The sequence below is a fragment of the Citrobacter sp. MGH106 genome (assembly GCF_001037495.1).
GTDB classification, from domain to species: domain Bacteria; phylum Pseudomonadota; class Gammaproteobacteria; order Enterobacterales; family Enterobacteriaceae; genus Citrobacter; species Citrobacter murliniae.
The window spans coordinates 2,512,089-2,568,240 of record NZ_KQ089822.1 but is presented as its reverse complement, the minus strand read 5'-3'; the positions used below and the strand labels follow the sequence as shown (position 1 = coordinate 2,568,240).

Below are 56,152 nucleotides of genomic sequence, written 5' to 3'. Positions count from 1 at the left end.
ATGCCGGAAACTGAAGACGGTACGCTGTACGCGGCTAACGTTCCTGCCGCCAGTGGCAAACCGCTCCGCGCCGACCTCAGTGCTCGGCTGGATCGTGATGTTCGCCTGGATAATGATGCCAACTGTTTTGCACTCTCCGAAGCCTGGGACGATGAGTTCACCCAGTATCCCTTAGTGATGGGATTAATCCTCGGCACGGGTGTTGGTGGAGGCCTGATCCTTAATGGGAAATCCATCACCGGACGCAGTTATATCACCGGTGAGTTCGGTCATATCCGTTTACCAGTAGATGCGCTGACGCTGATGGGGTTTGACTTCCCGTTGCGTCGCTGTGGTTGTGGTCAACTGGGATGTATCGAGAGCTATCTATCCGGTGGCGGATTTGCGTGGCTGTATCAGCATTACTACCATCAATCGCTGGATGCCCGCGAAATTATCTCGCTCTGGGAGCAGGGTGATGAGCATGCGCGCGCGCACGTCGAACGCTATCTGGATTTGCTGGCGGTTTGCCTGGGGAATATCCTGACTATCGTCGATCCTGATTTAGTGGTGATTGGTGGTGGTTTGTCGAATTTTACCGCGATAACAACGCAACTGGCAGACCGACTGCCACGCCATCTGCTGCCGGTTGCCCGTGTGCCACGTATTGAACGGGCACGACACGGTGATGCGGGTGGGATGCGCGGGGCCGCTTTCCTACATCTTACCGATTAATACAAAGAGGTTGTTATGCTGTCGCGTCGGGGTCATCGGTTAAGCCGTTTTCGTAAAAATAAACGCCATATGCGCGATCGCCTGCGTCAACGGATCTTTTTCAGAGACGGAGTGGTGCCTGAATTGATGGAAAAACCAAGAGTATTAGTCCTGACGGGAGCGGGGATTTCTGCCGAGTCAGGTATTCGTACCTTCCGCGCTGCGGATGGCCTTTGGGAAGAACATCGGGTTGAGGATGTTGCGACCCCGGAAGGATTTAGTCGTAATCCAGGGCTTGTTCAGTCGTTTTATAACGCTCGCCGCCAACAACTTCAGCAGCCCGAGATCCAACCAAATGCTGCGCATATCGCGCTGGCGAAACTCGAAGAAGAGCTTGGCGACCGTTTTTTGCTGGTGACGCAGAACATCGATAATCTGCATGAACGTGCGGGTAGCCGGAATGTTATCCATATGCATGGCGAGCTGCTCAAGGTACGCTGTTCGCAAAGCGGGCAGATTTTAGACTGGACGGAGGATGTCACTCCGGAAGATAAATGTCATTGCTGCCAGTTTCCGGCACAGCTTCGCCCGCATGTCGTGTGGTTTGGTGAAATGCCTCTGGGTATGGATGAAATCTATATGGCGCTGGCAATGGCGGATGTTTTCATTGCCATTGGCACATCGGGCCATGTCTATCCGGCTGCGGGTTTTGTGCACGAAGCCCGACTGCATGGGGCTCATACGGTGGAGTTAAATCTTGAACCGAGCCAGGTGGGAAGCGAGTTTGAAGAGAAGTATTACGGTCCGGCAAGTCAGGTAGTACCTGAGTTTGTTGAGAAGTTACTGAAAGGACTGTAAGCGTCTTTTGTGCCAAAGCCCTTACCGGCAACGTTCTTTAAGCCTGTACAAGCTGGCGGCTCTCGCGCAGAGCCGCCAGAATCAAAAATCCTGTAATGTAAAAACAGCAGATCAGTGCCAACACGCTCAGCCATATGGGCAGTCGGGTAATGTAAACCAGGCTGCACGAGATAATCACTAAAATAATCCCGGTGTACATAGGGTGCGCAATCCAGGCAAAAATGCCGCGTGTAACTCGTTTAGCGTTGGGTAAATAATATCCTGTCCAGGTGTGGCTGCCGCCAAGATCCCATTTCCCCTTGATAACCAGCGCGTTACCGATGATCGCTATCGCCAGGTACCCCCAGTCCGCTGGATTAATCTGATGATCAAAAAACAGACTGTAGCCAAAAGCCAGAATCGGCAGTAAGAAGGTCAGGCGCAATAGTCGGGTTGCTGCTATCGGCAGCAAAGGACGAGCGCCAGCCGGTTGAGGGCGAGGGAGAATAAAAAGAGTGAAAACAATGAGGTTAACCAGCTCAAGTAGCATCCATAGCGTTGCCATTGGGAGCCTCACAGCAGAGTCGGAATAGAGTAAGCGTAGCTGGTGGCGGGGGTAAATAAATCAGTCGAAAGACGTAATCAACTTCGGGGATTGCAGCTAGCAACCCGGCGTTGCCATGTTTCGCCGGGTTGCAAGAGTATTAGCGTCCTGCTTTCAGCTTCTGATAATACTCTTCATAAATAGCGCTGGCTGAACCGACATCGTTTTGCCATTCGCCTTTGCTGATAGTTTCCGCGTCAGGGTAGAGCGTTTTATCATTCGCCACGGCCGGGCTTAGCAGCTTACGCGCCGCCAGGTTAGGTGTTGGATAACCGATGGTTTCTGCTACTTCTTTCGCCACATCCGGGCGCAGCAGGAAATTAATCAGTTTCAGCGCACCTTCTTTATTTTTGGCGTTCGCCGGAATAGACAAGCTGTCCATCCAGAAAATACCTCCTTCTTTCGGCCACACGACTTCCAGTGGTGTGCCAGCCTGACGCGCGACAAATGCGGATCCGTTCCACACCATGCCCAGGTTCACTTCACCTTCCATATAGGGGTTCGCCGGGTTATCGGAGTTAAATGCGGCTACGTTGGGCATTAGCTTTTTCAACTCGTTATAGGCGGCTTCAATCTCTTTCGGATCGGTGGTATTGCCGGAATAGCCCAGTTTACGTAGTGCCATCTGGAATACTTCACGGGCATCATCAGTTAACAGCAGACTGCCTTTGTATTCAGGTTTCCACAGGTCTGCCCAGCTGGTTACGGTTTTCGGATCAATGGCATCACTATTGACGCCAATCGCCGTTGCCCCCCAGATGTACGGAATTGAGTAGTCATTGTTCGGGTCAAACGGCTTGTTGAGCATTTCCGGATCGAGGTTGTTGAAGTTGGTTAACTTCGACTTGTCAATTTTCTGGATCATGCCCTCTTTGCGCATCTTATCCACGTAATAGGTGGAAGGTACCACCAGGTCGTAGGCGCCTTCTTTATAGGTTTTGAGCTTGGCATACATGGTTTCATTCGACTCGTAGGTTGAATAAATAACCTTAATACCAGTCTCTTTTGTAAACTGTTCCAGCAATCCTGGTGGAACGTACTCGGTCCAGTTATAGAAATAGAGTGTATTGCTATCGGAAGCTGTGGCAGTGTTCATGCCCAGTGCCAGAGCACCCGCCGCGAGCAGGTGGCGTGACCATTTTTTCATTTAACGTCCCCTGAGTATCGGCCTTAGCGGCCCTTGGTTTTATCACGTGCAATAAGCTGGCTGGCGATAACCATAACCAGCGACAGAACCAACAAAATGGTAGCCAGCGCGTTAACTTCCGGTGAAACGCCTACTTTAACCATTGAGTAGATTTTTAGTGGCAGAATTTCATAGCCAGGTCCGGTAACGAATGATGAGACAACGACATCATCCATCGACAGGGTAAAGCTCAGTAACCAGCCTGCAGCTACCGCAGGCATGGCCAGTGGTAGAATAATTTTGCGCAAAATAGTCACTTCACTGGCCCCCAGATCCTTCGCTGCCTCAAGCATACGCACGTCAAATCCTTTCAGGCGCGAGTAAACTGTCACTACCACAAAAGGCAGGCAGAAGGTGATATGCGAGAACAGCAGTGACCAGAAGCCGAGTTGGATCCCGATCAGCATAAACAGCACCAGCAGTGAAATCGCCATTACGATATCTGGTGACATCATCACCACAAACAGCATGCCGCTGACAAACGGTTTGCCGCGAAAACGATAGCGATAAAGTGCAACTGCCGTCAGTGAACCAATCAGAGTCGCAAATGTTGCAGATAACACGGCCATGGTCAGTGAATGCTGCGCTGCCTGCAACAGGCTGTCATTATTCATCAACAGGCCATACCATTTAGTGGTAAAACCTTGCCAGTTGATGCCAAAGCGCGAGCTGTTAAAAGAGTTCACAATCAAAATAATGATTGGAATGTACAGATACGCGTAGATTGCGGTCATAAAACCGCCGCGAAGCAGTCGACCGATCATTCGAGTTCCACCTTCTTGTTCAGCAGGCGGGAAGCACGCCAGTATATCAATAGCATCAGCCCCATCACGATGGTCAGAGTAATGCTGGTAGCTGCACCAAATGGCCAGTCGCGGATATTCAGGAACTGAACTTTAATCACGTTACCAATTAACAGGTTTTTCGCACCGCCCATTAGATCGGAAACGTAAAACAGTCCCATCGCGGGCAGCATAACCAGCAGACAACCAGCGATAATCCCCGGCATGGTCAGCGGAATAATGATACGGGTAAAGGTCTGAAATTTGCTTGCTCCCAGATCGCGTGCCGCTTCCAGTAGTGGCTTGTCCAGCTTCTCAATGCTGGAGTAGAGCGGCATCACCATAAACGGCAGCAGGATGTAAACCAGACCGATAATTACTGCACTGGGGGTAAACATGATGCGAATTGGCGTGTCAATCACACCGAGCCATAGAAGAAACTCGTTGAGATAGCCTTTGGTGCTGAGAAAAATTTTGAGTCCATAGATGCGAATTAACGAGTTGGTCCAGAATGGAACAATCAGCAGGAACAGTAGCAGTGGCCGAACTTTTTCTGGCAGCTTTACTAAAAACCAGGCAAAAGGATAGCCGAGCACAAGACAAGCAAGTGTGGCAATTAGCGCCATATTGAGGGAGTGAACCAGTACCTCAAAATAGAGCGGATCGAGTAGACGAGCGTAGTTTTCCAGCGTAAAGACCATTTTGACGAAATTTGCATCGTCTCGGGTCAAAAAGCTGGTGCCAATGATCATCAGGTTGGGCAGAAAGACAAATAACACAAGCCAACCGACAATGGTGACGATCACCACACTCTGGAATTTACTTGTGTTCTTCATCAGCCAGTACGACCTCCCAGCTTTCTACCCAGTTAATGGCCATTTTCTGGTCGAGAGAGTGATCGAAGTCAGGGTCGTCTTCGTTGAAGAATTCACTGACCATCACCATCTTGCCATTTTCCAGTTCGACAACTGACTCCAGCGTCATGCCTTTGTAGTTGCGCTCGCGCACGTAGCCGATAAGTCCTTCGATATGATTATCATCATTGATCTCATCAACGCGCAAATCTTCCGGACGCAGCAGGACGTTTAATTTCTGTCCTGGAACAACCGCGAAATTCACATAAATGTTGCACTCGCGACCTTCAACGTTAGCGCGAACGCGCTGTTCGTCCAGACGTTCAATAACGGTCGCATTAAACATATTGATCTCACCGATGAATCCGGCAACGAACAGATTTTTTGGCTCTTCGTAGATTTCACGCGGCGTACCGTCCTGTTCTATACGGCCATCACGCATCACTACGATGCGGTCTGACATCGTCAGAGCTTCTTCCTGGTCGTGAGTGACAAATACAAAAGTAATGCCGAGCTTACGTTGCAGTGCTTTCAGTTCGTTCTGCATCTGCTTGCGCAGTTTGTAGTCCAGCGCTGAGAGTGATTCATCCAACAACAGCAAACGAGGTTTGTTGACTACCGCACGGGCAATCGCCACACGTTGTTGCTGCCCACCGGAGAGTTGATGTGGTTTGCGCTGGGCAAACTCTTCCAGTTGCACCATACGTAAGGCTTCGGTGACGCGAGGAGGAATGTCAGCTGCGGGGGTCTTCTGCATACGTAAACCGAAAGCCACATTTTCGAAAACGGTCATGTGGGGGAATAACGCATAGCTTTGGAATACGGTGTTCACGTAGCGGTTTTCCGCAGGAACGTGAGTGATGTCCTGGTTGTCTAGCATGATATGACCGGAATCAACCGTTTCCAGACCCGCAATCAGGCGAAGAACGGTCGTTTTACCGCAGCCAGAGGGGCCAAGCAGCGTGAGGAATTCGCCATTGTTGATGGTCAAATCCAGGTTAGAAATCACCTCTTTACCATCGAAACTTTTGCGAATTCCCGCTAATTGCACCAGTGGAGAAAGCGAACGCGGTTGTTTATTCAATTTTTTACTCTGTCCCATGTAAACGCAACGGATTTCTGACCATTGCGGGGTTTGTGGTTGACCACCTTGATGTCTCTTAATGAGGGCCGTTATTCTACGGCAAACCATTGTAATCGCCAATCCTTGTTGCGAATTACTGACTTAGCTTTATATTCATAAGGATGTCATGGCGAAATATTCTCATTTGCGGGGATAAAAGTGACCTGACGCAATATTTGTCTTTTGTTGCTTATTGATAATGTTGTCACAAAAAGTGAGGGTGACTGCATGGATAAACTACTTGAGCGTTTTTTACACTACGTGTCGCTGGACACCCAATCAAAATCGGGCGTGCGGCAGGTTCCCAGCACCGAAGGACAGTGGAAGTTATTGCAGTTGCTTAAGCAGCAACTCGAAGAGATGGGGCTGATTAACGTTGCATTGAGCGACAAGGGAACGTTGATGGCAACGTTGCCCGCTAACGTGGCAGGTAATATTCCCGCTATCGGTTTCATTTCCCATGTGGATACCTCACCGGATTTCAGTGGCAAAAACGTCAATCCGCAAATCGTTGAAAACTACCGTGGCGGCGATATTGCGCTAGGTATTGGTGATGAGGTTCTGTCGCCGGTGATGTTCCCGGTGCTGCATCAACTTCTTGGGCAGACGTTGATTACCACAGACGGCAAAACGTTACTGGGAGCTGATGACAAAGCGGGCGTGGCAGAAATCATGACCGCGCTGGCCGTACTGATACAGAAAAACATTCCGCATGGTGATATTCGTGTGGCCTTTACGCCTGACGAAGAGGTTGGCAAAGGGGCAAAGCATTTTGATGTTGCAGCCTTTGATGCGAAATGGGCTTATACCGTTGACGGTGGTGGCGTGGGTGAGCTGGAGTTTGAAAACTTCAATGCGGCATCGGTCAATATCAAGATCGTCGGCAATAATGTGCATCCTGGCACGGCAAAAGGGGTAATGGTGAATGCGCTGTCGCTGGCAGCCCGCATTCATGCTGAAGTTCCAGCCGATGAAAGCCCGGAAACCACTGAGGGTTATGAAGGTTTTTATCACCTGGCAAGCATGAAAGGTACGGTTGATCGGGCGGATATGCACTACATCATCCGTGATTTCGACCGCAAACAGTTTGAAGCACGTAAACGTAAAATTATGGATATCGCCAAAAAAGTCGGCAAGGGGTTACACCCGGATTGCTATATTGAACTGGTGATAGAAGACAGTTACTACAATATGCGCGAAAAAGTCGTTGAACATCCACATGTTCTGGATATTGCACAGCAGGCGATGCGTGATTGTGATATTCAGCCGGTGTTGAAACCCATTCGTGGCGGCACCGACGGCGCGCAGCTGTCGTTTATGGGATTACCATGTCCGAATCTGTTTACTGGCGGCTACAACTATCATGGTAAACATGAGTTTGTGACGCTGGAGGGAATGGAAAAAGCAGTGCAGGTGATCGTGCGTATTGCGGAATTGACCGCAAAACAGCAGTAAGTTTATCTGTAGATGCCGGATGACGGCTGACGCCTCATCCGGCATAACGACAACAATTATCCTTCGAAGAACCAGTACCCGCTGTTTACCAGTGCGGCAAGCATTGCAAGGAAAGAGGGATCTTCCAGCGCATCATCGAAGTTTTCGGCTGTCAGCACAATATGGTTGGCCAGCGCCTCAAGGGCAGGTCGATGCGGAGAGTCAATTTTTTCACCGTTAGCGTAGACATCATCACCTACACGTAATACGCGCAATCCACCGAGACGCACCAGCACATCACCCTGTTTCAGGGCATCATAGATTTCGTCTGGCTGATAAGGCGGCTCTGGTGGGGCGATATCCAGCTCGTGACGAGACTGGGAAATAAACTCGCCAAACCACTGTTTAAAATGTTCAGGCTGGTTAATCAGCCCAAGCATCATTTCGCGCAGTTTGTCCATTTCCTGCGGCAGAACATCCGCCGGATGATCACGGGCTGGCAGATCCGGGTCGCTGTAGTAAGTGCTACCCAGCTCGCGTTGCAGAACGTAATCAGCAAATCCGCTGATAAGCTCCCGGGTATTGGGCGCGCGAAAACCTACCGAATAATTCATCGCGTTTTCCAGCGCATAACCTTCGTGCGGGAATCCTGGTGGAATATACAGAATATCGCCAGGCTCCAGCTCTTCATCAATAATGGCTTCAAACGGGTCGACCTGTAGCAGGTCCGGGTGCGGACAATGTTGCTTGAGCTGGAGTTTTTCACCCACACGCCAGCGACGGCGACCGGTACCCTGAATAATAAATACATCATACTGATCCAGGTGCGGGCCCACGCCGCCACCAGGTACCGAAAAGGAGATCATCAGATCGTCGATACGCCAGTCCGGTAACTCCCGGAAAGGGCGCATTAGCGCAGCGGTGGGTTCGTGCCAGTGATTGACAGCCTGCACCAGTAGCGACCAGTTGTTTTCGCCAAGGTGGTCATAGCTCTCAAAAGGACCGTGGCTAACCTGCCATTTACCGTCCTGATGGCTGACAAGTCGACTGTCTACTTCGCTTTCCATTGCCAGGCCAGCCAGTTCGTCAGGGGAGAGCGGATCAATAAAATTGTTAAAACCACGCTTTAAGACCACAGGGCGCTTTTGCCAGTGGCGTTCAAGAAAATCGGGCCAGTTGAGGTTTAATTGGTATTCCATAATGAGCATCCGCAGGCTGTTAGTTGCTCCGATTATAACGGATGCTTAACCAGATAAGTGATGTCTGCACATAAATATTACAAACAGCTTACTCGTCGTTTTGCCCCGGATGCTGACGGCCAAAAATAACTTCCATTCGTGCACCGCCTAACAGGCTGTCACCGGCGATAATTTGTCCGTCATATTGTTCGGTAATTTCACGGGCTACCGCCAGCCCCACGCCCTGACCTGGTCGTAACGTATCAACACGCTGACCGCGATCAAATACGATTTCACGCTTGCTTTGTGGTATTCCTGGACCGTCGTCTTCAACCAGAATATGCAGGCGGTCCTCCGACAGTTGCGCTGAAATTTCGACGAACTCCAGGCAGTATTTACAGGCGTTATCCAGGACGTTACCCATCACTTCGACAAAATCATTCTGCTCGCCAACAAAGCTGATTTCGGGTGAGATATCGAGACTGATATTGACGCCTTTGCGCTGATACACCTTATTGAGGGCGGATGTCAGTTTATCCAGTAAAGGGGCAACAGGGTGCAGTTCGCGGCTGAGGAGAGCGCTACTGCCTCGCATACTGGCGCGATGCAGGTAATAGCCAATTTGCTGAGAAATACGGCTGATCTGTTCCAGCATAAGGGGTTCCGCATCACTCATGCTCATCTTTTCACTGCGCATAGAGCGCAATGTACTTTGCAATACGGCCAGCGGTGTTTTCAGACTATGCGTGAGGTCGGTTAAGGTAGTGCGGTACTTATCGTAACGTTCACGTTCGCTTTTCAGCAACCGATTGAGGTTGCGTACCAGACTGGTAAGCTCGCGCGTGGTTGCGGGGTTAAGCATCTCACGATGGTGCTCTTCGAGTTCACGGACCTCGCGGGCCAGTGATTCAATGGGACGTAAGCTCCACCAGGCGGCGACCCATAATAGCGGTATGACTAATAACAGGTTGGCTACCAGTACGTAGATAAACCAACTCCAGACCATATACGAGCGCTTCAGCTCAATAGGGATGGTATCGACAACGACAATAGTAAGCTGGGGCATTCTGGCCGTGGCAGGGTAAACGTTTACTGCGACGGAGTGGGTCATTTCGGCGTCGTCGTCATCTTCCCGGACTTCTTTAAGCTGCTGCTGTGCTGAATGATCCTCGCTGAGTAACGTGCTGGTCGCATTGACGTTGGCTTCAATCTCATGGAAGCCATTGGTTTTTAACCAGTCCGGACGAATGCTTTGTATCAGCCAGGGGACATCGCGTTGCGCCCATAGCAACTTGCCATTTTCATTATAAATCAGCGACATTGTGGGGCTTTGCATATCGAGATTTTCAGGCAGTTCGACGTTTATCTTACCGTTTTCCCATTTCGCAAGGGTGTAGAACAGATTACTTTCACCGCGCAACAGGCGGAAGGTTGTCTTATCAAAGCTCAGGCTGTAACCAACTAAAGCGACCATGCCATAGGCCAGAGAGAGCACCAGTACCACGCCTGCAGTAGCCAGCAAAAAGCGTACACGCAGCGATAGCGGGAAAAAATGTCGCAAGAATTTATTCATTAGCGCAGTTCGAAAAGGTATCCCTGACCACGTACGGTGGTGATCACTTCATTCGGATATTGAGCCTGAATTTTTTTGCGCAGACGTCCCATCAGAACATCGATGGTGTGGCTCTCGCGCAGCTCGGCATCCGGATAAAGCTGCAACATCAGCGAATCTTTACTGACCACTTTGCCGTTATTACGGATCAGCGTTTCCATAATGGTGTATTCGAAAGCCGTGAGCTTAATGACTTCGTCATTGACAGACAATTCACGACGTGAGAGATCAACCTGAAAAGGCGGAAGGGAGATAATTTGTGACGCCAGACCGCTGTTGCGGCGCATCAACGCCTGCATTCGCGCCATTACCTCTTCAATGTGAAATGGCTTGGTCACATAGTCGTCAGCGCCTGCGCTGAGCACTTCCACTTTGTCCTGCCAGCCTTCCCGGGCGGTTAATACGAGAATGGGAAGGGAGACTTCACTGCTGCGCCAGCGGCGGATCAGCGACAAGCCATCTTCATCAGGAAGTCCTAAATCGACGATCGCAATATCTGGCAGGTGCTCGTTAAGATAATAGTCTGCTTCCTTTGCATCCTCTGCGTCATCAACCTGGTGGCCTAAATCCTGTAACTGAACTTTCAGGTGGTGACGTAATAATGCATTATCCTCAACAACCAGTACGCGCATCATCGCTGCTCCATTAATTAACGGTATGAATAGTTTAACGCTGATTATGGTGCTGTGGGGATAAACATTTAATAAACCAGAAGGGATGTGAAGCGCCGGATGGCGGCAGGGAAAGCTTATCCGGCATCCGGGGGAGGCAAACAGGCCGGATAAACATAAGCGTCATCCGGCGCAGGAGAGATTATTTCAGCTCATCAACCATGGTGATAGCTCGACCAATATAGTTGGCAGGCGTCATCGCTTTCAGACGAGTTTTCTCTTCTTCTGGCAGTGCCAGACCATCAATAAACTGTTTCATGCCTTCGGCGTCAACACGCTTGCCTCGGGTCAATTCTTTCAGTTTTTCGTATGGTTTTTCAATACCGTAGCGGCGCATTACGGTCTGAATTGGCTCTGCCAGTACTTCCCAGTTATGATCCAGTTCGTCCAGCAGATGGTCACGGTTCACTTCGAGTTTACTCACACCCTTCAGCGTGGACTGATAAGCGATGAGCGCATAGCCAATACCCACACCCAGATTACGCAGGACGGTTGAATCCGTCAGGTCACGCTGCCAGCGGGAGACAGGCAGTTTACTTGCCAGGTGCTGAAGTACCGCATTAGACAACCCCAGATTTCCTTCGGAGTTTTCGAAGTCGATTGGGTTAACCTTGTGTGGCATGGTGGATGAACCAATTTCGCCAGCGATGGTTTTCTGTTTGAAGTGGTTCAGCGCGACATAGCCCCAGACGTCACGATCAAAATCGATCAGGATGGTGTTAAAACGCGCCACGCAATCGAACAGTTCGGCAATGTAGTCGTGCGGTTCAATCTGTGTGGTATACGGGTTCCACTGAATGCCCAGAGAGGTGACAAATTCTTCACTGAATTGATGCCAGTCAACTTCCGGGTAGGCGGCGATGTGGGCGTTATAGTTGCCGACTGCACCGTTGATTTTACCGAGAATTTCCACCTGATTTAACTGGCGATACTGGCGTTCCATACGGTAGGCCACGTTAGCCATTTCTTTGCCCAGCGTAGATGGTGTGGCGGGCTGACCGTGGGTACGGGAGAGCAGGGGAATGTCGCGATACTGCACTGCGAGATCTTTCACTGCGTCGATAAGTTTGCGCCAGTAAGGCAGGATCACTTCGTCGCGAGCGGTTTTTAGCATCAGCGCATGAGACAGGTTATTGATGTCTTCAGAAGTACAGGCGAAGTGGATAAATTCGGCAACTGCGTGCAGTTCCGGGATATCAGCCACTTTTTCTTTCAGGAAATACTCAACTGCCTTCACATCGTGATTGGTCGTACGCTCAATGGTTTTGATACGCGCGGCATCTTCTTCATTGAAGTTAGCGACGATCGTATCAAGGAAACCGATTGCGTCGGCAGCAAAAGCAGGAACTTCCTTGATCGCTGCGTGCGCGGCCAGTTTTTGCAGCCAGCGTACTTCAACTTGTACACGGAATTTCAGCAAACCGTATTCGCTGAAAATCCCGCGCAGCGCGCTGACTTTATCGCCGTAGCGTCCATCGACAGGGGAAACGGCGGTCAGTGAGGATAATTCCATAGATCACAACTCCGGGGTTAAATGAGCAAGAATTTGTTTTGCCTGAGTGGTCAGGCGATTACGAGAAAACATGAGTTGCAGACGGCCTCCACCAACCTGATGCCAGAGCACAGCGGCACGAATGCCAGCCAGAAGCGAAGCGCGTACTTTTGCCTGTACCTGCGGGCTCTGGAGGATGGCTGGCGAACCTGTTACCTGAATACGCGGACCGAGTGGGCTGATGACGTCAACGTAGATACCCGCCATTGCACTCATTAACGTTTCTGACTGCAAATCAAAATGGTCTAACTGGCGTTGCAAGCCGTTGATACGGTCACCCAGCGTGTCCATTGCGCCTTTGGCTGCTGACAGCTTACGCTCCAGCACCATCAGGCTTAGTGTGTAGCGAGTGAGTTCCGCATTCAGCCCCTGACGGCTGCTGGCATTAAGTACGCCAAGCAGTGTTTCCAGTCCGAGACGTAAATTAGCTTCGCTACCACCAAATACGCCCAGCGTAGAGCTGGGGTTCATATCGATAACACTGTTCAGTGAAACGTGTAGGGCATCGGCATCACAGTGCCCCTGGTGTGCCAGTTGTTGCACCAGGCGTACTGACTGGCAAATGCCTGCCAGGGCGAGGGTGATGTCATAATAATTCTTTGCCACGTTCACTGCTTCCTTGTATTAAACCAATAAAATAATTATACCGGCAGAGGCAAGCGCTGCTCGATAATACCGCCGCCGAGGCACACTTCACCGTTGTAAAAGACGGCTGACTGACCCGGGGTTACCGCTGCTACCGGCTCATCAAAAATAACTTCAATACGTTCGTCATCCAGTGCTTTAACGGTGCACGGAATGTCTGTCTGGCGATAGCGGGTTTTCACCGTACAGCGCATTGTGCCGGTAAACGGTTCGCGGTCGACCCAGTGTAATTGCTGTGCGATAAGGCCAACGGACATCAGACGTGGGTGTTCATGGCCCTGCGCGACAATGAGGATATTGTTCTCAACGTCTTTGTCGACCACATACCATGGATCTTCGGTACCTTCTTTCGTACCGCCGATGCCGAGACCTTTACGCTGACCCAGGGTGTGGTACATCAGCCCCTGGTGCTGGCCAATTTCTTCGCCATCAACGGTGATGATTTTTCCTGGCTGAGCAGGAAGGTAACGACCGAGAAATTCGCGGAATTTACGTTCGCCGATAAAACAGATACCAGTAGAGTCTTTTTTCTTCGCGGTAATCAAACCGAGATCTTCGGCAATTTTACGCACCTGCGGCTTGGACAGTTCGCCAACCGGGAACAGGCTTTGTGCAATTTGCTCATAACCGAGAGTATAGAGGAAATAGCTCTGGTCTTTATTACCGTCGAGGCCACGCAGCAGGCGGCTTTTGCCGTCCACATCCGCGCGGCGAACGTAGTGACCGGTGGCGATGTAGTCAGCACCTAAATCTTCAGCGGCAAATTCAAGGAAGGCTTTAAACTTAATTTCTTTGTTGCACAGAATATCCGGATTCGGTGTACGACCCGCTTTGTACTCCTCAAGAAACAACTCAAAGACGTTGTCCCAATATTCTGCAGCAAAGTTTACGGTATGCAGCTCAATGCCGAGTTTGTCACAGACAGCCTGTGCATCCGCAAGATCGGCGGCCGCTGTACAGTATTCCTCACCATCGTCCTCTTCCCAGTTCTTCATGAACAGGCCTTCTACCTGATAACCCTGTTGTTGCAACAGCCAGGCAGAAACGGAGGAGTCGACACCGCCGGACATGCCGACGATCACTTTTTTTGGGCTTTCAGACATAGGAATACTCACGACATTGAACTTCAAGGCGGCATATTCTAGCACGCAGCCCTTTACTTGACACCCTCTGTAAACGGCCAGTTAAATTCACCGATCATTGTTAGTGGGTACCGTTGTCCGCTCTGATAACAGCGGATACTCTCAGCAACCAACGGAGACCGCAGGTTTGGCGCAGCGATGATCTCTTCCGCACTCACCCAGCGACAGCAGTCTATATCGTTGTCATGAGGTTCAGTAGCGCACATATTGGCAAGCTCAATAGCGAACAGAAAACGCAAAAAGGGTGTTTTGTCAGGCGCGATCCACTGATGCATGCGAATGAAGTGTTGCGGCTGTGCCTGAATGCCGGTTTCCTCCCACAGCTCGCGCGCGGCAGCTTGTACCAGGGTTTCATCCGCCTCCAGATGTCCGGCTGGTTGGTTCCACAACGCTTTACCGTTGATGGTCTCCTCAACGACTAAAAATTTATCTTCTGCATGCACAATACAGGCTACGGTGACGTGCGGTTTAAACATGGTTCACCTCTTATTCTTCTTTAAAGCCTTCAGCTACATCTGGCCAGCTAATTTCGCCAGTGGCTTTATCGATACTGATATAGGCCATCGGAGGGGATGTTTGTGGATCGGCTGCACCTCGGCATAACTCCGTTTGATGGTCTTCGCGAACGATAATCTCAATTGCGTTCTTAGCATTCCAGCTCTCATAAAAAACACATTGATAGTCATGGCGCAAATCGAGGGTAGCGACTCGTGTCGCTTTATCCGTAGATAATGGATTAATGTCGTCACGATAGCGGTCACCCTTGTTTAAAGGTTGCAGCTGTGATTTTTTTAACCAGCCGCGTACGATATGGCGATCGGCGGTGTAGTAGACTACTTCAATAAAATCATCTTTTGACTCTTCCTGAGCAGAAACGATGTCGCCGGGAGCCAGGAAGGTGGAGCGGCTCCGACACTGCTCATCCGGCATCGAATAGAATCCTGCGCGCGTGCTGCCGTTTATCTGATAAAGGTTGCTTGCGGCTGGGGGCATCTTTTCGCGCTGTGACATCGCTTTATTTGCCCACGCCTCACATGCTGGGCTCACAGGTAGCGGATTAGTTAACGGTGCGAGCCCATCTACTGTGACCCAACCGGTAGCGAAGGTGCCGTTTGTGTCCCGATAACGGACATAACGAAAGGGTTCGTCTTTGGAAAGCATGCCTGTGCTTTCATAACGCTGCGAACTTCTCAGCACCTCTACTGTGTCGCTATTGACCAAAAAAGCGGGAAGCTGGCATTTGCTGGCTGGAGCGGAGTAGAAATGCAGCCTGGACCCAGTGTCCACTTTAGCAGAGGCGTAAAGATAATTTGCCTCTCCTGCCGCGATTCCGGCTATTCCTTCACAATCCTGCTTTGCATAGCAAAATGGTGATATGCCGCACAGCATCAACGTTGCAATGATCCGTTTATCCATGATGTTGTTTCTTCCCTGTTAATGGTTGCATTAAGAGACGATGCTATGGCTGCACTTCCCGCCATTCACCGTTAGCAAGGTTTTCCAGGGTGTAGTTGCCCATCGCATAACGGATCAGACGCAGCGTAGGGAAACCAACGTGCGCCGTCATCCGCCTCACCTGGCGGTTACGACCTTCATACAAAGTGATTTTCAACCAACTGGTGGGAATATTTTTCCGCTCGCGTATAGGCGGATTTCTTGGCCACAACCACTCTGGTTCTTCAACAATCTCAATGCCCGCTGGTAGCGTTGGGCCATCGTTGAGCGTCACACCATTACGCAGGGCCTCCAGGGCTTCCGGTGTTGGTTCACCTTCTACCTGGACGTAATAGATTTTTCCGGTGCGCTTGCCCGGTTGTGTCAGACGGGCCTGTAGTGCTCCATCATTAGTTAGCACTAAAAGTCCTTCGCTGTCCCGATCTAAACGGCCAGCGGCATAGACACCCTGTACAGGAATAAAATCTTTTAACGTTCTTCGGCCCGCTTCGTCAGTAAATTGCGGCAAAACATCGTAGGGTTTATTGAACAAAACCACGCGTTTTGGCTGGTTTTCTTTACGCTGTTTAGTGACTTGTCGTGAGCTGAATCGCTCAACCCGGTGATTTCTAAAAGAAGTTTTTTGCATGGTATTTTCAGATTATATCAATTGCCGCATTATAGCCTAAGAACGAGTGTCTTTCATGGCGGCGAACAATAGGGTAGTATTGACACGCTCATTACAAATCATTAACAAAAGTTGCTCTAACGCATCCGTGTAGCAGGACGCAAACGCACATGCAGCGTGATGACAGACGAGCAGAACCAGAAGCGCTCGAAGGAGAGGTGAATGGAAAGCAAAGTAGTTGTTCCGGCGGAAGGTAAGAAGATCACCCTGCAAAACGGCAAACTCAACGTTCCTGAAAATCCGATTATCCCGTTCATTGAAGGCGACGGTATCGGCGTTGATGTAACCCCACCGATGATTAAAGTAGTCGATGCTGCTGTCGAGAAAGCCTATAAAGGCGAGCGTAAAATCTCGTGGATGGAAATCTACACCGGCGAGAAATCCACCCAAGTCTACGGCCAGGATGTCTGGCTGCCTGCTGAAACCCTTGATCTGATTCGTGACTACCGTGTTGCCATCAAAGGCCCACTGACTACGCCAGTTGGCGGCGGTATTCGCTCTCTGAACGTAGCACTGCGCCAGGAACTTGACCTGTACGTTTGCCTGCGCCCGGTACGTTACTACCAGGGCACCCCAAGCCCGGTTAAGCATCCTGAACTGACCGATATGGTCATTTTCCGTGAAAACTCTGAAGACATCTACGCAGGTATCGAGTGGAAAGCTGACTCGGCTGATGCTGAGAAAGTGATTAAATTCCTGCGCGAAGAGATGGGCGTGAAGAAAATTCGCTTCCCGGAACATTGCGGCATTGGTATCAAGCCGTGTTCTGAAGAAGGAACCAAACGTCTGGTTCGTGCAGCGATTGAATACGCCATCGCTAACGACCGTGATTCTGTTACCCTGGTACACAAAGGTAACATTATGAAGTTCACCGAGGGCGCGTTCAAAGACTGGGGTTACCAGTTAGCGCGTGAAGAGTTCGGTGGTGAACTGATCGACGGTGGCCCGTGGGTTAAAATTAAGAACCCGAAAACTGGTAAAGAGATCGTGGTTAAGGACGTTATCGCAGATGCGTTCCTGCAACAAATCCTGCTGCGTCCGGCTGAGTATGACGTTATCGCCTGTATGAACCTGAATGGTGACTATATCTCCGATGCACTGGCTGCACAGGTTGGTGGTATCGGTATCGCTCCGGGTGCAAACATCGGTGACGAATGCGCACTGTTCGAAGCAACCCATGGTACCGCTCCGAAGTATGCAGGCCAGGATAAAGTGAACCCAGGTTCAATCATCCTGTCTGCTGAAATGATGCTGCGCCACATGGGTTGGGTTGAAGCGGCTGACCTGATTGTTAAAGGTATGGAAGGCGCGATCAACGCTAAGACCGTAACCTATGACTTTGAACGTCTGATGGAAGGCGCTAAACTGCTGAAATGTTCAGAGTTTGGCGATGCGATCATCGAAAACATGTAATGCGGTAATTTGTTAAATTCATTAACGGGAGCTTAATGCTCCCGTTGTTTTTTGTTAGGCTGCTAACGGTTATCAAAATTTTATCAAAATAAGTTATCAAAACTTCCTGGTAGTTTGGGGGAGGTTGGTCGGTCAGATGGAAGTTCTATTGCCAGGTTCCCATTAGGCATTCCTCAGCTTTTTATTATTTCTGGTGCACGCTCGTTAATATTTAGGTCCGTTCTGTGCCAGGTGCGGACGTTAATGACATTCATATGTTCTATAAAACGAGGAGTACTTATTACGGGCATTCCCCTGACGTTGCAGGTATTAGTGATGATTTTTTATATACTCAACAAAAGCCTGAAATGCTGCGGAGGCATATTTTCGATTGGAATAATAAAGATAGAAGCCGGGAAGATCTGTCAGCCAATCCTCAAGTAATGAAACGAGTTTGCGACTGTGTATATGGGGTTCAGCCATTTCATACAACACGTAGCTGATGCCAGCGCCATTCAGTGCGAGACTTAGTGCAACATCGAGGTCATTTACCTCAAGCATTCCCTTCACATTAATCTCAATGCGCTCGTTATCTCGACCAAATTGCCACTGATAGCTGCGCCCACCAGGATAGCGAAACTGGATACAGGAGTGATTCAGAAGATCCTGAGGCTGCTTTGGGCTGGTATGCGTTTGGAGGTATTCTGGGCTTGCCACAACGGCGTAACGAACAGGCTGACCAAGTGGGATAGAAATCATGTCTTTTTCGATGATATCACTCAGCCTCACTCCGGCGTCGTATTCACTACTCACAATATCAACCAGATTATCGTCCTGAATTATTTCCACTCTGACGTCGGGATAGTCCTTGTTAAACCCAGCAACCAAAGGGGCGAGTCGGTAACGCCCCCCCAGCCTGACCGCGTTAATGCGTAGCGTGCCTATGGGTGTGGCACGATAATCATTTATTGCTTCAATGGCATCCATCGCATGATTGAAAAGTGGGGAAAGCGATTCAAATAATTTATGCCCGGCATCCGTTAGAGATACGCTGCGAGTCGTGCGATTAAATAATCGTACCTTTAATCGTTCCTCAAGCTGGCGGATCGAATGACTCATTGCCGAAGATGTCACGCCTGCGGCTTCTGCTGCCAACCGGAAACTACGAAAAGTTGCTACTGCGATAAAGGGTTCAAAATCGGAAATTTTAACATTCATTGCTGATTTAAACTCACTAACTCATAAAAATTAATGAGCTTAATTAAAGTTTATTTGTGTTCTAAAGTCACCTCATCAGCAACGTTAAATGAGGAAATATGATGAATTTCAAACTGACACAGCAGATTTTTATTGCCGGCGGATATGGGATGATAGGCAGTAATCTGGCCACCCAGCTGCGGACGCGTTTTCCGGATGCGAAATTAATCCTGGCAGGCCGCTCGCCGCAAAATGGCGAAAAACTTGCGGCCCAGTTGGGAAACGCCATGACTGTTTGTCTTGATTTGATGAGCGGGGAGCTTCCGCCGCTTGTATCGACTTCACAGCTTATTATCAGCGCCGTACCCGATCCAAAACATACGCTAGGTGAATACGCTATTCGCAACAATATTGCTTTTATTGATATTACGGTAGGGACTGCCGACGGCTATGCACCTCTACTGAACATGGCGCTGCTCCATCATGCGACTTCGCCGATCGTACCATTAGGTTACTATGAGGCGGGAATGTTTTTACCGCTGGTTGATAAACTTGCCAGCCAGTTTAATTCTGTTAAACGTGTACAGCTGACCGCAGTGCACGACCCAGAAGATCCTATAGGTAAAGTCACTGAAAAAGAGCTTAATCAGGCGATAGCTCCTGCATTTGTACGGGAAGATGGTATCTGGGGTTATACCGCTGAGCAGAGTAACATTTGCCTTATCAGTGGTGAATGTGTCGAGACTACGCCGTTTGGTATCCTGGATGTCAGCGCTATTGCGGCAATGACTCGTGCTGACAATATCAGGCTGGATGTCGCCGTGGGGACTTCAGAGGGGAAGAGAAATGCCACTCAAGCGTCGGTAGAACTGTATGTTGATATACAGGGTGTTAACGTGTCAGGCGCTTCAGAGTCCAAACGAATTATCGCTTCAGACCCACAAGGACAGGCGCATTTCACAGCCCTTGGCGTTACTATCGTCATCGAAGCGCTACTCAAAAGCCCATTGACCGGTTTTATGTTGCCAGAGCAAATAATGGATCAAGAGGCGGCCCTCACAGCGATGCAGGATGCAGGTGTCGTATTGATTACGGCCTAACCAGTTTTCGTACTCGTCATTTATGAGTTTTGATTCGTACAAAGACAAACTCATACCTACGGGGATTGATGCCAGTAAAAACACTTCAAGTAAGTCGTACTTACCAGAAGTAACTTATATCCCCCGATAGGACTTTATTCAACGTATGCTTCTCGCTCATAGCGGATCTATACGGCTGTATGGCTTTAGCATGGTAGGCATTGAGAGTTGCCATTAGCGGTAACCATTTTGAATGGTTGGGTGGTTGTATTTACCCAAAAACGGTTATCAAAATCCTAAAACATATATTGATCATCAGTGGGTTATGAGAGTCCCAATAGTCAGTGAGATATATGAAAATTGGTTAAATTATACTTTAATATCATATTGTTGTGATTGAACAATCTAACTACTTCACCGACATATGGGTAGAAGTGGCTGACCTGATCGTTAAGGATATGGAAGGCGCGATTAACGCGAAATCTATAACCTATAATTTCGAATGTCTGATGGACGGCAGCTAAGCTGCTGAAATGTTCGAGTTTGGTGACGCGATCATCGAAAAACATGTAATGCGATAATTTGTTAAATTTACTAACGGGAGCGTAACGCTCCCGTTGTTTTGGGTTAGGCTGCCAAAGGTTATCAAAATAAGTTATCAAACCCCCGCAGTAGTTTGGGGGAGGTTGGATGGTCAGATGGTAGTTATACCGTCAGGTTTCAGTTAGATATACCTCAATTTTTTTTGCGGTTATTACTGGTGGATGTTCGTTAATATTCAGCTCCATTCTTGCCTGGAGCGGACGTTGTTTTTGATAGTTTTGCAAGAAATTAATTGTCATTTATCTGTGAATGACAACATATTTTGGGTTGTTTCTTACTATTTCCTATACTTACTTAGTAATGTTATAAATTAAAGAATAACTTTTGCCAAAGCGAAACCTACTGGGACTGCAGTCAATATAGAAATGCAGCCTGGCAAAAAGAATGGATGATTAATTATCTTAGATCCATTCCACCGATTACTTAAAAAAGATCCTGTATCATCAGTTGCAATTGCAAATGCAGTTGTTGGGTAAATATTAGTGAGATAAAGCGCGCTAACAGCGACGAAACTAGCTAATATTGCGTCAGCGCTAATGCCAATAGAAGCAGCAATAGGCATTAATAAAGCACATGTAGCACCCTGGCTGAACAACATTGCGCTGGTACAGAAAAAAACTACCGCCAGTAGTCCTGGATACATACGTAACATATCACTAGCTTGTATTTTTATCTCGTCGATATGGGCGCCAATAAGTGTGCTGCTTAACCATACAATACCTAACACCACAACCAGTGATTCAGCACCAGATTTAAATATAGGTGAGTTCTTCAGTTCTTTCATGTCTAGTTTACAGATAAAAATAATTAGCGTGGAAACTATAAACATGGTAATGATTATTAAATCACGGGAGTTAATTGTATGTCCGATAACCGATTTAAACATCAACATGCAAACAACGAATACAACACCTACCAGGAATATTACTACCGAGGATTTAGCACTGGCGGGGATTTTACAGCTGGTATGTTTATTTATAACGACTTTATTTTCCTGCATGATTTTTAGGCAAACGGGATCGTTAGCCAGACTTTCACCTTGTCTGCTGGCGATGAAAGCTGCGACCAACATAGCAAAAAAGGCGGTGGGAAAAACAATCAACATAGCATCACCAAAACTGACTCCCATTATCTCCACGGTGCCATACATAATTGCCGTGGCTGCAGAGATTGGTGAGGCTGTAATACCTAGCTGTGAAGCTACAACGGCAGAGCTTAATGGTTGGCTGGGTCTAATGCCGTTATCTTTTGCAACTTCCTGAATCACATTCATGACCGACATGGCGGTATACCCCGTACCGGAAAGTACAGTCAGGATAAAGGTCACTGTTGGCGCGAGAATATTTAGGTAACCTGGGTTATTGCGTAATAATTTCTCTGTCAGAGTTACTAAATAATCCATTCCACCAGCCTGTTGCATTGCAGAGAGCGCAACAATAGTAGACAGAATAATGAGCATGACGTCGACAGGTGGAGTACCAGCCGGAACATCAAAAATAAAAACTGAAATTGCTAATCCGATCCCGCCAGCAAACCCTACGCCAATTCCCCCCCAACGGGCGGCAAGCATGATAGTTCCCAGCAATAACACGATATGTAACATCACCATAAAATTGACCTGTTTTTATTTATAATTCTCGCAAAAGGGATGGTTAGGTAATGAATATAAATATTCATTACCCCCGGTTAAAACTGATTATTTATTTAATTGATAAACTACGAAATATTCATTTCTTTTTGATAGCGTTTAATCACTGCTGTACTTTTTTGTGGAACGGTCATATTCATTGGATCAAGCAAATAATCTGCCTGTACTGGCGTCAGCAGCTTTTCTGCTAACACGACCTGCTTTACACTGGTCCGTTGCTGAAACGCAGCCTTGGCAATTCGAGAGCCAACCTGATAGCCAAACAGTGTTGCGATAATGGTCGCAAGCGCTGTACTTTCCTCTGCATAACGAGCGCTCACTTCTTCATTGATCGCGATATCCTTCAGGCACTTGTCAATAAATAAAGGTATCCCTTTAGTCAATAACGAGCAGGATTCAAAGAGCGCTTTCAACAGCACCGGTTCCCACACGTTCAGATCAAGTTCACCACCCTCAACAGCCATCGTCACAGTTAGGTCATTGCCAATCACCTGATACGCAATTTGATTTATCAGTTCGGGCATTACAGGATTAATTTTGCCTGGCATAATTGAAGAGCCCGGTTGCACCGCAGGGACAATAATTTCATTAAAGCCAGCTCTTGGTCCTGAACCCTGAATACGAAAATCGGTAGCCATTTTGGAGAGAAACGCAGCTATTTTTTTAAGCTGTGCGGAAAATTCAATATAAAAGTCACCGTGCTGGAGACCATCAAAGAAATCTTCTTCCGGGGTATATTTATCACCAGTAATAATTTCCAGCCACTGATAAACTGCCGGGATATATCCTTCGTGAGTGGACAATCCCGTACCTATAGCAGTCGCTCCCAACGGTAAAAATAATGCTTCTTCTCTGACTTCCACCATTTTTGCTTTAAGTCTGCTTACCTGCGTGCGATAAGCGCCAAATTGCTGGCCAAACGTCATCGGCACTGCATCTTGTAAGCAGGTTCTCCCTAATTTCACCTTGTCAGCAAACAGGCAACTTTTTTCTGTTAACACTGCTTCCAGTTTTTCCAATTGGACTAACAATTGATCTATATTCATGCGGCTGGTCATTTTCATCGCCGCAGGGATGACGTCATTCGTTGACTGTCCCATATTAACGTGGGTATTCGGGTGAATCTCATCATATCCACGTTTGCCGGTAATTAGCTCATTAGCACGGTTTGCGACCACTTCATTCATGTTCATGTTGGTTGAAGTGCCGCCGCCTCCCTGAAAAACATCAATGGGGAAATGGGCATCAAAATCACCGGCCATTACCTCCTTCAATGCTGTAACGATGGCCGACGCTTTCTGCTGATCCAGCGCACCAATTTGTCTGTTCGCCTGTGCTGCCGCTTGCTTGATTGCGGCGATAGACCATAAAAAGTGTGGGATTTCTCCTGCTGTTTTGCCCGATACTGAGAAATTCAGCACCGCACGTTGTGTTTGAATACCGTAGTAAGCTTCATCTGGCACCATTAAAGTTCCTAATAAATCCTTCTCTTCACGCATTTCTGTTTCTCTTGTGTATTAAGGTGGCTATACCTTAATTTAGTGATGTGACAGATAGTTTGAAGTAGCTCAAAGAAAAAATACCATTTAAAAGTTAGATAGATACTATTAAAAAATGTAATGCTAAGGGATGGGGATGAAGGATATTAACTTCGATTTTAAGCAATTACAGGCATTTTTAGCCGTGATAGACACAGGCTCATTTACAGCTGCAGCCAGGAAACTCAACGTGACTCAGTCATCAATTTCGCAGCAGGTTGCAAACCTTGAGGTAGGATTAAATACTGCTCTGGTCAACCGTTCACAGCGACCAATCCAGATGACAATTGCCGGGCAAGCACTCTACCCGCTAGGAAAAAAATTATTGATAACGGTGTTCACCTGCAAGAACATATCAATGCAATAAGCGACGGACATATTTCGAATCTGAAAATTGGTTTTGTGGATTCAATTAGTAAAACCGTTGGCCTGGATATCCTTAAGTTTCTGCAACCACATGTGAAGCATATTTTTCAGGTGACAGGCACAGCATCTGGATTGCTCCAGGCGCTTAATAAGGGGGATATTAATCTGGCTGTAACCATGTTACATACTGAAATGCCGCCCAATGTTAGAATGTACCCGTTGATTGAGGAAGAGTTTCTATGTATTTGTCCCAAAACATGGCCGGAAACAGAGCTGGAAGAATTATGTAAGCAGCGGAACTACATTGCTTATACCCAAAATACGCCAACGGGAATCCAGACACTCAACTGGCTAAAATGGCAAAACTTTTCTCCTGCCATTCAGTTTGAAATGGACAATGCTGATGAGATTTTGAAACTGATAGCCTGTGGTTACGGGTGGACGTTAACTACACCGCTGTTTATTACCACTATTCCAGCTTTTTCTGACTCGCTAAAGATCATCCGGATCAAAAAACGTAAAGAGCGTCGCAAAATTGTTCTGTTGTGCAAAAATGACGAGTTTTCGGTTTTTTATAAAAATCTGGCATTTGAGATTCGTTCGATACTGGAAACGAAACTGGAGCAGGAGTTTTATAACCAGGTGGATTTGGATGCTAATTTGCCATCATAAATATGTATACGAACATAGCATCTCTCCGACACAGTAGGTGTTTTTGTCTGGATTATCACTTTTGTTTCTCTTGCCTTATGTATTATTGCTGCAGATCAATTATTAAGAAAAAACAAAAGAACCAGAAGGAAGTTCGGAAGTAGCTTATCTACAATATTAGCTATTGATAAAATCAAAGTAACATTTCGTAAAGTTTGGATGTTTTATTTCTCATAGACGAGTATTTACATATTATGATATAATATGACGGAAAAAAACTGGCAGGTTATTAACCTGCCAGTAATGTAAATAAATTGTCGAGGAGAGCATTCCAGTGGGACGTAAATGGGCCAATATTGTTGCTAAAAAAACGGCTAAAGACGGTGCAACGTCAAAAGTATATGCAAAGTTCGGTGTGGAAATTTATGCTGCTGCTAAACAAGGCGAGCCAGATCCAGAATCAAACTCATCTTTAAAATTTGTTATTGAACGTGCAAAACAAGCACAAGTTCCAAAGCATGTTATTGATAAAGCAATTGATAAAGCCAAAGGTGGCGGAGATGAAACGTTCGTGCAAGGGCGTTATGAAGGCTTTGGGCCAAATGGTTCAATGATTATCGCTGAAACCTTGACATCAAATGTTAACCGTACGATTGCTAATGTCCGCACTATTTTCAATAAAAAAGGCGGGAATATCGGAGCGGCAGGTGCTGTCAGCTATATGTTTGACAATACTGGCGTGATTGTATTTGAAGGCACAGACCCTGACCATATTTTTGAAATTTTGCTTGATGCTGAAGTTGATGTTCGTGATGTAACCGAAGAAGAAGGAAACATCGTTATTTATACTGAACCTACAGATCTTCACAAAGGAATTGCAGCTCTAAAAGCAGCTGGAATTACTGAATTCTCAACAACAGAATTAGAAATGATTGCTCAATCAGAAGTTGAGCTTTCACCAGAAGATTTAGAAATCTTTGCAGGACTTGTTGATGCCCTTGAAGATGACGATGATGTACAAAAAGTATACCATAACGTTGCAAATCTCTAATTATAAATTAAAGGAATCTGTCATTCTGGCAGATTTTTTAATTTCATAAATTTGTATGAAAAACATATCTAGCCAGATATATTAATGATGACAAATTGATAAAAACTACTATCTTCCAAAAGAAATTCCATTAATGGAAGACGCAATCAACGCCAAAACCGTAAGTTATGATTTCGAACGTCTGATGGGCGGTGCTAACCCGCTGGAATATTCAGAGTTTGGCGACGTGATCATCGAAAACATGTAATCCAGATTCTGGGTTGTGGGAGAACGGGAACCGAACGGTTCCCGTTTTTTTTGCCTGTCTATCCTTATCGTTTATGGCCTGCACGATGATGAGGTTATCAACATCCAACTTTTATATGTGAAATATTATTGAAATAACTTCAATTACAATATTTTGTTATATATTGATTAATAAACTGGTAGCTAAATATACATTTTTGCAACGTTCTGTGTCGGGAAATATTTAGAGCAGGTGCTTTGCAAATGAATGTCTACATTATTTCATGCGCAATACTCGCAGTCAGAATAATCCCATTAAGGGGTGGGGTGTAAAAACTGTTTGCATATCTGATATGCATGGTGATATTTATTAATACAGCAAAGATGCATTTGGTTTGCGTGTTAATAGCATGTTTAAGATAAACTAAATGCCATGTTTTTGTCGTTAGTAATCTGCCGTCATGCAAATAAATGTCAACATTGATTCCATCGTGAGTCAGAAGTCTATATTTATTAAGATGTTAAATTCTACTTATGAATGAAAGTAAAATATGCGGTTTACCATTGTGAAGTTGTTATTTTTTACGGAGTTAATGTCTATATTGCCAGAGTGTTTCAGGTTACTGAATGAAGAGCTTCCATTGAGAAAGGGCCGGGATTAAAGGGCGTCCAATATCAGATGAAATAGTTTGTGCTGACAGAAAACTTGAAGCATATCGTGCGGGTTTTGATACCGCTGAAAATATTTAAGAGGTAATATTATGAAGAAGTTAATTGCTGTGGCTATTGTTGCTGTAATTCATACATCACCGGCTTTAGCTATTAATGCTCATTACCGCGCTCAGCTTGAGCGTTCCGGTTGTACTGAAATGAATGCAGGTACCACTTGTAATATTCACAAAACTGCAGAGCAGAATGAGCGAAATGCTCGTCGTCACGGAGGATATAATTCTCCGGATGTAATCCGCGCGCATTTAAATCAGATGGTTGTGGGATCCTTTCGTGGGGAAGCTGTTGATGTAATGGAGTCTGATGGGTGGACACGTATCTCTCAGGACGGTAGTAAATATCGTAAGGATGACCGTTATGCGACTCTGGTTTGGGGGCAGGATGATGCTGTTGCATCGGTAGTTGTTCGCTAATTTATAATAAAAGAGACACAACACATGAAAAAGTTAATCACATTTATTGTATTCACAACTTTATTGTCTGGCTGTTCTGCGGACTTTGCACAACGCTATGCTGACGCAAAGCGTGACCAGGAGCGTAAGGAACATCACCATCATGAACATCAGAACGACGATTACACCAGTTCTGATGGATATCGTATGGTTACGAGACACGGTGTAACTCTTCCTGATTGCGAGGAACTGCCGGATGCGAGTCAGGCAGATAATGGTGGACGCTGCTGGTATAAGTAAGACAGTCATTTTTATACTCAGAACCGCTATCTCGCAGATTCATCATTCTTTAAGATTTCAATCTCCGGTTTGTACAACCTGAGCCTCCTGCGCCATCGGAGAACCCTTGGCGCAAAATCCCCCCAGATAATGACGTTGATCGATGACAGCATTTTCTTTCTTTCACTAATAGGGCTTTAATATTTTGATATAAGATTATCAGCCAAATTTACTGTATGATTTGCAGTGGCTTACAATAAATTTCATCCTCTTTTTATTGGGAAACTTCACTTGTTCTTCTGTGTGTTGGAAGAAGTAATGAGTCAGGATGAAACTAAAGCTTGCGATGTTTGGTTAACCATGCGTTAATGGTTGTGCGGTTTGATACAAAATTATCTGAAGTAGTTATTGAAGTATTTCTCTTCACTTTCACCTCTTAAGAATCCTTTTGGTTTTTTCTGATAAATTTTTTTCGGACCATTCTGCCTAAGGGCTTACTCAAAAAGGTAATAGTGATGTCTAATAAAATGACTGGTTTAGTTAAGTGGTTCAATCCTGAGAAAGGATTTGGATTCATTACTCCTAAAGACGGTAGTAAAGATGTGTTTGTCCATTTTTCTGCCATTCAGGGAACCGATTTTAAAACTCTGAATGAAAATCAGGAAGTCGAGTTTGGTGTAGAACAGGGACCCAAAGGCCCATCGGCAGTTAATGTCGTGACACTTTAAGGTAACTGTTATTACTAATCATATTCACTTCCGGTGTCCATGTTGTCATGGTTCTCAATACAGAACATCGACTTTCGATGTTACTGACAGAAATCCTTTCGGGGCAAAATGTATTTTTTGCAAATCTACAATGATTACATTTGATAATATTGCACTGTACATTCGTTCCGGCCAGGCTCCATTGGATTTCAGGAAATAATTTTATTGGGCTCCTTTATGGAGCCTTTTTTTCAACCTGTTAAAAGGTGTTCCAGTCAGGATCATCATGGTGCGGTTATGAAAAAAGTGATAGTTTTTTTTAACACAGAACCAGCGGTTACTGTGTCATTGATGGAAGGCATCACCACGATATTACGTGAGTATCCAAATGGTGAGAAAGCTCACCTAACCCTGATGTCAGCTGGCTTCCCTTCACTAACAGGAGATCATAAAGTGGTCTATGTTGCCTCTGATCGTGATGTTAGTTCTGATGAGATTCTTGAGGCTGCATCGAAGTTGTTGTAATGGCTGTCGGGCGTTTTTACTACCAAGTTGTATAAACTCTTCTGCTGTTGTTTCATCTATGAACAATTCTTGTCTAACTAATAGACAGTAAGTCTGTGGTTATTGAATCTTCTTACTGAATAGTCTATAGATATCAACGGTTGCATATACTCGTCGTACTTCAGGTTGCATATATGCTGGCTGTGCTTGTCCATCCGGATCACTTACCGGAGTCAGGTCCCCGAGATCGTCTCGCTGGCTGTCTTCCTGCAACTCGATTTATTTAGAGTATAGTTATACTGAATCATACCTACTGGCGCGTTGATGCCGTTACAGACCAGAAGAGGTGCATAGTGAACGTCGAAGATTTGAAACGTAAAACTGAAACAGATATATCTGAATTTATCACAAAGAAAATAGCTGAGCTCAAAAAAAAGACAGGAAAAGAAGTTTCTGACATTCAGTTTATTGCTCGTGAGAAAATGACGGGTCTTGAAAGTTATGATATTAAGATTAAATTGATCTAGTTCCCCAAAGCAATTCAACATTATCAAAAGCATCATCATCCATAAGATGTGATGCTTTTTTGTCCATGAAAAACTGCAGTGAATTTTATCCTATCAGTTCAACCGCCAGGTCAGTCCATCTTGTTTAAAACGGTTCTTTCACACATAGTGTGTAGTCAGATTTAGCCTGGAGGTTCGAATGTTAAAAGTTATTGCCGAAGATTTCATAAAAGTTGAGTGTGTTGATATCGTTATCCCTCTGTATCGTGAGCTGGTATCGGCAACGAAAAAAGAAACTCTCTGCATTTCTTATGATTTGTATATTGATGAAAGGGATCTGGGACACTTTATTTTTATCGAAGAATGGCCGGACCATGCAGCACTCGACGAACACTGTGCAAGTGAACATTTCAGAAGGCTTGTGCCATTAATTGATCAACATAAGCGGCAGGATGCTCGTTATATTCTTATGAATTACTTAGTGAGCGCAGATGGCTCGTAAATCTGATACGGTATTATGCTAAATTAACATTATTTTCCAGTTGAGTCCGGGCTATAAGTAATAGCCCGGGATGATAAATTGTCAAAAATTAGAACTGATAGTTTAATGAAACCCAGTAGTTACGGCCAGGTATCACATAGCCGGTCGTGGATTGCGCTGTCTGGAAGTAATCTCCTGCGTAGGTACTATTGCGGCCTACCTGATACAGTGTGACGTCGCTAAAGTCTTTATCCAGTACGTTATTAACTGCAGTATTCAGCGTCAGTTCTTTGGTCAGTTTATAGGACAGTCCCATGTCCAGAACGGTCCAGGCTTTTAAATTAGCGCCTTTGTCGTCATATACTTTCTTTTGTACCGCGCTGAGATTGTCGTAATTCTCGGTAAAACGTGGGGCTTTACCGCGATAACGTGCACTCAGCCAGGCATTCATATCTTCCGTAGCCTGCCAGTTCAAACGTGCGTTAGCCATATGTTTAGGTGTATAGCTCAATGGCGCGCCTTTATTATCGCCATCTTTTTGTTTGCTCTGAGTGTAGGTGTAGTTGAGGGATAAACTCAGCACGTCCGACCAAAGAGGGAAGGTGCTGGCGAATTCAACACCATCAGTTCTTGCTTTGCCGCTGTTGGTGTAACTATTGGTATAATCATCAATAGAGTACGAGACAATTTTATTCTTATATTCGGTATAGAAGCCGGTAATGTTAGCGTTCAGTCCCGTATCGTTTTCATAATACAGTCCGGTTTCATAGCTGGTGCTCTCTTCGGGCTTAAGGTCCGGGTTGCCGACCGTATTGACGGTTCCCTGGGCGGTAACACCACTGATACCATTGTGTAATTGGCTGAGTGACGGGGCTTTATATCCTGTCGTGACGCCGCCTTTCAACGTCCATTCTTCAGATACATCCCAGACCAGGTAGGCGCGAGGGCTGAGATGACCGCCAAAGACATCGTTATGTTCGTAGCGTGTCCCTGCGGTTAATGCCAGTGAGTCGAGAATGTGCCACTCATCTTCAGCGTAGGCAGCCCATGTTTTCTGGTGGAATGTTTCGCCAGTATTGGCCAAAACAACACCGTCTTTCATACGCGCATCCCAGTATTCTCCCCCGAGGGTTAAGAGGTGCGAATCACCTAATGGTGTCAGCAGCAGAGAGTCCAGAATGACGTTGGTATTTTTCAGTTCACGGGCATCACCGGCCCGGCCAGCATTTTCTGGTGTGAGCGCGGAAGAGACCAGTTGTCGGCCTTTATTCTCGGTTTCATTCCAGCCCAGGGATGACTTCCAGGTTCCGAATGTTAATGCGGTATCGTGGCCGAGGGTCACTTTGTTACGCTCATAGCGCAGCGTCTTGTCATAACCCCCGGTCAGGCTACCAAGCTGTCCGTCAACGTTATCGTAACGCTGTCTGGCTGAGTCGAGATCCATCCAGAGTGTATTGTTTTCGCTGGTTTTCCAGTCCAGTCGAGTACCGATATTGTAGTTTTCAGATTCAGTTGGGTAGGGCACACGTGTCGAAGATGTATCGCTCAGGGAAGTGATGCTTGAGCCTTGCCGTTGAGTCGTGCTGCCGCGAACCTGCATATCCAGGACGCCTGCGATTAAAGGACCGCTTGACCAAAAGTTGGCGACAGTGCTGTTACCCCATTTATTACTTTCTTGCAGGTTCACGCCGGTATTGATGGAAGTACTCCATTTATCGGTGCTTTTTTTGGTAATGATATTAACAACACCACCAATTGCGTCAGAGCCGTAAAGCGTAGACATGGGACCGCGGATCACTTCAATATGATCAATCGCCGCCAGTGGCGGCATAAAGCTGGTGTTCATGGCAGAGAAGCCGTTTGGTGTAACGTCGCTGCTTCCGTTTTGACGAATACCGTCTATCAAAATCAGGGTATAGCTGGCGGGCATACCACGGATACTAATCTCCAGACCACCGGTTTTACCGGTACTGCTTTCAACATCTACCCCTTCAACTGAGCGCAGGGCTTCGCCTAAGTCATTATATTTATTGGTTTGTAATTCTTGCTGTGAAATAACGGAAACGCTGGCAGCAGCGTTGGTGATCTTTTTTTCGTAACCGGAAGCGGTCACGACCATAACGTCTTCTGCGAAGGCATTAGTACAGCTGAATCCAATACAGGACAGAACGACAGAAGCAACGGGCTTTAAACGCATAGTCAAACTTCCTTTGTTAAAAATTAGAAGGAAGTAAGATAAATGATGGTAATGATAATACAAATAATTATCATTATTAATTTACATAAATTGTCACTTCTGGTGTCTTTCTTGAATAAATATACATAAATTGTCATAAATTCGAGTCAGAAAGGACGACAAAATCAGCCAGTAGTTATCTTTGTAATTATTGACATTCATTTAATATCGAATTGAATAAATTAGATGTTGTTAAAACATGCTTTCAGCAAAGAATGTCATGTCGCTTGCTGAATATTAGAAAGTCGTATGATGTTTTTTTAAAATCGTCATACTTTTCTGCGCTGTATCATTTTTTTCGTCGATACTGTCCGCCATAATCCTTTCCCCAGGAAGTCGCCCAACGACAGCGGGTTGTTGTGTGGCATAAAAAAACACAAAATCTGGATAAGATAATGATTAAAGGCAAGCTGGCGCTGCTTACGTGCGCATTGACTCTCGCATTTACCTCACCACTTATCGCTGCGCAAAAGGCGGTCGACGGTCAGACATTAAAGCTGGCTATTGGATCCGAACCAACGGAAGGATTTGACCCGATGCTGGGCTGGAGCCACGGCAGTTATCTTCTTCTGCATGCACCACTATTAAAACAAAATGCAGATATGAGCTGGGGCAACCTGCTGGCAGAGAAAGTGGTGACCAGTGCCGATGGTAAAACCTGGACGTTAACGCTAAAACCTGATCTTAAATTCTCCGATGGTTCAGCGCTAACGGCTGAAGATGTGGTGTTTACCTATAACAAAGCAGCTCAAAGCGGTGGGAAAATTGACATGGGTAATTTCACCCATGCCCGGCTTCTCGACAGCCGCACGGTGGAAATTACGCTTCGTAGCCCGCAGAGTACCTTTGTCAACGTACTCGGTTCTTTAGGTATTGTGCCGGCAAAACTGTATGACGAAAAAACATTCGCCAAAAATCCGATTGGTGCAGGCCCGTATCGGCTGGTGAGTTTTCAACCGGGGCAGCAACTGATCGTGGAGGCTAACCCCTGGTATGTTGGCAAGAAAAATGATTTTAATCGGCTGGTATTTGTTTTCCTGGATGAAGACAACGCTTACGCAGCCGCGCGTAGTGGTCAACTGGGCCTGGTACGTATAGCGCCATCGATGGCCGTAGCACCACAGCAGAAGGATCTCAAACTCTGGGTTCGCAACAGTGTAGAAAACCGGGGAATTGTGTTCCCAATGGTTCCGGCAGGTAAAAAAGATGCCAATGGCTATCCTGTCGGTAACGATATCACGGCCGATGTTGCTATCAGACGGGCCATTAACTACGCCATCAATCGGCAGCAATTAGCTGAACAGGTTATGGAAGGGCACGCTATCCCTGCTTTTAGCGCGGTTCAGGGGCTTCCATGGCAGAGCAAATCCGTCACTTTCAAAGATGGCGACAGTGAAAAAGCACGGACTATCCTGGAAGAGTCCGGCTGGAAAGTGGGTAAAGATGGTGTACGCGTGAAAGACGGCAAAGAAGCCCGTCTGACCTTATGGTATACGAGTGGCGACAGTACTCGTCGGGATCTCGCTGAAGCCGTTCGTTCAATGCTGGAACCTGTCGGTATTGCAGTATCCCTGCAATCAGGAAGTTGGGAAACCGTTGAGCGCAATATGCATGCTAACCCGACGCTATTTGGATGGGGGAGCCTGGATCCGATGGAGCTTTTCCATCATTACAGCGGGCAGGCTGCGGGTGTGGAGTATTACAATCCCGGTTACTACAGTAACCCTGTGGTGGAGCAACATCTCAAACAGGCCATTGATGCCCCGGACTGGCAGCATGCGTTACCTTTCTGGCAACAGGTGGAGTGGGATGGGAAACACGGCGCTGGCGTACAGGGCGATGCTGCATGGGCATGGTTGCTAAATATTCAGCACACCTATCTGGCAAATCCGTGCATTGACTTAGGCTCTGGTGCTCCGGAAATTCACGGTAGCTGGTCACTACTCAATAATCTTGATGAATGGACCTGGACCTGCCGTTAATGAAGTTTGCTTTGGCGTATGTTCTTCGGTTGGCCGTTTTGTTGGTGCTGGTAGCTGCTGGCACCTTCATCTTACTCAGTTTTTCACCGGTCGATCCCATTCGTGCCTACATTGGCAACGATCTCCTGCACGTTCCACCCGAGCAATATGGGCGAATTGCCGCTCGCTGGGGGCTGGATCAGCCGCTGTGGGAGCGCTTTGGACACTGGTTTTTGCGCGTGCTACAGGGCGATCTCGGCTATTCCATGTTGTTTAATGCGCCGGTAGCCAGCGTGATCAAAGAGCGTTTTACGACGTCCTTTGCACTGCTTGGCGGGGCATGGTTGATGTCAGGTTTGCTGGGAACAGCAATGGGATTTGTCGCCGGACGTTTCCTGAACCGCTGGCCAGACCGAGCTATTTGCCGACTCAGTTATCTGCTTTCTTCCTTACCGACCTTTTGGATCGGCATGCTATTGCTGGCAGTATTCGCGGTGCACTGGCCTGTGTTGCCCGTCTGCTGCGCATGGGAGCCGGGCAATAATGGTGAAATGGCGACGTTTGCTGAACGTCTTCGTCATCTGGTGCTTCCCGTATGTGCCCTCAGCTTGCTGGGACTGGGGCAGATTACGCTCCACACGCGAGAAAGTATCGCCAGCGTGATGAAAAGTGAATTTGTCCGTTTTGCCCGTTCTCAGGGGGACAGGGGATGGTCGCTTTTACGCCACCAGGTACTGCGTCATGCCATTACGCCTGCGCTGTGCCTGCAATTTGCTTCGCTCGGCGAACTGTTTGGCGGCGCATTACTGGCTGAAAAAGTCTTTGCTTATCCCGGACTGGGTCAGGCTACGATTGATGCCGGATTACGTGGTGATGTGCCGTTGCTAATGGGGATCGTCTTGTTTAGTACCGTGCTGGTGTTCATCGGCAACTCCGTTTCAACCTGGCTTGTCCATTTTCTGAATCGTGCACTGGAGCGTCCTGATGCTCTATAACCCGACACCAACGTTAATTCGTCTTTTGCTGTCCGTAGGCTGTTTATTATTTATTGCCGTGTATGGCTCAGTTTCGCTGGATAATCCAGTAAACGTCAATCTTCTTGCCCGGCACTTGCCTCCGGATGCGCTGCACTGGTTTGGTACGGATAATCTTGGACGTGATTTATGGCTTCGATGTTTTCAGGGGGCGTTAACCAGCCTGCAAATTGGGATTGGTGCAGCGTTGTGCAGCGGTTTGATTGCCTTGTTGATGGCTGCCGTTTCGCGTTTGCATCCGCGTTTGGATGTTCTTATGCGGTTAATAACCGATGCTATGTTGTCGATGCCGCATCTGCTGTTGCTGATCCTGATTTGTTTTACGCTGGGCGGTGGAAAAAGCGGGGTGATTATGGCGGTTGCGCTAACCCACTGGCCGCGTCTGGCATTGATCCTGCGTGCTGAAGCGGAACGCGTTGCACACAGTGACTACCTGACACTGACCTGGCGGTTGGGACACGGTCATTTTTACTGTTGGCGCCATCACTATTTCCCGGCGTTATTGCCTCAATGGTTGACAGGCACGCTGCTGATGTTCCCTCATGCGGTGTTACATAGCGCGGCGCTGAGCTTCCTTGGGTTTGGGCTGGCACCGCATGAACCTTCACTGGGTTTGTTGCTGGCGGACGCCCTGCGGTTTATCAGTCATGGTAACTGGTGGTTGGTGTTGTTTCCGGGGCTCATGTTGTTCAGCCTGGTGATGTTATTTGACCAGTTCGCCAGGGCAGTGCATCGTTTGTGGCTAAGGGGTAATGCATGTTGAGTTTGAAGCAGGCCTCGCTGGAGGTGGCTCGTTATCGCTGGTACGGCGCGAGAAATTGGTCATCGCTGCTGCAAGATATCTCTTTTGATGTTGCCCCTGGTCAGATGGTGGCGTTAGTCGGAGGAAGCGGAGAAGGTAAGAGCCTGCTGTTACAATGCCTGCTTGATCTTTTGCCGGAAAACTTGCGCTTTCAGGGGACCATTACTCTGGATGGTAAGAAGCTGGAGCGCAATGACATCCGGGCGCTTCGCGGTAATACCTTCAGCTATGTGCCACAAGGTGTGCAGGCGCTTAATCCGCTGCTGACTGTTAAAAAACATCTGAAAAGGGTAAGTCAGCTCTCCGGTCAGGCATGGAAAACGGAGGAAATAGAGCATTTGCTCCAGCGTAGCGAACTTGAGTCAAGCGTGCTGGAAGCGTTTCCGCGCCAGCTTTCCGGCGGGATGGCGAAACGTGTCCTGGCGTGTCACGCGTCGCTCAGTCAGGCTCGTTATATCCTTGCTGACGAAATTACCGCCTGGCTTGATGCCCCGTTGGCGAATCAGTTGCTTGAGCAGTTGCGTGATCTTTGCGAGCAAGGACGTGGCGTTTTATGGGTGACACACGATCTTACGCTGGCAGCGCGACATGCCGATCGGATTGTCGCGCTGCATCAGGGGCGGGTATCGGATAACGTGAGCCGGGAACAGCTTCTGCGAGGTGATATTAGTGAACATTTGCAGCGACAATGGCAAGCATTACCTGAACAAAATCAACTTTTTGGAGAGCTGAATGCTGTGCTGTCGTGATGTTGTGATTCGCCAGGGAGGGAAAGTGCTGTGGCAAAACCTGAACTTCTCGCTTGTTGCCGGGGAACGCATGGGAATTTGCGCGCCCAGCGGGACTGGGAAAACAACGCTGGGACGCGTTCTCGCTGGCTGGCAAAAACCGACATCAGGCGAAGTACTGGTGGATGATTCACCGTTGCCAACTCATCAATATTGCCCGGTGCAACTTGTCCCACAACACCCTGAGCTAACTTTTAACCCCTGGCGAAGCACCGGTGATGCGGTACGAGATGCGTGGCAGCCAGATGCTGACATGCTTGCCCGTCTGCATATCAACCCTGAATGGCTAACCCGCCGGCCCGGGCAGCTTTCAGGCGGTGAACTGGCCCGTATTGCAATACTCCGTGCGCTCGATCCGCGTACGCGTTTTCTGATCGCAGATGAAATCACTGCCCAGCTCGATCCTTCCATTCAAAGAGATATATGGATGTTGCTCCTTGAGGAATGCCAGCGCCGCCCATTAGGTATGCTCGTGATCAGCCATCAGCAGGCATTGCTTGCTCAGATTTGCCCCCAGGCGTTACTCTGTCCGACATCCACCTTAATCTGAATTTGCCGTCGGGTTTGCTTCGGCGTTTCTTCTTCTCCCGGTAATACATGAAAGTGAGTATGAAACATATTGTTGCTGCTGCCATTTTATTTGGGTCAGTGATCCCGCTGGCTAATGCCTCGATACAGGTGGGTTTTTCTCCGGAAGGCTCTGCTCGGGCATTAGTACTGGATTCAATTAACCATGCAGAACACACCATCGATATGATGGCTTATTCCTTCCAGTCAGCAGACATTGTAAAGGCGCTGGTGAATGCGGAAAAACGAGGCGTAGTGGTGCGGGCCGTGGTTGATAAAAAACGCAACCAGGGCAAGGTCAGTCAGAAAGCTATCGCCTTTGCCACTGCCAATGGGATTGATGTTCAACTGGACGGTCATTACCACATACAGCACGACAAAGTGATGATTATTGATGGCGATACGCTGGAGACCGGATCTTTCAATTTTGCCAAATCTGCAGAGTTTGAGAATTCTGAGAATGTTCTGGTTATCAGGGGAGAGCCTGCCGTTGTGGCACAGTATCAGGCCCATTTTGACAGCCGCTGGAAAATCGCCCACCAGCAAGGTTGAATTTATAACATCAGTGTTGATTATGTTGTGATGTTATATTATAACAATTCACTCACAAACATTTTGAGGGTGAAATTTTGGCTATTCGTTTTGAAAAACTGGCAGTCGTTCTGGGGATGCTTTTAGCCAGTGGTCAGGTTCTAGCTCATGGTCACCATTCCCACGGTGCACCGATGACAGAAATAGAGCAAAAAGCGTCAGAAGGTGTTTTCGATGATAAAAATGTCAAAGACAGGTCGCTGAGCGACTGGGATGGCATGTGGCAGTCTGTATACCCATATCTGGTTAGCGGTGAACTTGATCCGGTATTCAAAAAGAAAGCGGAGAAGGACAAAAGCAAAACGGCGGATGAGATTAAAGCCTATTACCGTAAAGGTTATGTAACCAATATGGACACCATCGGCATTGAGGATGGGGTGATGGAATTTCATACCGGTAATCAGGTTGAATCGTGCAAGTATGATTATGCCGGATATAAAATATTGACTTATCAGTCAGGTAAGAAAGGCGTTCGCTACCTGTTTGAATGCAAAGATGCTGGCAGTAAAGCACCAAAGTATGTTCAGTTCAGCGATCATATTATCGCACCGCGCAAGTCGAGCCATTTCCACATATTTACCGGTAATACCTCACAGGCGGCTTTGCTTGAAGAGATGGACAACTGGCCGACGTATTATCCGTATCAGCTAAAAGCGGCAGAGGTCGTTGACGAGATGCTGCATCATTAATTTGCGCGACGACCATTTATTTAAACCCGCCGACAATGGCGGGTTTTGTATAAAAAGTGTCACTTGCGAATTATTTTTCGGATGTCAGCGTGGTATAGCTGGTCATGAGGTTGCGGTAGTCAGGAATATGGTTGGAGAACAGTGTTCCCAACCCTTCAATATCATTACGCCAGTCGCGGTGTAGTTCACAGGCCAGACCGAACCAGGTCATCAGCTGGACGCCCGCGGAAGACATACGATTCCATGCGGAGTCACGGGTCAAAGGATTAAACGTGCCAGACGCGTCAGTGACCACAAATACATCAAATCCCGCTTCAATTGCGGACAGCGCAGGAAACGCAACGCACACTTCCGTTACAACCCCGGCAATGATCAACTGCTTTTTGCCCGTCGCTTTAATCGCTTTGACAAAATCTTCATTATCCCAGGCGTTAATCTGCCCTGGACGAGCGATGTAAGGGGCTTCAGGGAACAGCGCCTTCAGCTCGGGTACCAGTGGCCCGTTAGGGCCTGTTTCAAAGCTGGTGGTCAGAATGGTGGGTAGCTTGAAGTATTTCGCCAGATCGGCCAAAGCCAGTACGTTGTTTTTGAATTTGTCTGGATCTATGTCACGAACCAGAGACAGCAAACCCGTTTGGTGATCAACCAGCAGTACGGCAGCCTGATCTTTATCAAGACGTTTATAAGCAATAGTCATTTTTCTTTCTCCAGGTGATGAAAGGGCGCCTCGGAAGGCTTGAGTTATGGATAAACATTAGTGGCTGAGCTGGGTATTGGGTAGGCGCAAAAATGAGTTTCATCGTTGCAAATCTGGAACGAGAAAAATAATGCTGCAATATAGCTGCAACAGAGAGCATTATTCTCAACCATTCCTTTCCATCGCACGGCGCATTCGTTAGCATATTGTCTCGCAGTAAGTGCATGTGTTTTTTCAGGAAGAGGTTAACGTGTTCGCAGAGTATGGAGTTCTGAATTACTGGACGTATCTGGTCGGTGCTATTTTTATCGTGCTGGTGCCGGGACCCAATACGATATTTGTGCTGAAGAACAGCGTCGGACGAGGAGTAAAGGGGGGATATCTTGCAGCAAGCGGTGTGTTTATCGGCGATGCTGTGTTGATGTTTTTGGCTTATGCAGGTGTCGCTGCACTGATCAAAACAACGCCTGTTTTGTTTAATATCGTCCGTTATCTCGGCGCTTTTTATCTGCTGTATCTCGGCGCGAAGATCCTCTATGCAACATTGAAATCGAAAAATGGTAATGCGGCGGCGGAAGAAGTTCCGTTTGGCGCGATTTTCAAGCGTGCATTAATTCTGAGCCTGACAAACCCTAAAGCGATATTGTTTTATGTTTCGTTTTTCGTGCAGTTTATTGATGTCAATGCGCCGCACTCAGGGCTGTCATTTTTTATTTTGGCCATCACGCTTGAGATAGTGAGCTTTTTCTATCTGAGCTTCCTTATTTTCTCTGGCGCGTTTGTGACGCAATATATTCGCACGAAGAAAAAACTGGCTAAGATTGGCAACTCTCTTATCGGTTTGATTTTTGTCGGTTTTGCTGCGCGTCTGGCTACGCTTCAGTCATAATGCCACTGGCCCGCTGTTGGCGGCGGGCTTTCAAAATTCCCCGCTCCTGCTTATTAATTGTGAAAACCCGCAGTAACCAATAAATGGTATTTTAAATATATATTTTGAGGCGTACCCTGTTCACAGCAGCGATTCAATAAAGGTCGCTGGTTGTCGACTGGAAAAGGGAAGAAAAATGCTTCAAATTCCACAGAATCATATCCATACACGTTCAACTCCGTTCTGGAACAAAGAGACCGCGCCTGCCGGAATTTTCGAACGCCACCTTGATAAGGGAACCCGTGCCGGGGTATATCCTCGACTTTCGGTTATGCAGGGGGCGGTCAAATATCTCGGATTCGCGGATGAGCACAGCCCGGAGCCAGAAGAAGTGATGATTATTGAAGCCGGTCAGTTTGGCGTTTTTCCGCCGGAAAAATGGCACAACATCGAAGTAATGACCGACGACACCTATTTTAATATCGATTTTTTTGTTGCGCCTGAAGTCCTGATGGAGAGTGCTAATCAACGAAAAGTCGTGCGTACCGGTAAGGAGTAAATCATGGGTAAAGCAACCTATACCGTCACCGTCACTAACAACAGCAATGGCGTTTCTGTTGATTATGAAACTGAGACACCGATGACGTTGCTGATCCCAGATGTGGCAGCTGAAGTCGTCAAAGACCTGGTGAATACCGTACGTTCATACGATACCGAAAATGAGCATGAAGTCTGTGGCTGGTAACATTACACATACTGTTACTGGTTAATTTTGTGGTCCTTTCTGTAAAGCCGCAACGCGTTATGAGAGCGTGCTGCGGCTTTTTGTCTTTATAAATTAACCAGTTCCATCATTGGTTATTTATGAAACAACATTAAGAAAACCTTAAGAAATACGCATTCATTGCTAATAGCCAACTATTCACAAGGGTTATGATCGTAAGCCAGACACTGAAAAGAACACTGCGCTTATGAAATTTGATACCCGACTTACATTACCTTCAATCATTCTTGGACTGATTGTCGTGGCGATCCCGTTCACCGCAAACTGGAATCTGCCTCTGCTTAACGGCCTTGTTGTCCGAAGCATTGAGAACGGGCAAGCGTTATGGTTGCTGTTTGGTGCTGTATTTACCGCACTGTACATTCGGCCCTTATCCCGTCCTGAAGGTGGGAAGCAATTTTGGTTATGGGCGACGGTGTGGTGGTTAGTATTGCTGGGAAGAAGTACCAGCTGGGGACGTGATTACTTTCCTGAATATCCAAAGCTTGTATTCCGCGCCATCTCTGTGGTTCTAATCGCCATGATTATACTACCCGTACTGATCTCGAAACGCTTACGTCAGGAAATCGCGCGACGCTTTCGTGAGGAACCGCTGCCGATCTGGTTGCTGGTGATTACGGTATGTGCGTTTTTGATTTCCGACACCGTGGAGCACCATCGTCTGCTGGCACCGCTATTCCTGCACAATGCGCATTATGGCGATCTTATTGAAGAACTGTATGAAATGCCGTTTATGGTGGGGTTATTTTTTATTAACTTCGGCTTTATGCACCGTGATAAGCAGGAAGAGTATGCGTCTGTTCACGTAGGCAAAGCGCAACTGGCCGAGTGACAGGACATGCAGCCTGAGTCCGGAAAGTAAGACTCAGGCTGGTTTTACTACCGCTTACTCAATGGCTTCGCACAGACGTGACTTCATTTCGCTGTACGATTGCGCTGCGTAGTTCTCCGCCCAACTTTGATCGGCAATGTGTTCAATATTCACCGCACAATATTTGGTTTCCGGCGTTTTAGAGATAGGATCCAGGTTATCCTGCGTCAGCTCGTTACATGCGCCAATCCACCATTGATAGGTCATATAAACCGTTCCGCGATTGATGCGCTCTGAGACATCCGCCCGGCTGATCACTTTCCCGCGACGAGAACTGACCCATACCAGATCGCGATGACGGATCCCGTGTTTTTCTGCGTCACTGGCATTGATCTGTACATAGCCAGGCTCATCTGCCAGCGCTTGAAGTGCCGCGCAGTTACCTGTCATAGAACGACAGGAATAATGCCCGACTTCTCGCACGGTACATAACACCATCGGATATTTTTCATCAGGGACTTCTGCCGGCGCCCGCCAATGTGCGGCAAACAGTTTGCCTTTGCCGTTGGCGGTATCAAACTGGCTGTTTTCGTACAGATAGGGGGTACCTGGATGATCGAGATCCGGGCAAGGCCACTGGACGTGTCCCATATCGCCCATTTTTTCGTAGGTAACACCGTAGAACAATGGGCACAGTTCGCGCATCTCATCCCAGATTTGCTGGTTATTTTGATAGTGCATTGGATAGCCCATTTCGCTAGCCAGCAGACTGATAATTTCCCAGTCGCGTTTCACATCTCCGCCTGGTTCTATGGCTTTTTCAAAACGCTGGAAGCCACGGTCGGCACAAGTGAAAACACCACCATGTTCACCCCATGAGGTAGCAGGCAAAATAACGTCAGCCATTTCCGCCGTCTTGGTCATAAAGATATCCTGCACAACGACAAAATCGAGTGCGTTGAACCCTTCGCGAACCAGACCCAAATCGGCTTCGGTCTGCAGCGGATCTTCCCCCATGATGTAGTAGGCTTTGACTTTGCCTTCTATTGCCAGGTGTGGGACTTCAGTTATTCGTGTACCGACCTTGTCATCCATCAGATTGACGTCAATACCCCATGCTTTGGCAAATTTCTCCCTTACTGCAAAATCGGTCACGTCCTGGTAACCCGGGAACTGGTTAGGCAGAACCCCCATGTCACACGCGCCCTGGACGTTATTTTGTCCACGTACCGGACCGACGCCAACATTAGGGCGTCCCAGGTTCCCGGTCAGTAGCGCCAGGGATGATAGTCCACGTACAACGTCAACGGCCTGCCCAAATTGCGTCACTCCCATCCCCCACATGACGGTGGCAGAAGGGGCTGATGCAAATGTGCGCATCGCCTGACGCACCTGTTGTGCAGGAACGCCAGTTAAGTGCTCAACGGATTCCGGAGCATAATCCTTAACGGTTTCCCAGTAGGTTTCCAGACCCTCAGCATGTTTTTGCACATACTCACGATCGTAGAGTTGCTCTTCAATGAGAACATGGCCGAAGGCATTTACCAGCGCCATATTACAGCCGTTTTTCAATTGAAGATGCTGGTCTGCAATACGTGCTGTTTCAATACGGCGAGGGTCGCACACAATAATTTTAGCGCCATTCTGACGCGCTTTGATAACCCTGCGGGCCACAATCGGGTGAGAATCTGCGCAGTTATAACCAAAGATGAGCAGGCATTTGGAGTTTTCAATGTCGCTGATGGAGTTACTCATTGCACCATTGCCTAACGTTTCTTGCAGGCCGGCGACGGAAGGGCCGTGGCAGACGCGGGCACAGCAATCGACATTGTTGGTATGGAGCACGCCGCGGGCGAATTTTTGCATCACATAATTGGTTTCATTCCCGGTACCACGGGAAGAGCCCGTTGTCATAATGGCGCGGGGACCATAGGCGTTTTTGATTTCGGATAAGCGTTTGGCGGTGTAACGAATGGCTTCATCCCAACTAACGGGCGTGAATTTTCCACCTTTTTCATAGCGGATCATCGGGCGAGTCAGACGGGGGGTCAGAAGGCGAGTGTCGTTAAGGAAATCCCAACCATAGTAGCCTTTCAGGCATAACTGATTTTGATTTGTTACACCCTCTGCGGCTTCGGCGCGGATGATTTTGTTATTTTCAACAACAAGCTTGAGCTTGCACCCGGCCCCACAGTATGGGCAAACACTGGTGATTTTTTTCATCAATAACAGACCTGTTAAAAGCTGAAATAGCGCGAATTGTAGACGAAGCCACGCGATTGCATCGCGGACTACGATTTGTCGTAGCGACGGGCTGTATAAGCATAAAGTGTGCCATAAGTGAAAACGCAGTTACGGCAAGGGCTGGCTTCGAAAACTGGATGAAAATGACAGTCGATTCGACATTAATGACGATAAACGTCAGATAAAAAACAGTGGATCTGACTGTTTAAACCGGTGAAACATAAGAAAAAGATGAAAATCAAAAGTGATTAAGATCACAAATTTTAATTTTTCAGGTCTATGCTATGCTTTTATACGGCGAGTAAATCGTTCACGTAAAAACATAAGTGAGGAAAACAAATGGGTATTATTTCATGGATTATTTTCGGTCTTATCGCTGGGATTTTGGCAAAATGGATTATGCCGGGTAAAGATGGCGGCGGGTTCTTTATGACCATTATCTTAGGGATTATCGGTGCTGTTGTTGGTGGGTGGATCAGTACACTCTTCGGTTTTGGTAAAGTTGATGGCTTCAACTTTGGTAGTTTTGTCGTTGCGGTTATCGGTGCGATCGTTGTTTTGTTTATCTACAGAAAAATCAAAAGCTAGGTTAAGAAACAGACAACAAAGGCCACATATCGGTGGCCTTTGTTCTGTGTTACCACCAGCCCAGTTCCGTCCCCAGCACCACAATAATGGCTACCCCAATCATAATGAGCGTTGTTTTTTTCATCAATATGCTCCCGGTGCAGCATAGCCGCCAATAAAAAACCAGGATAAGAAAACGACCGCGGAAATGAAAATGATAATGGGGAATATAATACCGAGTCGCATGCTCTTATCTGCCAGAGTTATTTAAAGATGAGCCAGAATAGCAGGGCTTAATGCGTGACAAAAGTGGTTTTATCCTGACGCTTTTTATCCTGGTACATTGCGCCGTCTGCAACGTGCAGCGCGCAGTTCACGTCGGTCTCCTGTGGGTCTATTTCCACAACGCCCAGGCTGGCACCAGGATAGAACAGCTGGATATTCCCCAAATGGTAGTCGCCGCAAATTTGCTGTCGTAAATGATCCTTCACTTTCTGCAGACGGTCACGTTGTTCTATTTCATCTTCTTGTGACATCCCGGCAACCAAAAACTCGTCACCGCCAAGCCGACCGAGAATATCATTCTCACAACATCCAAGACGCAAGCGTCGACCGATCTGGATCAGAAACTGATCGCCAACTTCATGTCCAAACCGGTCATTGATGAGTTTGAAATCATCTAAATCGATATAGGCAACGACAACCTTGTGTTTCAGATGACGGGCAAGTGAAAAGAGGGTTTCCATATTTTCAAAAATAGCCCGACGATTAGGTAACCCGGTTAATGCGTCAGTATAGGAGTGCGCAATCAGCGCGGCGTTTGCTTCACGCAGCTGAGCAACCAGTGATTCTTTTTGAATAGACTGGGCGATAAGACCGGCAAACAGATGCAGCACTTGTTCACCACGTTGGCTTAGCGTCTGCTGTTGTCGGCTGGTGGCGCAAAGCGTACCGTAGAACGTGCCATCCGGCAGATGAACCGGGGTGCTCAAAAAAGTGGTGATCTCCAGAGCCCGAGCTGCGCTACAGTCAGGCCAGCGCGCTGGCACGTTATCGCTGTACAGGCAGTTTTCTTCTATAGCACGTTTGCACAATGTTTCATCCCACGGCACGGATAGCCCTTCGGGGATCTGCATCTGCTTGCTGTTACGCGCATACAGAATATACTGCAGGCGTGCATCTAAATCGACTTTAGTTAAATAGGTCGATTCCATGTCAGTCACCACTTCCAGCATTTCCAGAAGTTGCCGAACCAGACTCTCAACAGACTGCTCAGTGGCTAAAGATTGTGAGACTCGGGCGAGGATCATGTCCGACATGAGATCTAAGTACTCCTGGGTACTGATAAGGGCGATATTGGTCTGCATGATAAAACATCACTGTGAAAGATGAAACATGCCACACTGGTCATAATGTAAACATCAGATTGAAACAGTTCAGTAAAACATGGAGATGGACTGGAAGTAGGGGTAATCTGCCGGGATAACATTCTGAACAGGAGTTAACATGAAATCCGGGTTTATCGTATTGGCAGGTATTCTGGTGCTGGCTGGATGTAAAACGCAGCCTGAAGCGCCAACCCCACCGAAAATTGGCATGGCAAATCCTGCTTCTGTGTACTGCGAACAAAAAGGCGGCTCGCTGATTGCAATTCAGACTCCGCAAGGAGTACGGTCTGACTGTAAATTACCCGGCGGGGAAGTCATTGATGAATGGGCGCTCTGGCGCAGGGATCATCCGACTGCCGGGCAGTGATGGCCAGTCACCATTGACGTAGCCACTCAGCAAGGACGAGCGCGTGGTTTTGCTGCGTGTTTTTTGCTGCATACAGCAGGGTTAAGGTTTGCTGACGCGCAATCGCAGCGAGTCGCTGGCCTTCCTGCTGTTGCCGGGCGAGTTCTGCGCGGTATTGCTCGGAAAAGTGTTCAAAATCAATCAACTCTGCGTGGAACGCTTTACGTAAGTCTGATGATGGAGTGAGAAGTTTATTCCACTCGTTGAAGGCCAGATCGGTTTTTTTTATCCCGCGCGGCCACAATTTATCCACCAGAACTCGATAGCCATCACTCTTTTCTGCCGGATCATAGACGCGTTTACACTGAATATTCATCTGTTTCCCTCTACGCAATACAGTCTGTTAAGAAACCGCGCTAGTCATTTTCTGGCTGTTTGTTACGGTCAGATAAGATCACTAAAACGTGAGCATTATAGCATTTTGAATATGCACACTCCCAATTTAAGGGATTGTGATAACAACAAAAAATCAGTAGGCTGAGGCTCCTTATGTTGTCCCTTATTGCTCTGACATAAGGAATTTCTTATGGAAATGTCTCCTGTGAAAGATACGCTTCGTATTGCGCTGGTGGGCGATTACAGTCCTGAAATTGTGGCGCATCAGGCTATTCCCCTTGCAATCGATGATGCTGCCGCTGTTCTCGAATTGATGGCTGATTATGACTGGTTAACTACCGCTGATATCAGTAGTAGCGAAGATCTGGTCGGCTATGATGCTATCTGGGTCGTACCCGGTAGCCCGTACAAACACCCTGAAGGCGCGTTGATTGCGATTCGCTACGCTCGTGAAAACAGCATCCCTTTTCTTGGAACCTGCGGCGGTTTTCAGCATGCTATTATCGAGTATGCCCGTAACGTTTTGGGCTGGAGCGATGCCGCCCATGCAGAAACCGATACTGAAGGTCGCATGGTGATCGCACCGTTAGCTTGCTCACTGGTTGAAAAGACCGACGATATTGAACTGCGGGCAAATACGCTGATCGCAAAAGCCTACGGACAGGATATTATCTCTGAGGGATATCACTGCAATTATGGCGTATCTCAGGCATTTGCCGTCGAGCTTGAACGTGGTGATTTGCGTGTGACGGGCTGGGATGAAGCCGGTGATATTCGTGCTATTGAGTTAGTGACGCATCCTTTTTATGTTGGCACGCTTTTTCAGCATGAACGCGGAGCGCTGGTGGGAAAACCGGTTCCACTTGTCCAGGCGATGCTGCGCGCGGCTCGCGAGTAAAAGGAGGGCAGGTTTACCATTAACCTGCCCGCTGCGTTATGAGGTAGCTATCTCCCGATTGCTACCGGCACAAAATCCAAACACAGCCATCACTGTTGCTAACAGGGCGACGCCGATCAACGGTATTTGCCAGTTACCGTTGAGGTCGTGAATTTTGCCCATCAGGGGCGGTCCGCATGCGGCCAGTAAATACCCGACAGATTGCGCCATGCCGGATAAGGCAGCAGCCTGATGTGCTGAACTTGCACGCAGGCCGATGAAAGTTAATCCCAGAATCATCGATGCCCCTGACCCAAAGCCAAACAGAAGGGTCCATAGCACCGCCCGGTCGGGCATCAACCAGAAACCAGCAGCACCGATAGCGCACATTAGGGCGACCAGGGCGGCGATGGCCCGCTGATCTTTAAATCTGTACAGGATCAGGGGGATCAGTATTCCCGGCGCGGCGGTGGCTAATTGCAGTAAACCGTGCAGCGATCCGGCCTGAGCTTCACTGTAGCCATGGCTAATCAAAATGGCGGGTAACCAGCCAATTACCACGTAATAGATAAGTGAGTTGATCCCCAGAAACAGAGTAACCTGCCAGGCAAGACGGGAGCGCCAGATAGCGCGGGAATGCAGCGCACGTGAGTTACTCATCGTGGCATGGGCTTTCTGGCGCCACTGCGGCAGCCAGATAAACAGAGCCAGCAGAGGAAAGGCCATTAACATCAACAACGCGCCACGCCAGCCGAATCCGTTAAGCGCCAGTGGTACCACGATTGCTGAACCAATTGCTGCCGCTGCGCCCATCGTCAGTGAGTATGCGCCGGTAAGTTTCGCTACATGCTGCGAAAAATCGCGCTTGATTAGCCCTGGTAGCAGAACGTTTCCTAATGCTATTCCGCAGCCAATGAGGGTGGTTCCACCAAAAAGGAACAGTGGTGAGGATAAAGATCGTATACCAATACCTACGCAAATCAGCAGCATGGCGGCAAATAAGCTGCGTTCAATTCCCCATCGACGTGCAACGGCCGCAGCCAGAGGCGAAACCAGCGCAAAAGCGAGAAGGGGAAGTGTTGTCAGGAGTCCTGTCTGGGCGGTGGTTAACCCGTAATCAGCCCGGATAGCATCCAGCAGTGGGGCTACGCCGGTAAAGGTCACGCGTAGCGTGGTTGCGATCATCAGGATACCCGCGATAAGCAAAGCACCCTGTTTGCCGTGGGGGGAAGAGTAATGTGTCATTGTTTTCTCATGTCGTCAGGCGAGGCGATACCTTACCGTTTTTACATGATGGATGAATCAAGCTAAAATGACAGTTTATCGCTAAAATCGGACATTATTATGTTGGGACTGAGGCTGGATGGATATCAACCCGACCTGTATCACGACGCCGCTGTGGCTTTTTGTATTCAGGCCCGGGAAGACGAACTCTTTAGCCCACTGCATCAGCACCGAAAGGGTCAGTTGATTCTGGCGTTGCACGGCGCGATTACGTGTGAAGTGGAAAATGCCATGTGGATGGTTCCTCCTCAGTATGCGGTTTGGATCCCTGGTGAAATTCCACACAGTAATCACGTTACTGTTGGTGCCGGCTTATGCTTTCTGTTTATTGAACCGAATGCAGTGGTGATGCCGGAACGCTGCTGCACGCTGAAAATTGCGCCATTGTGTCGGGAACTCATTCTCTCGCTGGCATCGAAAACCGATGCTCAGCGGATGGATCCGTCAACACAACGTCTTACGCAGGTATTATTTGATGAGCTACCGCAGCAGCCGCAGGAGCAAATGCAGTTGCCGGTATCCGACCACCCAAAAATTCGTAAGATGGTGGCGACGATGGCGCAGGAGCCAGCGCAATGGCAAACCCTGGGCCAGTGGGCCAGTGTATTTGCTATGAGTGAACGTAATCTTGCCCGGCTGGTGGTCAAAGAGACTGGGCTGAGTTTTCGTCGCTGGCGTCACCAGCTACAGCTGATCCTGGCATTACAGGCGTTGATAGAGGGGCGAAACGTACAGCAGGTCGCTCAGATGCTGGGTTACGATTCGACTACCGCATTTATCACCATGTTCAAAAAAGGCCTGGGCCAGACGCCAGGCCGTTATCTGACAGGGTTGACTACTGCTTCCCAACAATCAACGAGACCAGACCCGCCGCAATGAGTGGTCCAACCGGTACGCCGCGAAATAAAGCCACGCCCAGCACCGTTCCCACCAGCAGACCGGCGACCAGCTGCGGCTGATTACCCATCAGCGTGACACCGCGCCCACCAAGCCAGGAAACAAATACGCCGATAGCAATGGCCACCAGCGACTTCCAGTTCACAAATGAATGGATGAGCGTGGAAGGGGGGAGCGTACCGCTGGCGATTGGCGCCATCACGCCGATGGTCAGAATGATAATCCCGACGGTCAGGCCCTGTTTTTCAATCCACGGGAAGAAGGTATTCAGAGGCGTAACACGGACTATAATCAGCACCAGAATTGAAACGGCGACAGTGGTGTTATGGCTGACAAAGCCCAGAGCTGCCAGTCCGAGCAGGATCAGCAGAGTGACATCAAACATCGTAGTTTCCTTGCCAAAAAAAAGATAAGCCTGCTTACTGTACGCGCAAACGCGTGACGGAACAGGCTTTTTTTATTGATAAAGACAATTTTTAGGCGAACGCATAAGATCGCGTTTTTATGCCGATAAACCGGTCACTATTTCTGGCTATTGTGCGCGGCGGAACTGGACTAATTCTGGTCGGGCTATGCGCAAATAATCTTTAGTATCCATGATGACCGATTTTTCCAGCATCCCGGCATTAAACGCAATCTCATTAAAGCGCTCGAATAAAAGCGGATCGGCGACCAGCTTGAGATTAGGATGGAAACTGAAGGGGGGGATGGCGCCAAACACACAACCTGTTAGCTCATCCACTTCTGCCGGGCTGGCAAGAGAAGCTCTTAAACCGCCGAGATGGCTGGCTAGCTGACTCAGGTCAGCCTGTTGGTCAGCGGACAGAATAGCCAGCACATGCTGATTGACGCCATTGCCTTTCACTTTGCATACCAGAGCTTTTGCCCCCTGACCCAGCGCAGTGCCGCGGATCTCTGACACGGCTTCGCACTTGCCGACTGCTTCATGGCTGATTACGCGGTACGTGGCGCCTTGCTCTGACAACAATGAAATCAAACGTTGATGGGTCTCATTACCTTTATTCACTTCCGTCATTTCTTACTCCTGGTACAACGATAAAAATCCTGCGCAGAAAAATTTTCACGAACGAAGGTGTTTTTTCTGTTTATTAAGATAGAGTTGAGCATCAGATGCTTTATAGGCATCATTAATGGTGTCGTTTGGTTGCATATTATATATCCCTGCGGAAAAGCTGACTGATTTATCCGGCGCAATAATTTGTAAGTTATGGCTAATGCGTTCCAGCAGGCGAGGTGTAAGTTCGGTGGCGTAATCGATGAGAATAATACAGAACTCGTCCCCACCGAGGCGAATCGCATAGTCACTTTTGCGAATAGATGACTGAATAGCTTTTGCCAGAATGGTGATAACGCGATCGCCTTCCTGGTGCCCCAACGTGTCATTAATTGTTTTCAGTTTGTCGCAATCAATAGCGATAAATGTCACAAGTGTTCCTGCATTGACCAGTTGCTGCAACCGCTGTTCAAGTGTAGGGGTTAAAATTTTGCGGTTATAGAGACCGGTCATCGCGTCACTGATATTTTCGCGAGTTACGTTGTGATACAAACGGAAATGCATCCTGACCATATTCAACAGAAGTACCGTTGCCAACAGATAAAAGGCGAATATCTTCCATGACGAGACAATAAAGTACATGAAATCAAGCGATAACGTGATGCGTATTCCACCGGGTATGTCATTGATATAATGCACATACTGAAACAGATTGCTCTCGCTTTGGTTAACGATAATCTCCTTTCCCGAGCTGATATCAGACAGGGTGACGTTAAGATAACGCCATACAAGAGGACGATCGTTGGTATAAAAAATATGTTTCAAATTCTCTTTGTTCACATCCACCATGACCACGCCTTTTAGTTTGCCGTCTGAATAGACTGGCGTTAAAAAGCTCATGACTTTTTCTTGCGTAAGGTCATCTTCGTAAATACTGGAAATGACGGTTCGGCCAGTAAATACATCGTCAATATCATTCTGATTAATTCCCAGGGTGCCTTTTTGCAAAAAGGACCAATGGTTCATGGTGAACTGGAGTGAGTTAACGAGATTGTAGAAATAGATGTAATTATTTTTTAGGTCAATGTAATAACGAAACTTGTATTCCAGCGTTCCTAACCCCTGACCGTAATCGACCAGCTCACGATTCACATTTACCGCCTGGTCGAAGGCCGGCAGCAGGAATATGTCATCAAGTTGTTCGACGCAATTACCGGAATGGGTCTGCAATGTACCGCGTAATGGAAGATAGTTATGGTTGGTGAGGTTGAGTCCATGCGTGCCGTTAACGCTCTCGAAAGCGTTGCACAGCGCTTTTCGTTGCTCGGGTGAAATACTCTCTTTGGGGGATGAAAAACGGCGCATAAGATGGGCTGCGATGCTCTGATTTGTATACTTATCATAGAGAAATGATGAATCTGCTTTCTCAATGATATACCGCATATACGCGCTCATTGCCCGATCGCTGGCAACAAGTTCGTAAACCAGAAAGGTCGATGTCAGAACAATAACGCTTACGGAGATAAAGTGCCTGAGCGCTTTATGTTGCAATTTCATAATGATTTACAGCCCTGTAAGTCAGATACTTCAGTCTATCACACGCTATACGTCCGCTCTAACGGTATGGGAATTGTCGCAGAGGTCTATTTTGTAATAAAAATCATTCGCACACTTCACCTTTGAATCTTAATGTTGTATTTATAATGCAACTTATGAAAAAGGAGACAGGCAAATGAGCACGACTGAAAAAGCGGGCCATACATTTTTAGCCAGCCTGGGTAAAACCCGTCTACGCCCAGGCGGAATTGAAGCAACTGACTGGTTGTTCAACCAGTCACAACTGACGCCTGATTGCCAGGTACTTGAGGTGGCATGCAATATGGCGACGACGGCGATAGAGCTGGTTCAGCGCTTTGGCTGTACGGTTTATGCCATTGATATGGATAAGGACGCGCTCGCCAGAGCGAGAAGTAATGTGGTTGTTCATGGGCTGGAAAATCACATCCATGTAATGGCTGCTAACGCGAGCACTCTCCCTTTTGCTGATAACAGTTTTGACGTTGTGATTAACGAAGCCATGTTGACAATGTATGCCGACAAAGCCAAGGCGAAGCTGATTGCGGAATACCATCGGGTGCTGAAACCCGGGGGACGGTTATTAACTCACGATATTATGTTCACCAGCCAAAAACTGGGTGAGGGCGATCAAAGTCAGCTAATGCAGGTGGTGAAGTCAAACGTAAGCCCGATGACCCGACAGGGCTGGAGTGAACTCTTCCTGAATGCCGGGTTTGAGCATGTTATGCAGAAAAATGGCGAAATGTCGTTAATGTCGCCTCGCGGATTAATTCGTGATGAGGGGTTAGGTGGCGCACTCAAAATTGCATTTAACGGCTTACGTACGCATGAAAATCGGCGTCGGTTCCTTAAAATGTTTCGCTTTTTTAAATCCCAGCGGCATCAATTAAATTATATCGCTTGCTGTTCGGTGAAGGGAAAATAAAAACAGGCCAGAACGTATGTTCTGGCCTGTTAGCGATATCTAATTATTGCTGGTGGTACTCTGCTTATGGAACAACTCGCGGAATACCGGGTAAATATCATCCTGGTCACGAATATGCTGCATAGCAAAGTTTTCAAAGGTCGATTGCAAATGTTCGTACTCACGCCATAAGGTTTGGTGCGCACGACGGGTGATTTCGATATAGCTATAATATCGCACCACCGGCAGCAGTTTTTTCGCCAGAATCTCATGACACAGCGGCGAATCATCAGCCCAGTTATCTCCATCCGATGCCTGCGCCGCGTAGATATTCCATTGGGCAGGATCGTAGCGGTCTTTCACCACTTCATCCATCAATTTTAGGGCGCTGGAGACAATCGTCCCCCCGGTTTCCTGAGAGTAGAAGAACTCGTGCTCATCTACCTCTTTCGCCTGAGTGTGGTGGCGAATATAGACCACTTCTACGTTCTTGTAAGTCCGGCTTAAAAAAAGATACAGCAGAATATAAAAACGCTTTGCCATATCTTTTGTCGACTGGTCCATTGAACCGGAGACATCCATCAGGCAGAACATAACCGCCTGGCTGGAGGGATCGGGGCGTTTTTCATAATTCTTGTAACGTAAATCAAAGGTATCGATAAACGGTACGCGTTCGATTTTTGCCCGTAGTTCGGCAATCTCTTTACGTAATCGTTCTTCTTCCAGCAACTGAACGGGTTCACTTTTGGTGATGGTCTCCAGATCGGCTTCAAGGGCGTGTAACTCCCGACGTTTACCCGCTGTCATTGCCGTACGGCGCGCCAGTGAGTTTTGCAGGGATCGCACCACGCTGATGTTGGCTGGCACACCATTAGAGGTAAAACCTGCACGATGCGTTTTGTACTCCGTTAACTGACGCTGCTGATTTTGCTTCAGATTAGGGAGGGCCAAATCCTCAAAGAGCAGATCCAGATATTCATCTTTGGAAATCTGAAACACGAACTCATCCTGGCCCTCTCCATCCTGGCTGGCCTGGCCTTGTCCGCTGCCGCCGCCCTGAGGACGTTCAATACGGTCATTCTGGACAAAATGGTCGTTACCCGGATGTACACGATGGCGCAGCCCCCCGCGCCCCTGATGAAACATCGGTTCGCTAATATCATCGGTCGGGATAGAGACAGATTCGCCACTATCGACATCAGTCACCGAACGCTTGTTAATGGCCTCGGAGATAGACTGCTTAATTTGCGATTTATAACGGCGTAAGAAGCGCTGACGGTTAACCGTGCTCTTGTTTTTGCCGTTAAGACGCCGGTCAATAAACCAGGTCATAAGCTCCTCCCGTGCTGCCAACTTTTCGCAGTGTGCATAGTGCCGGAAGTCGCTTACGCGCGTCCGGCCTACGCTGCATGTTTTTGTAGGCCCGGTAAGTGCAGGTACCACCGGGCATTTGCATCACGATGATTTACGCACGCGCAAATACCATTCGCACAATAAACGCACCTGTTTACGCGTGTAGCCTTTTTCCATCATACGGTCGACAAAATCGTCGTGCTTTTTCTGCTCGTCAGTCGAGGTTTTAGCGTTAAAGGAAATGACCGGCAGCAGTTCCTCGGTATTCGAGAACATTTTTTTCTCGATAACCGTGCGCAGTTTTTCGTAACTGGTCCAGTTTGGATTGCGACCGCTGTTATTCGCTCTGGCGCGCAGAACGAAGTTGACGATCTCGTTACGGAAATCTTTCGGGTTACTGATGCCTGCTGGCTTCTCAATTTTCTCCAGCTCTGAGTTGAGCGACTCACGGTCAAACAGTTGGCCAGTATCCGGATCGCGATACTCTTGATCCTGAATCCAGAAGTCCGCATAGGTGACATAACGGTCAAAAATGTTCTGCCCGTATTCGGAATAGGATTCCAGATAAGCCGTCTGGATCTCTTTGCCAATAAACTCGGCGTATTTCGGGATCAGATAGCCTTTCAGGAACTCCAGATAACGTTCTGACTGCTCCTGCGGGAACTGTTCGCGCTCGATTTGCTGTTCAAGAACATAGAACAAGTGCACCGGGTTGGCCGCCACTTCGGCGTGGTCAAAGTTAAACACGCGGGAGAGGATCTTAAACGCAAAACGCGTGGACAGGCCGTTCATGCCCTCATCAACCCCGGCGTAATCCCGATATTCCTGGTAGGATTTCGCTTTTGGATCGGTATCTTTCAGACTTTCGCCATCGTAAACGCGCATCTTCGAGTAAATGCTCGAGTTTTCCGGTTCTTTCAGGCGCGAAAGAATAGTAAAGCGAGAGAGCGTTTCCAGCGTACCCGGTGCGCAAGGAGCGTGGGTCAACTCACTGTGGTTAAGCAATTTCTCGTAGATCTTGATCTCTTCGGAAATGCGTAAGCAATACGGTACCTTCACAATGTAAACACGGTCGAGGAAGGCTTCGTTATTCTTGTTATTGCGGAACGTTACCCATTCGGATTCGTTCGAGTGCGCAAGAATGATGCCGTTAAACGGCAGGGCAGAGATACCTTCTGTGCCGTTGTAGTTTCCTTCCTGAGTCGCGGTCAACAGAGGATGCAGCACTTTAATCGGTGCTTTAAACATCTCAACGAATTCCATGATCCCCTGGTTAGAACGGCACAGTGCGCCTGAGTAACCATAGGCATCAGGATCGTTTTGGGCGTGGTGTTCGAGTTTACGAATATCCACTTTCCCGACCAGGGCGGAGATATCCTGGTTATTTTCGTCGCCAGGTTCTGTTTTGGCGATAGCAATTTGCTCCAGAATAGACGGCCAGACTTTGACGACGCGGAATTTAGTAATGTCCCCGCCGAAATCATGTAAACGTTTTGCCGCCCATGGCGACATGATCGTACCGAGATAGCGACGCGGGATCCCATACTCTTTTTCCAGGATCTGGGCATCTTCCTGTGGATTAAACAGGCATAACGGATGGTCGTTGACCGGACTCCGCTCGCCGTTAGCACTCAGGACATAAATCGGTACTCTTTGCATCAGCGATTTCAGCCGCTCGGCAAGAGACGATTT

At 47.7% G+C, this 56,152-nt stretch carries 60 protein-coding genes and 3 pseudogenes (2 of these 63 only partly in view); 33 read left to right on the top strand and 30 right to left on the bottom strand.

Features of this window, described 5'->3' with window-relative positions:
- A protein-coding gene (gene nagK / locus SK36_RS12135) for an N-acetylglucosamine kinase (RefSeq protein ID WP_045441811.1) crosses the window boundary here: on the top strand, positions 1-714 show its 3' portion. The gene continues 198 nt to the left of window position 1, outside the view; the window shows 714 of its 912 coding nt (coding positions 199-912); its start codon lies off the left edge, out of view; the stop codon is at positions 712-714.
- A 15-nt stretch (positions 715-729) separates the two neighbouring features.
- Positions 730-1,551, top strand: a complete 822-nt coding sequence (cobB, locus tag SK36_RS12130) for a Sir2 family NAD+-dependent deacetylase (RefSeq protein WP_045441822.1) — start codon at positions 730-732, stop codon at positions 1,549-1,551.
- 37 nt (positions 1,552-1,588) lie between these two features.
- Here cobB and SK36_RS12125 read toward each other — a convergent pair whose 3' ends face one another.
- The 5 genes from SK36_RS12125 to potA all read right to left on the bottom strand — a co-directional run bounded on the left by SK36_RS12125 (position 1,589) and on the right by potA (position 6,058).
- Positions 1,589-2,095, bottom strand: a complete 507-nt coding sequence (locus SK36_RS12125; protein WP_048221639.1) for a methyltransferase — start codon at positions 2,093-2,095, stop codon at positions 1,589-1,591.
- A 139-nt stretch (positions 2,096-2,234) separates the two neighbouring features.
- Positions 2,235-3,281 carry a spermidine/putrescine ABC transporter substrate-binding protein PotD gene (gene potD / locus SK36_RS12120; RefSeq protein ID WP_048221638.1) on the bottom strand — a complete coding sequence of 349 codons (1,047 nt, stop codon included), beginning with the start codon at positions 3,279-3,281 and terminating at the stop codon, positions 2,235-2,237.
- Positions 3,282-3,304: 23 nt separating this feature from the next.
- Positions 3,305-4,084: a spermidine/putrescine ABC transporter permease PotC gene (gene potC / locus SK36_RS12115; RefSeq protein ID WP_003030794.1), complete on the bottom strand. Its 780-nt coding sequence runs from the start codon at positions 4,082-4,084 to the stop codon at positions 3,305-3,307.
- Complete coding sequence (potB, locus tag SK36_RS12110; RefSeq protein ID WP_045441829.1) at positions 4,081-4,938, bottom strand: spermidine/putrescine ABC transporter permease PotB; 858 nt, start codon at positions 4,936-4,938, stop codon at positions 4,081-4,083. The genes potC and potB overlap by 4 nt, the downstream gene beginning before the upstream one ends.
- On the bottom strand, positions 4,922-6,058 hold the full coding sequence (gene potA, locus SK36_RS12105) for a spermidine/putrescine ABC transporter ATP-binding protein PotA (RefSeq protein ID WP_045441837.1): 1,137 nt from the start codon (positions 6,056-6,058) through the stop codon (positions 4,922-4,924). Before potA ends, potB begins: the two co-directional genes overlap by 17 nt.
- A gap of 249 nt (positions 6,059-6,307) precedes the next feature.
- Here potA and pepT point away from each other — a divergent pair, with 249 nt between their 5' ends.
- Entirely contained in the window at positions 6,308-7,534 is a 1,227-nt protein-coding gene (pepT, locus tag SK36_RS12100; RefSeq protein WP_048221637.1) for a peptidase T, read from the top strand.
- 56 nt (positions 7,535-7,590) lie between these two features.
- Here the strand turns inward: pepT and roxA are convergent, their stop codons facing one another.
- From roxA to rluE, 9 genes are all read right to left on the bottom strand, one after another.
- On the bottom strand, positions 7,591-8,712 hold the full coding sequence (gene roxA, locus SK36_RS12095; protein ID WP_045441843.1) for a [50S ribosomal protein L16]-arginine 3-hydroxylase: 1,122 nt from the start codon (positions 8,710-8,712) through the stop codon (positions 7,591-7,593).
- A gap of 88 nt (positions 8,713-8,800) precedes the next feature.
- On the bottom strand, positions 8,801-10,264 hold the full coding sequence (phoQ, locus tag SK36_RS12090) for a two-component system sensor histidine kinase PhoQ (protein WP_045441845.1): 1,464 nt from the start codon (positions 10,262-10,264) through the stop codon (positions 8,801-8,803).
- Positions 10,264-10,935, bottom strand: a complete 672-nt coding sequence (gene phoP / locus SK36_RS12085; RefSeq protein ID WP_045449570.1) for a two-component system response regulator PhoP — start codon at positions 10,933-10,935, stop codon at positions 10,264-10,266. Before phoP ends, phoQ begins: the two co-directional genes overlap by 1 nt.
- A 181-nt stretch (positions 10,936-11,116) precedes the next feature.
- Positions 11,117-12,487, bottom strand: a complete 1,371-nt coding sequence (purB, locus tag SK36_RS12080; RefSeq protein WP_045441847.1) for an adenylosuccinate lyase — start codon at positions 12,485-12,487, stop codon at positions 11,117-11,119.
- 3 nt (positions 12,488-12,490) lie between these two features.
- Positions 12,491-13,132, bottom strand: a complete 642-nt coding sequence (hflD, locus tag SK36_RS12075; RefSeq protein WP_048222723.1) for a high frequency lysogenization protein HflD — start codon at positions 13,130-13,132, stop codon at positions 12,491-12,493.
- A gap of 35 nt (positions 13,133-13,167) precedes the next feature.
- On the bottom strand, positions 13,168-14,274 hold the full coding sequence (gene mnmA, locus SK36_RS12070) for a tRNA 2-thiouridine(34) synthase MnmA (protein WP_045441850.1): 1,107 nt from the start codon (positions 14,272-14,274) through the stop codon (positions 13,168-13,170).
- A 53-nt stretch (positions 14,275-14,327) separates the two neighbouring features.
- The gene (locus tag SK36_RS12065; RefSeq protein WP_048221636.1) at positions 14,328-14,789 is read right to left on the bottom strand and encodes an NUDIX hydrolase; all 462 of its coding nucleotides are present in this window, start codon (positions 14,787-14,789) and stop codon (positions 14,328-14,330) included.
- A 10-nt stretch (positions 14,790-14,799) separates the two neighbouring features.
- Positions 14,800-15,729, bottom strand: a complete 930-nt coding sequence (locus SK36_RS12060; protein ID WP_048221635.1) for a lysozyme family protein — start codon at positions 15,727-15,729, stop codon at positions 14,800-14,802.
- A 43-nt stretch (positions 15,730-15,772) separates the two neighbouring features.
- Positions 15,773-16,396, bottom strand: a complete 624-nt coding sequence (gene rluE / locus SK36_RS12055) for a 23S rRNA pseudouridine(2457) synthase RluE (RefSeq protein ID WP_048221634.1) — start codon at positions 16,394-16,396, stop codon at positions 15,773-15,775.
- A 201-nt stretch (positions 16,397-16,597) separates the two neighbouring features.
- Here rluE and icd point away from each other — a divergent pair, with 201 nt between their 5' ends.
- Positions 16,598-17,848: an NADP-dependent isocitrate dehydrogenase gene (gene icd, locus SK36_RS12050; RefSeq protein WP_045441860.1), complete on the top strand. Its 1,251-nt coding sequence runs from the start codon at positions 16,598-16,600 to the stop codon at positions 17,846-17,848.
- 309 nt (positions 17,849-18,157) lie between these two features.
- On the opposite strand, the gene SK36_RS12045 is transcribed toward icd, so the two are convergent.
- The gene (locus SK36_RS12045) at positions 18,158-19,045 is read right to left on the bottom strand and encodes a LysR family transcriptional regulator (RefSeq protein ID WP_045441863.1); all 888 of its coding nucleotides are present in this window, start codon (positions 19,043-19,045) and stop codon (positions 18,158-18,160) included.
- A gap of 98 nt (positions 19,046-19,143) precedes the next feature.
- Here SK36_RS12045 and SK36_RS12040 point away from each other — a divergent pair, with 98 nt between their 5' ends.
- Together SK36_RS12040 and SK36_RS25265 are read left to right on the top strand one after the other, a co-directional pair.
- On the top strand, positions 19,144-20,124 hold the full coding sequence (locus SK36_RS12040; RefSeq protein WP_156184445.1) for a Rossmann-fold NAD(P)-binding domain-containing protein: 981 nt from the start codon (positions 19,144-19,146) through the stop codon (positions 20,122-20,124).
- A gap of 404 nt (positions 20,125-20,528) precedes the next feature.
- Positions 20,529-20,684: pseudogene (locus SK36_RS25265) on the top strand (NADP-dependent isocitrate dehydrogenase); the annotation flags it as partial.
- A gap of 332 nt (positions 20,685-21,016) precedes the next feature.
- On the opposite strand, the gene SK36_RS12030 reads toward SK36_RS25265, so the two are convergent.
- Together SK36_RS12030 and SK36_RS12025 are read right to left on the bottom strand one after the other, a co-directional pair.
- Positions 21,017-22,315 carry an anaerobic C4-dicarboxylate transporter gene (locus tag SK36_RS12030; protein ID WP_048221632.1) on the bottom strand — a complete coding sequence of 433 codons (1,299 nt, stop codon included), beginning with the start codon at positions 22,313-22,315 and terminating at the stop codon, positions 21,017-21,019.
- Between the two features lie 107 nt (positions 22,316-22,422).
- On the bottom strand, positions 22,423-23,853 hold the full coding sequence (locus SK36_RS12025) for an aspartate ammonia-lyase (protein WP_048221631.1): 1,431 nt from the start codon (positions 23,851-23,853) through the stop codon (positions 22,423-22,425).
- A 136-nt stretch (positions 23,854-23,989) separates the two neighbouring features.
- Between SK36_RS12025 and SK36_RS12020 the strand changes: the two genes are divergently transcribed.
- From SK36_RS12020 to SK36_RS11985, 11 genes and pseudogenes are all read left to right on the top strand, one after another.
- Entirely contained in the window at positions 23,990-24,259 is a 270-nt protein-coding gene (locus SK36_RS12020) for a LysR family transcriptional regulator (RefSeq protein WP_048221630.1), read from the top strand.
- Positions 24,214-24,930 (top strand): LysR family transcriptional regulator substrate-binding protein, encoded by a 717-nt coding sequence (locus SK36_RS12015; protein ID WP_331456587.1) that lies wholly within the window; start codon positions 24,214-24,216, stop codon positions 24,928-24,930. Before SK36_RS12020 ends, SK36_RS12015 begins: the two co-directional genes overlap by 46 nt.
- A gap of 313 nt (positions 24,931-25,243) precedes the next feature.
- Positions 25,244-25,960, top strand: coding sequence for a YebC/PmpR family DNA-binding transcriptional regulator (locus SK36_RS12010; RefSeq protein ID WP_045441888.1), 717 nt, complete (start codon positions 25,244-25,246; stop codon positions 25,958-25,960).
- A 133-nt stretch (positions 25,961-26,093) separates the two neighbouring features.
- Positions 26,094-26,207: pseudogene (locus SK36_RS25260) on the top strand (hypothetical protein); the annotation flags it as partial.
- Positions 26,208-26,946: 739 nt separating this feature from the next.
- Positions 26,947-27,327: a hypothetical protein gene (locus SK36_RS12005; RefSeq protein WP_048221628.1), complete on the top strand. Its 381-nt coding sequence runs from the start codon at positions 26,947-26,949 to the stop codon at positions 27,325-27,327.
- Positions 27,328-27,351: 24 nt separating this feature from the next.
- Complete coding sequence (locus SK36_RS12000) at positions 27,352-27,606, top strand: membrane lipoprotein lipid attachment site-containing protein (RefSeq protein ID WP_045441892.1); 255 nt, start codon at positions 27,352-27,354, stop codon at positions 27,604-27,606.
- A 494-nt stretch (positions 27,607-28,100) separates the two neighbouring features.
- Complete coding sequence (cspE, locus tag SK36_RS11995) at positions 28,101-28,313, top strand: transcription antiterminator/RNA stability regulator CspE (protein ID WP_045441895.1); 213 nt, start codon at positions 28,101-28,103, stop codon at positions 28,311-28,313.
- Between the two features lie 10 nt (positions 28,314-28,323).
- Positions 28,324-28,512, top strand: coding sequence for a cold shock small protein YmcF (gene ymcF / locus SK36_RS23695; RefSeq protein ID WP_071829076.1), 189 nt, complete (start codon positions 28,324-28,326; stop codon positions 28,510-28,512).
- Between the two features lie 77 nt (positions 28,513-28,589).
- Entirely contained in the window at positions 28,590-28,817 is a 228-nt protein-coding gene (locus SK36_RS11990) for a hypothetical protein (RefSeq protein ID WP_048222721.1), read from the top strand.
- A gap of 332 nt (positions 28,818-29,149) precedes the next feature.
- Positions 29,150-29,323, top strand: coding sequence for a GnsA/GnsB family addiction module toxin (locus SK36_RS23690; protein ID WP_045441900.1), 174 nt, complete (start codon positions 29,150-29,152; stop codon positions 29,321-29,323).
- A gap of 178 nt (positions 29,324-29,501) precedes the next feature.
- Positions 29,502-29,804, top strand: a complete 303-nt coding sequence (locus tag SK36_RS11985) for a putative quinol monooxygenase (protein ID WP_048221627.1) — start codon at positions 29,502-29,504, stop codon at positions 29,802-29,804.
- Positions 29,805-29,892: 88 nt separating this feature from the next.
- Here SK36_RS11985 and SK36_RS11980 read toward each other — a convergent pair whose 3' ends face one another.
- Complete coding sequence (locus SK36_RS11980; RefSeq protein ID WP_048221626.1) at positions 29,893-31,980, bottom strand: TonB-dependent receptor; 2,088 nt, start codon at positions 31,978-31,980, stop codon at positions 29,893-29,895.
- Positions 31,981-32,414: 434 nt separating this feature from the next.
- On the opposite strand from SK36_RS11980, the gene SK36_RS11975 reads away from it, so the two are divergent.
- From SK36_RS11975 to zinT, 7 genes are all read left to right on the top strand, one after another.
- Positions 32,415-34,001, top strand: a complete 1,587-nt coding sequence (locus tag SK36_RS11975) for an ABC transporter substrate-binding protein (protein ID WP_048222718.1) — start codon at positions 32,415-32,417, stop codon at positions 33,999-34,001.
- Positions 34,001-34,975 carry an ABC transporter permease gene (locus tag SK36_RS11970; RefSeq protein WP_045441907.1) on the top strand — a complete coding sequence of 325 codons (975 nt, stop codon included), beginning with the start codon at positions 34,001-34,003 and terminating at the stop codon, positions 34,973-34,975. Before SK36_RS11975 ends, SK36_RS11970 begins: the two co-directional genes overlap by 1 nt.
- Complete coding sequence (locus SK36_RS11965) at positions 34,965-35,777, top strand: ABC transporter permease (protein ID WP_045441909.1); 813 nt, start codon at positions 34,965-34,967, stop codon at positions 35,775-35,777. Before SK36_RS11970 ends, SK36_RS11965 begins: the two co-directional genes overlap by 11 nt.
- Entirely contained in the window at positions 35,771-36,565 is a 795-nt protein-coding gene (locus SK36_RS11960; protein WP_048221625.1) for an ATP-binding cassette domain-containing protein, read from the top strand. Before SK36_RS11965 ends, SK36_RS11960 begins: the two co-directional genes overlap by 7 nt.
- A complete protein-coding gene (locus SK36_RS11955) occupies positions 36,549-37,154 on the top strand; it encodes an ATP-binding cassette domain-containing protein (RefSeq protein ID WP_045441915.1) in 606 nt (201 codons plus the stop codon). The genes SK36_RS11960 and SK36_RS11955 overlap by 17 nt, the downstream gene beginning before the upstream one ends.
- 59 nt (positions 37,155-37,213) lie before the next feature.
- The gene (locus tag SK36_RS11950; RefSeq protein ID WP_417643287.1) at positions 37,214-37,723 is read left to right on the top strand and encodes a phospholipase D family nuclease; all 510 of its coding nucleotides are present in this window, start codon (positions 37,214-37,216) and stop codon (positions 37,721-37,723) included.
- A gap of 83 nt (positions 37,724-37,806) precedes the next feature.
- Entirely contained in the window at positions 37,807-38,451 is a 645-nt protein-coding gene (gene zinT / locus SK36_RS11945; RefSeq protein ID WP_417643302.1) for a metal-binding protein ZinT, read from the top strand.
- A gap of 70 nt (positions 38,452-38,521) precedes the next feature.
- On the opposite strand, the gene ycaC is transcribed toward zinT, so the two are convergent.
- Entirely contained in the window at positions 38,522-39,148 is a 627-nt protein-coding gene (gene ycaC, locus SK36_RS11940) for an isochorismate family cysteine hydrolase YcaC (RefSeq protein ID WP_045441920.1), read from the bottom strand.
- A gap of 250 nt (positions 39,149-39,398) precedes the next feature.
- Between ycaC and leuE the strand changes: the two genes are divergently transcribed.
- The 4 genes from leuE (at position 39,399) to SK36_RS11920 (ending at position 41,632) form a co-directional block, all read left to right on the top strand.
- The gene (gene leuE, locus SK36_RS11935; protein ID WP_045441923.1) at positions 39,399-40,037 is read left to right on the top strand and encodes a leucine efflux protein LeuE; all 639 of its coding nucleotides are present in this window, start codon (positions 39,399-39,401) and stop codon (positions 40,035-40,037) included.
- 175 nt (positions 40,038-40,212) lie between these two features.
- Positions 40,213-40,575, top strand: a complete 363-nt coding sequence (yeaR, locus tag SK36_RS11930; RefSeq protein WP_045441926.1) for a DUF1971 domain-containing protein YeaR — start codon at positions 40,213-40,215, stop codon at positions 40,573-40,575.
- 3 nt (positions 40,576-40,578) lie between these two features.
- Positions 40,579-40,761 (top strand): DUF1869 domain-containing protein, encoded by a 183-nt coding sequence (locus SK36_RS11925; protein ID WP_045441929.1) that lies wholly within the window; start codon positions 40,579-40,581, stop codon positions 40,759-40,761.
- Positions 40,762-40,987: 226 nt separating this feature from the next.
- A complete protein-coding gene (locus SK36_RS11920; RefSeq protein ID WP_045441932.1) occupies positions 40,988-41,632 on the top strand; it encodes a hypothetical protein in 645 nt (214 codons plus the stop codon).
- A 54-nt stretch (positions 41,633-41,686) separates the two neighbouring features.
- Here the strand turns inward: SK36_RS11920 and fdhF are convergent, their stop codons facing one another.
- Positions 41,687-43,834 (bottom strand): formate dehydrogenase subunit alpha, encoded by a 2,148-nt coding sequence (gene fdhF, locus SK36_RS11915; protein ID WP_045441935.1) that lies wholly within the window; start codon positions 43,832-43,834, stop codon positions 41,687-41,689.
- A 360-nt stretch (positions 43,835-44,194) separates the two neighbouring features.
- On the opposite strand from fdhF, the gene SK36_RS11910 reads away from it, so the two are divergent.
- Positions 44,195-44,443, top strand: coding sequence for a GlsB/YeaQ/YmgE family stress response membrane protein (locus SK36_RS11910; protein WP_045441938.1), 249 nt, complete (start codon positions 44,195-44,197; stop codon positions 44,441-44,443).
- Positions 44,444-44,492: 49 nt separating this feature from the next.
- On the opposite strand, the gene yoaJ is transcribed toward SK36_RS11910, so the two are convergent.
- From yoaJ to SK36_RS11905, 3 genes are read right to left on the bottom strand one after another with little or no spacing between them, the layout of a single operon-like run.
- Positions 44,493-44,567, bottom strand: a complete 75-nt coding sequence (gene yoaJ, locus SK36_RS24715) for a protein YoaJ (protein WP_099530266.1) — start codon at positions 44,565-44,567, stop codon at positions 44,493-44,495.
- Positions 44,567-44,668, bottom strand: a complete 102-nt coding sequence (locus tag SK36_RS24710) for a YoaK family small membrane protein (RefSeq protein ID WP_136345524.1) — start codon at positions 44,666-44,668, stop codon at positions 44,567-44,569. Before SK36_RS24710 ends, yoaJ begins: the two co-directional genes overlap by 1 nt.
- A 47-nt stretch (positions 44,669-44,715) precedes the next feature.
- The gene (locus tag SK36_RS11905) at positions 44,716-45,741 is read right to left on the bottom strand and encodes a sensor domain-containing diguanylate cyclase (protein WP_048221623.1); all 1,026 of its coding nucleotides are present in this window, start codon (positions 45,739-45,741) and stop codon (positions 44,716-44,718) included.
- Between the two features lie 187 nt (positions 45,742-45,928).
- Between SK36_RS11905 and SK36_RS11900 the strand changes: the two genes are divergently transcribed.
- Complete coding sequence (locus SK36_RS11900; protein WP_048221622.1) at positions 45,929-46,177, top strand: putative hemolysin; 249 nt, start codon at positions 45,929-45,931, stop codon at positions 46,175-46,177.
- A 7-nt stretch (positions 46,178-46,184) separates the two neighbouring features.
- Here the strand turns inward: SK36_RS11900 and SK36_RS11895 are convergent, their stop codons facing one another.
- Entirely contained in the window at positions 46,185-46,532 is a 348-nt protein-coding gene (locus SK36_RS11895; RefSeq protein WP_045441950.1) for a DUF488 domain-containing protein, read from the bottom strand.
- 210 nt (positions 46,533-46,742) lie between these two features.
- Between SK36_RS11895 and SK36_RS11890 the strand changes: the two genes are divergently transcribed.
- On the top strand, positions 46,743-47,450 hold the full coding sequence (locus SK36_RS11890) for a CTP synthase C-terminal region-related (seleno)protein (RefSeq protein WP_045441952.1): 708 nt from the start codon (positions 46,743-46,745) through the stop codon (positions 47,448-47,450).
- Between the two features lie 36 nt (positions 47,451-47,486).
- On the opposite strand, the gene SK36_RS11885 is transcribed toward SK36_RS11890, so the two are convergent.
- Positions 47,487-48,674: a CynX/NimT family MFS transporter gene (locus SK36_RS11885; protein WP_048221621.1), complete on the bottom strand. Its 1,188-nt coding sequence runs from the start codon at positions 48,672-48,674 to the stop codon at positions 47,487-47,489.
- Between the two features lie 99 nt (positions 48,675-48,773).
- Between SK36_RS11885 and SK36_RS11880 the strand changes: the two are divergent.
- A pseudogene (locus tag SK36_RS11880) lies at positions 48,774-49,620 on the top strand (AraC family transcriptional regulator).
- On the opposite strand, the gene SK36_RS11875 reads toward SK36_RS11880, so the two are convergent.
- The 3 genes from SK36_RS11875 to dgcJ all read right to left on the bottom strand — a co-directional run bounded on the left by SK36_RS11875 (position 49,549) and on the right by dgcJ (position 52,182).
- Entirely contained in the window at positions 49,549-49,995 is a 447-nt protein-coding gene (locus SK36_RS11875) for a DUF441 domain-containing protein (protein ID WP_045441958.1), read from the bottom strand. The pseudogene SK36_RS11880 and the gene SK36_RS11875 overlap by 72 nt on opposite strands.
- A gap of 147 nt (positions 49,996-50,142) precedes the next feature.
- Positions 50,143-50,646, bottom strand: coding sequence for a YbaK/prolyl-tRNA synthetase associated domain-containing protein (locus SK36_RS11870; RefSeq protein WP_045441960.1), 504 nt, complete (start codon positions 50,644-50,646; stop codon positions 50,143-50,145).
- Positions 50,647-50,691: 45 nt separating this feature from the next.
- Entirely contained in the window at positions 50,692-52,182 is a 1,491-nt protein-coding gene (dgcJ, locus tag SK36_RS11865; RefSeq protein WP_045441963.1) for a diguanylate cyclase DgcJ, read from the bottom strand.
- 175 nt (positions 52,183-52,357) lie between these two features.
- Between dgcJ and SK36_RS11860 the strand changes: the two genes are divergently transcribed.
- The gene (locus SK36_RS11860) at positions 52,358-53,128 is read left to right on the top strand and encodes a class I SAM-dependent methyltransferase (protein ID WP_048221619.1); all 771 of its coding nucleotides are present in this window, start codon (positions 52,358-52,360) and stop codon (positions 53,126-53,128) included.
- Positions 53,129-53,167: 39 nt separating this feature from the next.
- Here SK36_RS11860 and SK36_RS11855 read toward each other — a convergent pair whose 3' ends face one another.
- The gene (locus SK36_RS11855) at positions 53,168-54,439 is read right to left on the bottom strand and encodes a YeaH/YhbH family protein (RefSeq protein ID WP_048221618.1); all 1,272 of its coding nucleotides are present in this window, start codon (positions 54,437-54,439) and stop codon (positions 53,168-53,170) included.
- Between the two features lie 123 nt (positions 54,440-54,562).
- On the bottom strand, positions 54,563-56,152 hold the 3' portion of the coding sequence (gene yeaG / locus SK36_RS11850) for a protein kinase YeaG (protein WP_045441971.1). It continues 345 nt past the right edge of the window; only the last 1,590 of its 1,935 coding nucleotides appear in the window; the start codon falls outside the window, past its right edge — the gene reads right to left on this strand; its stop codon occupies positions 54,563-54,565.

What these genes read in the sequence shown, in the direction of transcription:
- cobB (WP_045441822.1), top strand. Translation starts at nt 730, where the DNA reads ATGCTGTCGCGTCGGGGTCATCGGTTAAGCCGTTTTCGTAAAAATAAA.
- SK36_RS12125 (WP_048221639.1), bottom strand. Translation starts at nt 2,095, where the DNA reads ATGGCAACGCTATGGATGCTACTTGAGCTGGTTAACCTCATTGTTTTC.
- potD (WP_048221638.1), bottom strand. Translation starts at nt 3,281, where the DNA reads ATGAAAAAATGGTCACGCCACCTGCTCGCGGCGGGTGCTCTGGCACTG.
- potC (WP_003030794.1), bottom strand. Translation starts at nt 4,084, where the DNA reads ATGATCGGTCGACTGCTTCGCGGCGGTTTTATGACCGCAATCTACGCG.
- potB (WP_045441829.1), bottom strand. Translation starts at nt 4,938, where the DNA reads ATGAAGAACACAAGTAAATTCCAGAGTGTGGTGATCGTCACCATTGTC.
- potA (WP_045441837.1), bottom strand. Translation starts at nt 6,058, where the DNA reads ATGGGACAGAGTAAAAAATTGAATAAACAACCGCGTTCGCTTTCTCCA.
- pepT (WP_048221637.1), top strand. Translation starts at nt 6,308, where the DNA reads ATGGATAAACTACTTGAGCGTTTTTTACACTACGTGTCGCTGGACACC.
- roxA (WP_045441843.1), bottom strand. Translation starts at nt 8,712, where the DNA reads ATGGAATACCAATTAAACCTCAACTGGCCCGATTTTCTTGAACGCCAC.
- phoQ (WP_045441845.1), bottom strand. Translation starts at nt 10,264, where the DNA reads ATGAATAAATTCTTGCGACATTTTTTCCCGCTATCGCTGCGTGTACGC.
- phoP (WP_045449570.1), bottom strand. Translation starts at nt 10,935, where the DNA reads ATGCGCGTACTGGTTGTTGAGGATAATGCATTATTACGTCACCACCTG.
- purB (WP_045441847.1), bottom strand. Translation starts at nt 12,487, where the DNA reads ATGGAATTATCCTCACTGACCGCCGTTTCCCCTGTCGATGGACGCTAC.
- mnmA (WP_045441850.1), bottom strand. Translation starts at nt 14,274, where the DNA reads ATGTCTGAAAGCCCAAAAAAAGTGATCGTCGGCATGTCCGGCGGTGTC.
- SK36_RS12065 (WP_048221636.1), bottom strand. Translation starts at nt 14,789, where the DNA reads ATGTTTAAACCGCACGTCACCGTAGCCTGTATTGTGCATGCAGAAGAT.
- SK36_RS12060 (WP_048221635.1), bottom strand. Translation starts at nt 15,729, where the DNA reads ATGGATAAACGGATCATTGCAACGTTGATGCTGTGCGGCATATCACCA.
- rluE (WP_048221634.1), bottom strand. Translation starts at nt 16,396, where the DNA reads ATGCAAAAAACTTCTTTTAGAAATCACCGGGTTGAGCGATTCAGCTCA.
- icd (WP_045441860.1), top strand. Translation starts at nt 16,598, where the DNA reads ATGGAAAGCAAAGTAGTTGTTCCGGCGGAAGGTAAGAAGATCACCCTG.
- SK36_RS12045 (WP_045441863.1), bottom strand. Translation starts at nt 19,045, where the DNA reads ATGAATGTTAAAATTTCCGATTTTGAACCCTTTATCGCAGTAGCAACT.
- SK36_RS12040 (WP_156184445.1), top strand. Translation starts at nt 19,144, where the DNA reads ATGATGAATTTCAAACTGACACAGCAGATTTTTATTGCCGGCGGATAT.
- SK36_RS12030 (WP_048221632.1), bottom strand. Translation starts at nt 22,315, where the DNA reads ATGGTGATGTTACATATCGTGTTATTGCTGGGAACTATCATGCTTGCC.
- SK36_RS12025 (WP_048221631.1), bottom strand. Translation starts at nt 23,853, where the DNA reads ATGCGTGAAGAGAAGGATTTATTAGGAACTTTAATGGTGCCAGATGAA.
- SK36_RS12020 (WP_048221630.1), top strand. Translation starts at nt 23,990, where the DNA reads ATGAAGGATATTAACTTCGATTTTAAGCAATTACAGGCATTTTTAGCC.
- SK36_RS12005 (WP_048221628.1), top strand. Translation starts at nt 26,947, where the DNA reads ATGAAGAAGTTAATTGCTGTGGCTATTGTTGCTGTAATTCATACATCA.
- SK36_RS12000 (WP_045441892.1), top strand. Translation starts at nt 27,352, where the DNA reads ATGAAAAAGTTAATCACATTTATTGTATTCACAACTTTATTGTCTGGC.
- cspE (WP_045441895.1), top strand. Translation starts at nt 28,101, where the DNA reads ATGTCTAATAAAATGACTGGTTTAGTTAAGTGGTTCAATCCTGAGAAA.
- SK36_RS11990 (WP_048222721.1), top strand. Translation starts at nt 28,590, where the DNA reads ATGAAAAAAGTGATAGTTTTTTTTAACACAGAACCAGCGGTTACTGTG.
- SK36_RS11985 (WP_048221627.1), top strand. Translation starts at nt 29,502, where the DNA reads ATGTTAAAAGTTATTGCCGAAGATTTCATAAAAGTTGAGTGTGTTGAT.
- SK36_RS11980 (WP_048221626.1), bottom strand. Translation starts at nt 31,980, where the DNA reads ATGCGTTTAAAGCCCGTTGCTTCTGTCGTTCTGTCCTGTATTGGATTC.
- SK36_RS11975 (WP_048222718.1), top strand. Translation starts at nt 32,415, where the DNA reads ATGATTAAAGGCAAGCTGGCGCTGCTTACGTGCGCATTGACTCTCGCA.
- SK36_RS11970 (WP_045441907.1), top strand. Translation starts at nt 34,001, where the DNA reads ATGAAGTTTGCTTTGGCGTATGTTCTTCGGTTGGCCGTTTTGTTGGTG.
- SK36_RS11965 (WP_045441909.1), top strand. Translation starts at nt 34,965, where the DNA reads ATGCTCTATAACCCGACACCAACGTTAATTCGTCTTTTGCTGTCCGTA.
- SK36_RS11960 (WP_048221625.1), top strand. Translation starts at nt 35,771, where the DNA reads ATGTTGAGTTTGAAGCAGGCCTCGCTGGAGGTGGCTCGTTATCGCTGG.
- SK36_RS11955 (WP_045441915.1), top strand. Translation starts at nt 36,549, where the DNA reads ATGCTGTGCTGTCGTGATGTTGTGATTCGCCAGGGAGGGAAAGTGCTG.
- SK36_RS11950 (WP_417643287.1), top strand. Translation starts at nt 37,214, where the DNA reads ATGAAACATATTGTTGCTGCTGCCATTTTATTTGGGTCAGTGATCCCG.
- ycaC (WP_045441920.1), bottom strand. Translation starts at nt 39,148, where the DNA reads ATGACTATTGCTTATAAACGTCTTGATAAAGATCAGGCTGCCGTACTG.
- yeaR (WP_045441926.1), top strand. Translation starts at nt 40,213, where the DNA reads ATGCTTCAAATTCCACAGAATCATATCCATACACGTTCAACTCCGTTC.
- SK36_RS11925 (WP_045441929.1), top strand. Translation starts at nt 40,579, where the DNA reads ATGGGTAAAGCAACCTATACCGTCACCGTCACTAACAACAGCAATGGC.
- SK36_RS11920 (WP_045441932.1), top strand. Translation starts at nt 40,988, where the DNA reads ATGAAATTTGATACCCGACTTACATTACCTTCAATCATTCTTGGACTG.
- fdhF (WP_045441935.1), bottom strand. Translation starts at nt 43,834, where the DNA reads ATGAAAAAAATCACCAGTGTTTGCCCATACTGTGGGGCCGGGTGCAAG.
- SK36_RS11910 (WP_045441938.1), top strand. Translation starts at nt 44,195, where the DNA reads ATGGGTATTATTTCATGGATTATTTTCGGTCTTATCGCTGGGATTTTG.
- SK36_RS24710 (WP_136345524.1), bottom strand. Translation starts at nt 44,668, where the DNA reads ATGCGACTCGGTATTATATTCCCCATTATCATTTTCATTTCCGCGGTC.
- SK36_RS11905 (WP_048221623.1), bottom strand. Translation starts at nt 45,741, where the DNA reads ATGTCGGACATGATCCTCGCCCGAGTCTCACAATCTTTAGCCACTGAG.
- SK36_RS11900 (WP_048221622.1), top strand. Translation starts at nt 45,929, where the DNA reads ATGAAATCCGGGTTTATCGTATTGGCAGGTATTCTGGTGCTGGCTGGA.
- SK36_RS11895 (WP_045441950.1), bottom strand. Translation starts at nt 46,532, where the DNA reads ATGAATATTCAGTGTAAACGCGTCTATGATCCGGCAGAAAAGAGTGAT.
- SK36_RS11890 (WP_045441952.1), top strand. Translation starts at nt 46,743, where the DNA reads ATGGAAATGTCTCCTGTGAAAGATACGCTTCGTATTGCGCTGGTGGGC.
- SK36_RS11885 (WP_048221621.1), bottom strand. Translation starts at nt 48,674, where the DNA reads ATGACACATTACTCTTCCCCCCACGGCAAACAGGGTGCTTTGCTTATC.
- SK36_RS11875 (WP_045441958.1), bottom strand. Translation starts at nt 49,995, where the DNA reads ATGTTTGATGTCACTCTGCTGATCCTGCTCGGACTGGCAGCTCTGGGC.
- SK36_RS11870 (WP_045441960.1), bottom strand. Translation starts at nt 50,646, where the DNA reads ATGACGGAAGTGAATAAAGGTAATGAGACCCATCAACGTTTGATTTCA.
- dgcJ (WP_045441963.1), bottom strand. Translation starts at nt 52,182, where the DNA reads ATGAAATTGCAACATAAAGCGCTCAGGCACTTTATCTCCGTAAGCGTT.
- SK36_RS11860 (WP_048221619.1), top strand. Translation starts at nt 52,358, where the DNA reads ATGAGCACGACTGAAAAAGCGGGCCATACATTTTTAGCCAGCCTGGGT.
- SK36_RS11855 (WP_048221618.1), bottom strand. Translation starts at nt 54,439, where the DNA reads ATGACCTGGTTTATTGACCGGCGTCTTAACGGCAAAAACAAGAGCACG.